Annotated in this window: 56 protein-coding genes and 1 tRNA gene (2 of these 57 cut by a window edge); 31 read left to right on the top strand and 26 right to left on the bottom strand. The window is 66.4% G+C overall.

What is annotated here, in order from left to right:
- From ACSR1C_RS04035 to cysG, 9 genes are all read left to right on the top strand, one after another.
- A protein-coding gene (locus tag ACSR1C_RS04035) for a CmpA/NrtA family ABC transporter substrate-binding protein (protein ID WP_460258057.1) crosses the window boundary here: on the top strand, window positions 1–417 show its 3' end. The gene continues 951 nt to the left of window position 1, outside the view; 417 of the gene's 1,368 nt are visible here — the last part of the coding sequence; the start codon falls outside the window, past its left edge; it ends in the stop codon at window positions 415–417.
- Between the two features lie 93 nt (window positions 418–510).
- The gene (locus ACSR1C_RS04040; protein WP_460258058.1) at window positions 511–1,596 is read left to right on the top strand and encodes an ABC transporter permease; all 1,086 of its coding nucleotides are present in this window, start codon (window positions 511–513) and stop codon (window positions 1,594–1,596) included.
- Window positions 1,597–1,601: 5 nt separating this feature from the next.
- Complete coding sequence (locus ACSR1C_RS04045; RefSeq protein ID WP_460258059.1) at window positions 1,602–3,260, top strand: ABC transporter ATP-binding protein; 1,659 nt, start codon at window positions 1,602–1,604, stop codon at window positions 3,258–3,260.
- Window positions 3,261–3,272: 12 nt separating this feature from the next.
- Complete coding sequence (locus ACSR1C_RS04050; RefSeq protein WP_460258060.1) at window positions 3,273–3,692, top strand: globin family protein; 420 nt, start codon at window positions 3,273–3,275, stop codon at window positions 3,690–3,692.
- A gap of 5 nt (window positions 3,693–3,697) precedes the next feature.
- Window positions 3,698–6,142, top strand: a complete 2,445-nt coding sequence (nirB, locus tag ACSR1C_RS04055; protein WP_460258061.1) for a nitrite reductase large subunit NirB — start codon at window positions 3,698–3,700, stop codon at window positions 6,140–6,142.
- Window positions 6,139–6,471, top strand: coding sequence for a nitrite reductase small subunit NirD (gene nirD / locus ACSR1C_RS04060; RefSeq protein ID WP_460258062.1), 333 nt, complete (start codon window positions 6,139–6,141; stop codon window positions 6,469–6,471). Before nirB ends, nirD begins: the two co-directional genes overlap by 4 nt.
- Window positions 6,471–9,143: a molybdopterin-dependent oxidoreductase gene (locus ACSR1C_RS04065; RefSeq protein ID WP_460258564.1), complete on the top strand. Its 2,673-nt coding sequence runs from the start codon at window positions 6,471–6,473 to the stop codon at window positions 9,141–9,143. The genes nirD and ACSR1C_RS04065 overlap by 1 nt, the downstream gene beginning before the upstream one ends.
- On the top strand, window positions 9,140–10,111 hold the full coding sequence (locus tag ACSR1C_RS04070) for a glycosyl transferase family protein (protein ID WP_460258063.1): 972 nt from the start codon (window positions 9,140–9,142) through the stop codon (window positions 10,109–10,111). The genes ACSR1C_RS04065 and ACSR1C_RS04070 overlap by 4 nt, the downstream gene beginning before the upstream one ends.
- Window positions 10,112–10,124: 13 nt before the next feature.
- Window positions 10,125–11,543 carry a siroheme synthase CysG gene (gene cysG / locus ACSR1C_RS04075; RefSeq protein WP_460258064.1) on the top strand — a complete coding sequence of 473 codons (1,419 nt, stop codon included), beginning with the start codon at window positions 10,125–10,127 and terminating at the stop codon, window positions 11,541–11,543.
- 27 nt (window positions 11,544–11,570) lie between these two features.
- On the opposite strand, the gene ACSR1C_RS04080 is transcribed toward cysG, so the two are convergent.
- Window positions 11,571–12,761, bottom strand: a complete 1,191-nt coding sequence (locus ACSR1C_RS04080) for a BaiN/RdsA family NAD(P)/FAD-dependent oxidoreductase (protein WP_460258565.1) — start codon at window positions 12,759–12,761, stop codon at window positions 11,571–11,573.
- Between the two features lie 188 nt (window positions 12,762–12,949).
- Here ACSR1C_RS04080 and ACSR1C_RS04085 point away from each other — a divergent pair, with 188 nt between their 5' ends.
- The 3 genes from ACSR1C_RS04085 (at window position 12,950) to ACSR1C_RS04095 (ending at window position 15,439) form a co-directional block, all read left to right on the top strand.
- Entirely contained in the window at window positions 12,950–14,239 is a 1,290-nt protein-coding gene (locus ACSR1C_RS04085; RefSeq protein ID WP_460258065.1) for an aspartate aminotransferase family protein, read from the top strand.
- A gap of 138 nt (window positions 14,240–14,377) precedes the next feature.
- On the top strand, window positions 14,378–14,833 hold the full coding sequence (locus ACSR1C_RS04090; protein WP_460258066.1) for a c-type cytochrome: 456 nt from the start codon (window positions 14,378–14,380) through the stop codon (window positions 14,831–14,833).
- Between the two features lie 3 nt (window positions 14,834–14,836).
- Window positions 14,837–15,439 carry a cytochrome b/b6 domain-containing protein gene (locus ACSR1C_RS04095; RefSeq protein ID WP_460258067.1) on the top strand — a complete coding sequence of 201 codons (603 nt, stop codon included), beginning with the start codon at window positions 14,837–14,839 and terminating at the stop codon, window positions 15,437–15,439.
- Window positions 15,440–15,445: 6 nt separating this feature from the next.
- On the opposite strand, the gene ACSR1C_RS04100 is transcribed toward ACSR1C_RS04095, so the two are convergent.
- Window positions 15,446–15,769, bottom strand: a complete 324-nt coding sequence (locus tag ACSR1C_RS04100; protein WP_460258566.1) for a HesB/IscA family protein — start codon at window positions 15,767–15,769, stop codon at window positions 15,446–15,448.
- 83 nt (window positions 15,770–15,852) lie between these two features.
- On the opposite strand from ACSR1C_RS04100, the gene ACSR1C_RS04105 reads away from it, so the two are divergent.
- The 8 genes from ACSR1C_RS04105 (at window position 15,853) to ACSR1C_RS04140 (ending at window position 24,410) form a co-directional block, all read left to right on the top strand.
- Complete coding sequence (locus tag ACSR1C_RS04105) at window positions 15,853–16,998, top strand: deoxyguanosinetriphosphate triphosphohydrolase (protein ID WP_460258068.1); 1,146 nt, start codon at window positions 15,853–15,855, stop codon at window positions 16,996–16,998.
- Window positions 16,999–17,059: 61 nt separating this feature from the next.
- Entirely contained in the window at window positions 17,060–18,898 is a 1,839-nt protein-coding gene (locus ACSR1C_RS04110; RefSeq protein WP_460258069.1) for a cation:proton antiporter, read from the top strand.
- A gap of 51 nt (window positions 18,899–18,949) precedes the next feature.
- Window positions 18,950–20,695, top strand: coding sequence for an arginine--tRNA ligase (gene argS, locus ACSR1C_RS04115; protein WP_460258070.1), 1,746 nt, complete (start codon window positions 18,950–18,952; stop codon window positions 20,693–20,695).
- An 87-nt stretch (window positions 20,696–20,782) separates the two neighbouring features.
- Window positions 20,783–21,751, top strand: a complete 969-nt coding sequence (locus ACSR1C_RS04120) for an SPOR domain-containing protein (protein ID WP_460258071.1) — start codon at window positions 20,783–20,785, stop codon at window positions 21,749–21,751.
- Window positions 21,748–22,761 carry a beta-N-acetylhexosaminidase gene (gene nagZ / locus ACSR1C_RS04125; RefSeq protein WP_460258072.1) on the top strand — a complete coding sequence of 338 codons (1,014 nt, stop codon included), beginning with the start codon at window positions 21,748–21,750 and terminating at the stop codon, window positions 22,759–22,761. The genes ACSR1C_RS04120 and nagZ overlap by 4 nt, the downstream gene beginning before the upstream one ends.
- The gene (locus ACSR1C_RS04130) at window positions 22,754–23,539 is read left to right on the top strand and encodes a segregation and condensation protein A (protein WP_460258073.1); all 786 of its coding nucleotides are present in this window, start codon (window positions 22,754–22,756) and stop codon (window positions 23,537–23,539) included. The genes nagZ and ACSR1C_RS04130 overlap by 8 nt, the downstream gene beginning before the upstream one ends.
- Window positions 23,536–24,180, top strand: coding sequence for an SMC-Scp complex subunit ScpB (gene scpB / locus ACSR1C_RS04135; protein ID WP_460258074.1), 645 nt, complete (start codon window positions 23,536–23,538; stop codon window positions 24,178–24,180). The genes ACSR1C_RS04130 and scpB overlap by 4 nt, the downstream gene beginning before the upstream one ends.
- 14 nt (window positions 24,181–24,194) lie before the next feature.
- Window positions 24,195–24,410, top strand: a complete 216-nt coding sequence (locus tag ACSR1C_RS04140; protein WP_460258075.1) for a hypothetical protein — start codon at window positions 24,195–24,197, stop codon at window positions 24,408–24,410.
- 99 nt (window positions 24,411–24,509) lie between these two features.
- Here the strand turns inward: ACSR1C_RS04140 and ACSR1C_RS04145 are convergent, their stop codons facing one another.
- The 8 genes from ACSR1C_RS04145 to ACSR1C_RS04180 all read right to left on the bottom strand — a co-directional run bounded on the left by ACSR1C_RS04145 (window position 24,510) and on the right by ACSR1C_RS04180 (window position 30,054).
- A complete protein-coding gene (locus tag ACSR1C_RS04145; RefSeq protein WP_460258076.1) occupies window positions 24,510–25,607 on the bottom strand; it encodes a 2'-deoxycytidine 5'-triphosphate deaminase in 1,098 nt (365 codons plus the stop codon).
- Window positions 25,608–25,668: 61 nt separating this feature from the next.
- A tRNA-Pro gene (locus ACSR1C_RS04150) sits at window positions 25,669–25,745 on the bottom strand.
- A gap of 75 nt (window positions 25,746–25,820) precedes the next feature.
- Complete coding sequence (locus tag ACSR1C_RS04155) at window positions 25,821–26,597, bottom strand: MerR family transcriptional regulator (RefSeq protein WP_462573431.1); 777 nt, start codon at window positions 26,595–26,597, stop codon at window positions 25,821–25,823.
- A 6-nt stretch (window positions 26,598–26,603) separates the two neighbouring features.
- Window positions 26,604–26,906, bottom strand: coding sequence for an integration host factor subunit alpha (gene ihfA, locus ACSR1C_RS04160; RefSeq protein ID WP_460258078.1), 303 nt, complete (start codon window positions 26,904–26,906; stop codon window positions 26,604–26,606).
- A 94-nt stretch (window positions 26,907–27,000) separates the two neighbouring features.
- The gene (locus tag ACSR1C_RS04165) at window positions 27,001–27,972 is read right to left on the bottom strand and encodes a beta-ketoacyl-ACP synthase III (RefSeq protein WP_460258079.1); all 972 of its coding nucleotides are present in this window, start codon (window positions 27,970–27,972) and stop codon (window positions 27,001–27,003) included.
- Window positions 27,973–29,076 (bottom strand): phosphate acyltransferase PlsX, encoded by a 1,104-nt coding sequence (plsX, locus tag ACSR1C_RS04170; RefSeq protein WP_460258080.1) that lies wholly within the window; start codon window positions 29,074–29,076, stop codon window positions 27,973–27,975. It abuts the gene before it with no gap.
- A gap of 30 nt (window positions 29,077–29,106) precedes the next feature.
- Entirely contained in the window at window positions 29,107–29,313 is a 207-nt protein-coding gene (rpmF, locus tag ACSR1C_RS04175) for a 50S ribosomal protein L32 (protein WP_460258081.1), read from the bottom strand.
- 153 nt (window positions 29,314–29,466) lie between these two features.
- Window positions 29,467–30,054, bottom strand: coding sequence for a YceD family protein (locus ACSR1C_RS04180; protein ID WP_460258082.1), 588 nt, complete (start codon window positions 30,052–30,054; stop codon window positions 29,467–29,469).
- 82 nt (window positions 30,055–30,136) lie between these two features.
- On the opposite strand from ACSR1C_RS04180, the gene ACSR1C_RS04185 reads away from it, so the two are divergent.
- Window positions 30,137–30,598, top strand: a complete 462-nt coding sequence (locus ACSR1C_RS04185; protein WP_460258083.1) for an outer membrane protein assembly factor BamE — start codon at window positions 30,137–30,139, stop codon at window positions 30,596–30,598.
- Between the two features lie 6 nt (window positions 30,599–30,604).
- Here the strand turns inward: ACSR1C_RS04185 and msrB are convergent, their stop codons facing one another.
- Window positions 30,605–31,000 carry a peptide-methionine (R)-S-oxide reductase MsrB gene (msrB, locus tag ACSR1C_RS04190; protein WP_460258084.1) on the bottom strand — a complete coding sequence of 132 codons (396 nt, stop codon included), beginning with the start codon at window positions 30,998–31,000 and terminating at the stop codon, window positions 30,605–30,607.
- Between the two features lie 110 nt (window positions 31,001–31,110).
- Here msrB and ACSR1C_RS04195 point away from each other — a divergent pair, with 110 nt between their 5' ends.
- Window positions 31,111–31,848 carry a GNAT family N-acetyltransferase gene (locus ACSR1C_RS04195; protein WP_460258085.1) on the top strand — a complete coding sequence of 246 codons (738 nt, stop codon included), beginning with the start codon at window positions 31,111–31,113 and terminating at the stop codon, window positions 31,846–31,848.
- Window positions 31,849–31,851: 3 nt separating this feature from the next.
- On the opposite strand, the gene ACSR1C_RS04200 is transcribed toward ACSR1C_RS04195, so the two are convergent.
- The 5 genes from ACSR1C_RS04200 to ACSR1C_RS04220 all read right to left on the bottom strand — a co-directional run bounded on the left by ACSR1C_RS04200 (window position 31,852) and on the right by ACSR1C_RS04220 (window position 35,957).
- Complete coding sequence (locus ACSR1C_RS04200; RefSeq protein ID WP_460258086.1) at window positions 31,852–33,036, bottom strand: vWA domain-containing protein; 1,185 nt, start codon at window positions 33,034–33,036, stop codon at window positions 31,852–31,854.
- 3 nt (window positions 33,037–33,039) lie between these two features.
- The gene (locus tag ACSR1C_RS04205; RefSeq protein ID WP_460258087.1) at window positions 33,040–33,204 is read right to left on the bottom strand and encodes an apolipoprotein acyltransferase; all 165 of its coding nucleotides are present in this window, start codon (window positions 33,202–33,204) and stop codon (window positions 33,040–33,042) included.
- Window positions 33,201–34,556, bottom strand: a complete 1,356-nt coding sequence (locus ACSR1C_RS04210; protein ID WP_460258088.1) for a DUF2927 domain-containing protein — start codon at window positions 34,554–34,556, stop codon at window positions 33,201–33,203. Before ACSR1C_RS04210 ends, ACSR1C_RS04205 begins: the two co-directional genes overlap by 4 nt.
- Window positions 34,557–34,564: 8 nt before the next feature.
- Entirely contained in the window at window positions 34,565–35,011 is a 447-nt protein-coding gene (locus ACSR1C_RS04215) for a GNAT family N-acetyltransferase (protein ID WP_460258089.1), read from the bottom strand.
- A gap of 106 nt (window positions 35,012–35,117) precedes the next feature.
- Window positions 35,118–35,957 (bottom strand): AAA family ATPase, encoded by an 840-nt coding sequence (locus ACSR1C_RS04220; protein ID WP_460258090.1) that lies wholly within the window; start codon window positions 35,955–35,957, stop codon window positions 35,118–35,120.
- A 178-nt stretch (window positions 35,958–36,135) separates the two neighbouring features.
- Here ACSR1C_RS04220 and dksA point away from each other — a divergent pair, with 178 nt between their 5' ends.
- From dksA to ACSR1C_RS04240, 4 genes are all read left to right on the top strand, one after another.
- Entirely contained in the window at window positions 36,136–36,558 is a 423-nt protein-coding gene (gene dksA / locus ACSR1C_RS04225; protein WP_460258091.1) for an RNA polymerase-binding protein DksA, read from the top strand.
- Window positions 36,559–36,631: 73 nt separating this feature from the next.
- The gene (locus ACSR1C_RS04230) at window positions 36,632–37,807 is read left to right on the top strand and encodes an FAD-dependent monooxygenase (RefSeq protein WP_460258092.1); all 1,176 of its coding nucleotides are present in this window, start codon (window positions 36,632–36,634) and stop codon (window positions 37,805–37,807) included.
- 98 nt (window positions 37,808–37,905) lie between these two features.
- A complete protein-coding gene (speB, locus tag ACSR1C_RS04235) occupies window positions 37,906–38,874 on the top strand; it encodes an agmatinase (protein WP_460258093.1) in 969 nt (322 codons plus the stop codon).
- The gene (locus tag ACSR1C_RS04240) at window positions 38,838–39,305 is read left to right on the top strand and encodes a DUF1499 domain-containing protein (protein WP_460258094.1); all 468 of its coding nucleotides are present in this window, start codon (window positions 38,838–38,840) and stop codon (window positions 39,303–39,305) included. Before speB ends, ACSR1C_RS04240 begins: the two co-directional genes overlap by 37 nt.
- Here the strand turns inward: ACSR1C_RS04240 and ACSR1C_RS04245 are convergent.
- On the bottom strand, window positions 39,243–39,536 hold the full coding sequence (locus ACSR1C_RS04245; protein WP_460258095.1) for a hypothetical protein: 294 nt from the start codon (window positions 39,534–39,536) through the stop codon (window positions 39,243–39,245). The genes ACSR1C_RS04240 and ACSR1C_RS04245 overlap by 63 nt on opposite strands.
- A gap of 66 nt (window positions 39,537–39,602) precedes the next feature.
- Between ACSR1C_RS04245 and prfA the strand changes: the two genes are divergently transcribed.
- The 3 genes from prfA (at window position 39,603) to ACSR1C_RS04260 (ending at window position 42,283) form a co-directional block, all read left to right on the top strand.
- Window positions 39,603–40,655, top strand: coding sequence for a peptide chain release factor 1 (prfA, locus tag ACSR1C_RS04250; protein WP_460258096.1), 1,053 nt, complete (start codon window positions 39,603–39,605; stop codon window positions 40,653–40,655).
- Window positions 40,652–41,473 carry a peptide chain release factor N(5)-glutamine methyltransferase gene (gene prmC, locus ACSR1C_RS04255; protein ID WP_460258097.1) on the top strand — a complete coding sequence of 274 codons (822 nt, stop codon included), beginning with the start codon at window positions 40,652–40,654 and terminating at the stop codon, window positions 41,471–41,473. Before prfA ends, prmC begins: the two co-directional genes overlap by 4 nt.
- A 243-nt stretch (window positions 41,474–41,716) precedes the next feature.
- Entirely contained in the window at window positions 41,717–42,283 is a 567-nt protein-coding gene (locus ACSR1C_RS04260; RefSeq protein ID WP_460258098.1) for a DUF4167 domain-containing protein, read from the top strand.
- Window positions 42,284–42,290: 7 nt separating this feature from the next.
- Here ACSR1C_RS04260 and rsmA read toward each other — a convergent pair whose 3' ends face one another.
- From rsmA to lptF, 6 genes are read right to left on the bottom strand one after another with little or no spacing between them, the layout of a single operon-like run.
- The gene (rsmA, locus tag ACSR1C_RS04265) at window positions 42,291–43,136 is read right to left on the bottom strand and encodes a 16S rRNA (adenine(1518)-N(6)/adenine(1519)-N(6))-dimethyltransferase RsmA (protein ID WP_460258099.1); all 846 of its coding nucleotides are present in this window, start codon (window positions 43,134–43,136) and stop codon (window positions 42,291–42,293) included.
- A 52-nt stretch (window positions 43,137–43,188) separates the two neighbouring features.
- Window positions 43,189–44,169, bottom strand: a complete 981-nt coding sequence (gene pdxA / locus ACSR1C_RS04270) for a 4-hydroxythreonine-4-phosphate dehydrogenase PdxA (protein ID WP_460258100.1) — start codon at window positions 44,167–44,169, stop codon at window positions 43,189–43,191.
- On the bottom strand, window positions 44,166–45,395 hold the full coding sequence (locus tag ACSR1C_RS04275) for a peptidylprolyl isomerase (RefSeq protein WP_460258101.1): 1,230 nt from the start codon (window positions 45,393–45,395) through the stop codon (window positions 44,166–44,168). The genes pdxA and ACSR1C_RS04275 overlap by 4 nt, the downstream gene beginning before the upstream one ends.
- Before the next feature lie 25 nt (window positions 45,396–45,420).
- On the bottom strand, window positions 45,421–47,538 hold the full coding sequence (locus ACSR1C_RS04280; RefSeq protein WP_460258102.1) for an LPS-assembly protein LptD: 2,118 nt from the start codon (window positions 47,536–47,538) through the stop codon (window positions 45,421–45,423).
- Window positions 47,538–48,638 carry an LPS export ABC transporter permease LptG gene (lptG, locus tag ACSR1C_RS04285; RefSeq protein ID WP_460258103.1) on the bottom strand — a complete coding sequence of 367 codons (1,101 nt, stop codon included), beginning with the start codon at window positions 48,636–48,638 and terminating at the stop codon, window positions 47,538–47,540. The genes ACSR1C_RS04280 and lptG overlap by 1 nt, the downstream gene beginning before the upstream one ends.
- Complete coding sequence (gene lptF, locus ACSR1C_RS04290) at window positions 48,635–49,777, bottom strand: LPS export ABC transporter permease LptF (RefSeq protein WP_460258104.1); 1,143 nt, start codon at window positions 49,775–49,777, stop codon at window positions 48,635–48,637. Before lptF ends, lptG begins: the two co-directional genes overlap by 4 nt.
- Window positions 49,778–49,904: 127 nt before the next feature.
- Between lptF and ACSR1C_RS04295 the strand changes: the two genes are divergently transcribed.
- Window positions 49,905–51,374: a leucyl aminopeptidase gene (locus ACSR1C_RS04295; protein WP_460258105.1), complete on the top strand. Its 1,470-nt coding sequence runs from the start codon at window positions 49,905–49,907 to the stop codon at window positions 51,372–51,374.
- Entirely contained in the window at window positions 51,374–51,838 is a 465-nt protein-coding gene (locus ACSR1C_RS04300; protein ID WP_460258106.1) for a DNA polymerase III subunit chi, read from the top strand. Before ACSR1C_RS04295 ends, ACSR1C_RS04300 begins: the two co-directional genes overlap by 1 nt.
- 22 nt (window positions 51,839–51,860) lie before the next feature.
- Here ACSR1C_RS04300 and ACSR1C_RS04305 read toward each other — a convergent pair whose 3' ends face one another.
- The 3 genes from ACSR1C_RS04305 to ACSR1C_RS04315 form a co-directional block, all read right to left on the bottom strand.
- On the bottom strand, window positions 51,861–52,442 hold the full coding sequence (locus ACSR1C_RS04305; protein WP_460258107.1) for a retropepsin-like aspartic protease family protein: 582 nt from the start codon (window positions 52,440–52,442) through the stop codon (window positions 51,861–51,863).
- A 65-nt stretch (window positions 52,443–52,507) separates the two neighbouring features.
- Window positions 52,508–53,128 carry a MarC family protein gene (locus ACSR1C_RS04310; protein ID WP_460258108.1) on the bottom strand — a complete coding sequence of 207 codons (621 nt, stop codon included), beginning with the start codon at window positions 53,126–53,128 and terminating at the stop codon, window positions 52,508–52,510.
- 3 nt (window positions 53,129–53,131) lie between these two features.
- A protein-coding gene (locus ACSR1C_RS04315) for an ABC-F family ATP-binding cassette domain-containing protein (protein WP_460258109.1) crosses the window boundary here: on the bottom strand, window positions 53,132–54,874 show its 3' portion. The gene runs 105 nt beyond the window's last position; the window shows 1,743 of its 1,848 coding nt (coding positions 106–1,848); its start codon lies beyond the right edge, outside the window; it ends in the stop codon at window positions 53,132–53,134.

The raw sequence follows: 54,874 nt of genomic DNA on the forward strand, positions 1-54,874 counted from the left end.
ATGACCGGCACGTTCGAGTACGAAAAGGGCGACAAGCGCGAAGTGCCCGATTTCAATGTGTTCTTCCGGTACAACGCGACCTATCCCTTCTATTCCGACGCGGTCTGGTACCTGACCCAGATGCGCCGCTGGGGCCAGATCGCCGAAGCCAAGTCCGACAGCTGGTATGACGAGGTCGCCAAGTCGGTCTACAAGCCGGAAATCTATCTGGAAGCCGCGCGCATGCTGGTGGACGAAGGTCTGGCCGACGAAGCGGATTTCCCCTGGGACAGCGACGGCTACAAGGCCGCGACGCCCGCCGAAGATATCATCGACGGTATCGGCTATGACGGCAGAACGCCGAACGCCTATCTCGACAGCCTGCCGATCGGCCTGAAGGGCGAGCAGACGGTTGTCGGCAACGACGTGAAGGGCTGAGCCCGGACGGGCGCTCATCCGGCGCGGCGGTTTCGGCCGCCGCACGGACGGGCGCCCACCCCGCCACCCAACCCCATGATCTAGGAACGCGACATGACCGCAATTGATCCAGAAACGCTGAGCGCCGCGCAGGCCAAGGAAGCCCGCCGCGCCCGTCTTTTCACCCGTATCAACAAGGCCGACGGCTGGTTCAAGGTTCTTGGCCTGAGCTGGGTCACGCCCGTTTTGAAAGCTGCCGCTGGCGACAACCCGAAGGCGCAGTTCAAGGAAATCTGGCGCCTGCTGGGTGTGCCGGTTCTGGCCATTGCCGGTTTTCTGGTGGTCTGGGGCGCGCTGGCGCCGCAGGTTCAGACCTCGCTTGGTGCCGTTCCCGGCCCCGCGCAGGTCTGGGAGCAGGTCGGCGTGCTGCATGCCGATCATGTGCGCGAACGGGAAAAGGCCGATGCCTTCTATGCGCGTCAGGACGTCCGCAACGACAAGCTGATCGCCGCCGGCAAGGCCGATCAGGTCAAATACCGCGACTATACCGGCAAGCCGACCTATTACGACCAGATCTGGACCTCGATCAAGACCGTGTTCTTCGGCTTTCTGCTGGGCACGATCGTGGCCGTGCCGCTGGGCATCATGTCGGGCCTGTCGCCCACCGCCAACGCGGCGATGAACCCGCTGATCCAGATTTTCAAGCCGGTCTCGCCGCTGGCCTGGCTGCCGATCGTGACCATGGTCGTCTCGGCCGTTTACGCCACCAATGACGGCATGTTCTCGAAATCCTTCCTGACCTCGGCGATCACGGTGACGCTGTGTTCGCTGTGGCCGACGATCATCAACACCGCGCTTGGCGTGTCGTCGATCGACAAGGATCTGGTGAACGTCTCCAAGGTGCTGAAGATGAACACCTATACCAAGATCGTGAAGCTGGTGCTGCCCTCGGCGCTGCCGCTGATCTTTACCGGTCTGCGCCTGTCGCTTGGTGTGGGCTGGATGGTGCTGATCGCCGCCGAAATGCTGGCCCAGAACCCCGGCCTTGGCAAATTCGTCTGGGACGAGTTCCAGAACGGGTCGAGCAACTCGCTGGCCAAGATCATGGTGGCCGTGTTCACCATCGGGATCATCGGCTTCGTCCTGGACCGTCTGATGTACGCCATCCAGTCCATGTTCACCTTCTCCGAGAATCGGTGACCGATATGGGTATTCTTGAGTTCATGAATGTCTCCAAGGGGTTCGGCGAAGGTGCCGGGCGCCAGGAGGTCCTGAAAAAGATCAACCTGAACGTGGAGGAGGGCGAGTTCCTGGCCATTCTCGGCTTCTCGGGCACCGGCAAGTCGACGCTGATCAACCTGATGGCCGGGTTGCATACGCCCGACAAGGGTTCCGTCACCTTCGAGGGCAAGACGATCGAGGGGCCGGGGCCCGAGCGGGGGCTGGTGTTCCAGTCCTATTCGCTGATGCCCTGGCTGACGGTGCAGGGCAATATCGGCCTGGCCGTGGATGCCGTGCATGGCCGCAAGTCCAAGGCCGAGCGCGCCGCGCTGATCGAAAAATACATCCAGATGGTCGGGCTTGGCCACGCCACCCATCGCCGCCCGGCCGAACTGTCGGGGGGGATGCGTCAGCGGGTCGCCGTGGCCCGCGCCCTGGCGATGGACCCCGAGGTTTTGCTGATGGATGAACCGCTGTCGGCGCTGGACGCGCTGACCCGGGCTAATCTGCAAGACGAGATCGAGGCGATCTGGGAAGCCGACCGCAAGACCGTCGTGCTGATCACCAATGACGTGGACGAGGCGATCCTGCTGGCCGACCGGATCATCCCGCTGAATCCCGACGGCACGCTGGGCGAGGCCTTCAAGGTGGCGCTGCCGCGTCCGCGCGACCGTACCGCGATGAACCACGACCCGCTGTTCAAGCGGCTGCGCGCCGATGTGACCACCTATCTGATGGATGTGGGCATGGCCGCCAAGGTCGAGGAAACCCGCAAACTGCCCGATATCAGCCCGATCCACGCGGTGCCGAAAGTGGTGGTCGACGCCACCATGGGCGGGATCGAGGAACGCTATCTGGACTATTCCCAGATCCACAAGATCTATCCCACGCCGAAAGGCCCGCTGACGGTTGTCGAAAACTTCGACCTGAAGCTCAAGAAGGGCGAGTTCGTGTCGCTGATCGGCCATTCGGGCTGTGGCAAGTCCACTGTTTTGACCATGACCGCTGGGCTGAACGATATTTCCAAGGGCGTGATCAAGCTGGACGGCATGGCCGTGCAGGGCGCCGACCCCGAACGCGCCGTGGTGTTCCAGTCGCCGTCGCTGTTTCCCTGGCTCACCGCCAAGGAGAACGTCAGCGTCGGGGTGGATCGGGTGTACCCCCGCGCCAGCCAGGCCGAGCGCCAGGATGTGGTGGAATATTACCTTGAGCGGGTCGGTCTGGGCGATTCCATGGACAAGGCCGCCAGCGAGATGTCCAACGGCATGAAACAGCGCGTCGGCATCGCACGGGCCTTTGCCCTGTCGCCCAAGCTGCTGCTGCTGGACGAACCCTTCGGGATGCTCGACAGCCTGACCCGCTGGGAGCTTCAGGAAGTTCTGATGGAGGTCTGGTCGCGCACCAAGGTGACCGCCGTCTGCGTGACCCATGACGTGGACGAGGCGATCCTGCTGGCCGACCGGGTGGTGATGATGACCAACGGCCCCCGCGCCACGATCGGCAAGATCATGGATGTGAATCTGCCGCGTCCGCGCACCCGCAAGGCGCTGCTGGAGCATCCCGATTACTACGCCTATCGCGAAGAGTTGCTCAGCTTCCTTGAGGAATACGAGCACGGCGCCCACAAGAAAAAAGCTGCGTAAAGGAGCATGGCGATGACCCCCGAACAGATCGAAATGGTACAAGACAGTTTTGCCAAGGTGGTTCCGATCAAGGTGCAGGCGGCGGATATCTTCTATACCCGCCTGTTCGAGATCGCCCCGGCGGTGAAACCCTATTTCAAGGGCGACATCGCCGCACAGGGCATGAACCTGATGGCCACGCTGGGCGTGGTGGTGAACGGGCTGAAGCACCTGGAAACCATTGTGCCGGTGGCGCAGGATCTGGCCATTCGCCATCTCGATTACGGGGTCAAACCCGAAGACTATCAATCGGTGGGGGCAGCGCTGCTCTACACACTCAAAGCCGGGTTGGGCGACGATTTCACCGAAGAAGTCGAAACCGCCTGGGCAGAAGCATACACGACCCTCGCGGGCGTGATGATCGATGCGGCCTATCCGACGGCTGCGGAGTAAGCGAAATGACACAGAAACTTGTCGTTATCGGTGCCGGCATGGCCTCTGGCCGTGCGCTGGAGCACCTGTTCGAAACCGCCCCCGGCGCGTATGAGGTGACGCTTTTCAACGCGGAACCGCGCGGGAACTACAACCGCATCATGCTGTCGCCGGTACTGTCGGGCGAAAAGACCTATTCCGACATCGTGACCCATGATGACGCCTGGTACGATCAGCATGGCGTGACCTGCCGCTTTGGCGAAAAGGTTCTGGAAATCGACCGCACCCGCAAGGTGGTGGTCGGTGAAAACGGCGAGGTGCCCTATGACAAGCTGCTGATCGGCAGCGGTTCCAACCCGTTCATCATTCCGCTGCCCGGCCACGATCTGGAAGGTGTGATCGCCTATCGCGATCTGGAGGATACCAACGTGATGATCGAAACCGCCGCCAAGCCCGGCGCGCGGGCGGTGGTGATCGGCGGCGGCCTGCTGGGGCTGGAGGCCGCCGCGGGCCTGAAGCTGCGCGGCATGGATGTGACCGTCGTGCATCTGATGGGCCATCTGATGGAACGGCAGCTGGACGAGGCCGCAGGCTATCTGCTGCGCAAGGAACTGGTCAGCCGGGGCATCAACGTGCTGTGCTCGACCAATTCCAAGGAAATCCTGGGCGAGAATGGCCGCGTCAAGGCGTTGCTGCTGGACAACGGCACCGAACTGCCCTGCGATATTCTGGTGATGGCGGTGGGCATCCGCCCCAACACCAAGCTGGCCGCCGACAGCGGCCTTGCGGTCGGGCGCGGCATTCAGGTGGATGACCAGATGGTCACCTCTGACATTGATGTGCTGGCCGTTGGCGAATGCGTCGAACATAACGGCGCGCTTTTCGGCCTTGTGGCACCGCTTTACGATCAGGCCAAGGTGGTCGCCAGGACCCTGCTGGGCGAAGCGGCGGCGTTCACCCCCAAAGAGGTGTCCACCAAGCTGAAGGTCACCGGCTGCGATCTGTTCAGCGCGGGCGACTTCGCCGAAGGCGAGGACCGCGAGGATATCGTGTTCCGCGACCCGGCGCGCGGCGTCTACAAGCGGCTGGTGCTGCAGGGCAACAAGCTGATCGGCGCGGTCATGTATGGTGACACCGCCGACGGCAACTGGTTCTTCGGGCTGATCAAGGACGGCACTGACGTGTCGGACATGCGCGAGACGCTGATTTTCGGCCCGGCATTCCAGGGGGGGGCCGCAGCGGACCCTATGGCGGCCGTTGCAGCCTTACCGGCTGACGCAGAAATCTGCGGCTGCAACGGCGTGTGCAAGGGAACGATCGTCGAGGCGATCACGGCGGGGGCGCATGATCTGGCCGCAATCCGCGCCACGACCAAGGCCAGCGCGTCCTGCGGCACCTGCACCGGGTTGGTGGAACAGGTTCTGGCGGTCACGTTGGGCGACGATTTCGTGCTACCCGCCGCGCAATCGGTCTGCGGCTGTACCGATCTGGCGCATGAGGACGTGCGCCGTCTGATCAAGTCGCAGGAGCTGAAATCGCAGCCCGCGGTGTGGCAGGAACTGGGCTGGAACACGCCCAACGGCTGTCATGTCTGCCGCCCGGCGATCAACTATTACCTGCTGGCCGACTGGCCGCTGGAATATCAGGACGATCCGCAATCGCGGTTCGTGAACGAACGCAACCACGCCAACATCCAGAAGGACGGCACCTATAGCGTCGTGCCGCGGATGTGGGGCGGGATCACCACCCCGGACGAATTGCGCGCCATCGCCGATGTGGCCGACAAGTACAAGGTGCCCACCGTGAAGGTGACCGGCGGCCAGCGGATTGATCTGTTGGGCGTGAAGAAAGAGGATCTGCCGGCGATGTGGTACGACCTCAACCAGGCCGGGATGGTGTCGGGCCACGCCTATTCCAAGGGGCTGCGCACGGTGAAGACCTGCGTGGGGTCGGACCATTGCCGCTTTGGCACCCAGGACAGCACCGGGCTTGGCATCAAGCTGGAAAAGCTGCTGTGGGGGTCGTGGACGCCGCACAAGGTCAAGCTGGGCGTGTCGGGCTGCCCGCGCAACTGCGCGGAAGCGACCTGCAAGGATGTGGGCATCATCTGCGTCGACAGCGGCTATGAGGTGTCCGTCGCCGGGGCCGCCGGCATGGACGTGAAGGAAACCGAGCTGCTGGCCAAGGTCGCGACCGAGGAAGAGGCGATAGAGGTCACCACCGCCTATATCCAGATCTACCGCGAGAACGCGAAATATCTGGACCGGGGCTACAAATGGGTGGCCAAGGTCGGGCTGGATTGGGTCAAGGCGCAGGTCGTCGACGATCTGGACAATCGCAAGGCGCTGGTCGCGCGGTTCGAGATTTCCCAGTCCGTCTATCGCAAGGACCCGTGGGCGGCCCATGCCAAGCCCGACGAGGCGCGCAAATTCGGCCCGCTGGCCGATCTTACCCTGGAGGCGGCGGAATGAGCTGGATCGACATCGGAGCACTGAACGACATCCCCGAACGCGGGGCCCGCATCGTCAAAACCACTCACGGCTGTGTCGCGGTGTTCCGGACGGCAGCGGCGGAGGTGTTCGCCACCTCCGACCGCTGCCCTCATAAAGGCGGGCCGCTGTCCGAAGGCATCGTGCATGGCACATCCGTGACCTGCCCGCTGCACAACTGGGTGTTCAGCCTGGAAACCGGCGCGGCCCAGGGCGCGGACGAGGGGCAGATCGACACCTTCCCGGCGCGGGTCGAAAACGGGCGCATCCTGCTGGACGGCACCCGCCTGGCCAACCGGACGGCCGCGTGATGGACAGCGCGGGCGCGCCTGTGCCGCTGACCGAGGACACCGCGCAGGCGGGGACGGTCTGTACGACCTGCCCCTATTGCGGGGTCGGTTGCGGCGTGCTGGCCCGCGCCAACGGGCGCGGCGGGCTGACCATCAAAGGCGACAAGGCGCACCCCGCGAATGCGGGCAAGCTGTGCTCCAAGGGCTCGGCGCTGGGCGAGACCACCGATCTGGACGACCGGCTGCTGACGCCCGTGGTGAACGGGGCCGCGGCCAGCTGGGACGACGCGCTGGATCTGGTGGCCGGAAAATTCCGCTCCGCCATCGCCGAACACGGTCCCGACAGCGTGGCCTTCTATGTGTCGGGGCAATTGCTGACCGAAGATTACTATGTGGCCAACAAGCTGATGAAAGGCTTCATCGGTTCGGCCAATATCGACACCAATTCGCGGCTGTGCATGGCGTCCTCGGTGGCCGGGCACAAGCGCGCCTTCGGCACCGATACCGTGCCGGGGCTGTATGCCGATTTCGATCAGGCCGATCTGATCGTGATGGTGGGGTCGAACCTGGCCTGGTGCCATCCGGTTCTGTTCCAGCAGATCGCGGCGGCCAAGAAGGCGCGCCCGCATATGAAGGTCGTCAATATCGACCCGCGCCGCACCGCGACCTCGGACATTGCCGACATGCATCTGGCGATCGCGCCGGGCGGCGATGTGGCCCTGTTCAACGGGTTGCTGGCGCAGATCGTGCAAACCGGCGCGGTGAACGGCGATTACGTCGCCCGCCATGTGTCGGGCTATGAGGCCGCGCTTGACGCCGCCCGTGCTGCCGATCTGACGCTGACCGGCCTGTCCGAGGATGAGCTGGCGGATTTCTATGCGCTTTGGGCCGGCACCGAAAAGGTGGTGACGATCTACAGCCAGGGGGTCAACCAGTCCTCGTTCGGCACCGACAAGGTCAACGCGATCCTGAACTGCCATCTGGCCACCGGCCGCATCGGGCGTCCCGGCATGGGGCCGTTTTCGGTGACCGGCCAGCCCAACGCCATGGGCGGGCGCGAGGTGGGCGGACTGGCCAATATGCTGGCCTGTCATCTGGATCTGGAAAATGCCGAGCATCGCTCGGCCGTGCGCGGCTTTTGGGATGCGCCCGAAATGCCCGATGCGCCGGGGCTGAAGGCGGTCGATATGTTTCGCGCCGTGGGCGAGGGCCGGATCAAGGCGCTGTGGGTGATCTGCACCAACCCCGCCGTCAGCCTGCCCGATGCCGACGCCGTGCGCGACGCGATTGCCGGCTGCGATTTTGTCGTGGTGTCGGACCTGACCGCCCAGACCGATACCGCGAAACTGGCCCATGTGCTGCTGCCCGCCACCGGCTGGGGCGAAAAAGACGGCACGGTGACCAATTCGGAACGCTGCATCAGCCGCCAGCGCGCGGTACTGCCCGCGCCGGGGCAGGCGCGCCACGACTGGCGGATCATCTGCGACGTGGCCGGGCGCATGGGCTGGGCCACCGCGTTCGACTATTCCGGCCCGGCCGAGATTTTTCGCGAATATGCGGCCCTGTCGGGGATCGCGGGCAAGCTGGGCCGCGATTTCGACATCTCGGCCCTGTCGGAAATCGGCGACCGCGAGTTCGACGCGCTGGCGCCGTTCCACTGGCCGCTGAGCGCGCAAAAGCAGGGCGGGCGCTTTTTTGCCGAGGGGCAGTTCTATACCCCCGACCGCAAGGGCCGGATGCTGGCGCTGCACGACCGTCCCGCCGCCACGGCGCTAAGCGCGGACTATCCGTTCCGTCTGAACACCGGCCGGGTGCGCGACCACTGGCACACCATGACCCGTACCGCGAAATCCCCGCGCCTGAGCCAGCACATGGCCGAACCCTATCTGGAATTGCATCCAGACGATGCTTCGCGGTTGGGGCTGGTGGCCGCCGGGCTGGCGCAGGTCGACAGCCCCCAGGGCGCGGCGATCCTGCGGGTGCTGATCACCGAGCGGCAGCGCCCCGGTTCGGTCTTCGCGCCGATGCACTGGAGCGGGCAGAACAGCTCTGCCGGGCGGGTCGATGCGTTGGTCGCGGCGAATACCGATCCCGTGTCGGGCCAGCCCGACGGCAAGGGCGCCGCCGTGCGCATCGCGCCGTTCAAGGCGGCCTGGTACGGCTTTGCGGTCGCGCTGGACGATATGGCCCCGGCCAGCGCCTATTGGGCAAAGGCGCGCGCCAGAACCGGTTGGCGGCTGGAACTGGCCGATGCCGCGGCGCCCGCCGATTGGGAAAGCTATGCCCGTGCCCTGTTCGGCCTGCCGTATGCGCAGGTGGTGACGATGATCGACACCGCGCGCGGGCTGGCGCGGCTGGCCTTTCATGTCGACGGCAAACTGGTGGCGGCGCTGTTCGCGGCCCCCGAACCCGTGGCCCTGTCGCGCGGCTATGTGACCGGCCTGTTGGGCGAAGCCGCCGATCCTGCGATCCTGTCGGGCCGCCCCGGCGACGACCGGCCCGACCCCGGCGCCACGGTCTGCGCCTGTTTCGATGTGGGCGTGAACACGATCCTGGCGGCGATTCAGGCCCAGCACCTGACCTCGGTCGAGGCAATCGGCACGGCACTTCAGGCGGGTACCAATTGCGGCTCGTGCCGGCCCGAACTGGCGGTGATCCTGGCCAATGCCACCGCCCGGCAGGCCGCGGAATGAGCCTGGCGCCCTATATCCACGCCATGGGCCGCGGGCCGGGGCGCGCGCGCTCGTTGACCGGGGCCGAAGCTGCGGATGCGATGACGCAGATTCTGGCGGGCACGGCGGCCCCCGAGGCCGTGGGCGCCTTGCTGATGCTGATGCGCTATCGCGGCGAGGTACCGGCCGAGATCGCGGGCTTCGTCACCGCGCTGCGCGCCACGCTGCCCGACTGGCCCGGCGCGCGCCCGGCGCTGGACTGGCCCAGCTATGCCGCCGGGCGCACCCGTGGCGTGCCGCTGTTCTTGCTGTCGGCGCGGCTGGTGGCACAGGCCGGGGTGCCGGTGCTGCTGCATGGCTGGAATTCGCACCAGAACCCGGTGGCCTCGGTTCGTGGCGCGCTGGCGCTGTGCGGTATTGCCCAGGCCGCCGATCTGGGCGACGCGGCCCGGCTGCTGGCGGAAGACAGTCTTGCCTATCTGCCGCTCGAGGCCGTTTCGCCGCGCGCGCTGGAATTACTGCGCCTGCGCGAGGTGCTGGGCCTGCGCTCGGCTGTGAACACTGTTCTTCGGGTGCTGAACCCGGGCGGCGCGGCGGCCTCGGTTCAGGGGGTGTTCCATCCGCCCTACCGTGAATTGCAGGCCGATGCGGGCGCGCTGCTGGGGCAGGAGCGGCTGACCGTCATCAAGGGCGGCGGCGGCGAGTTCGAGCGCCACCCGTCGAAGGAAATCACCCTTTTCGGTCTGCGCGACGGTCAGCCCTGGCAGGGCCGCGCCGCCGTGCTGGCCGAAGAAACCCGCCGTCTGGCCGATGCCGAACTGGTACCCGCCGATCTGCCCCGGCTGTGGGACGGCACCTTGCGCGATCCCTTTGCCGAAGCCGTGATCACCGGCACCGCCGCGCTGGCGCTGGACACTGCCGGCCGGCCCGACCCCGAGGTTTTGGCCCGGGACCTTTGGCAAAACCGCCACCGCGCGGCCGCCGCCTGACAGGAGAGATGCGATGAAGACCTTTCCGATGTTTCTGACCATGGCCGGGCGCGATGTGGCGATCGCGGGCGGCGGCGAGCAGGCGGCGCAAAAGGCGCGGCTGATGCTGAAAACCGAGGCGCGGCTGACCCTGCTGGCGCCCGAGCTGGACGACGAGCTTCAGGCGCTGGTCGATGCGGGCCGCGCGCGCCATCACGCGGGACCGGTCACGCCGGCGCAGTTCGCCGGCTGCGCGCTGGTCTTCATCGCCACCGGCTGTGCCGAAACCGACGCCGCGCTGCATGCGGTGGCGAAAGCGGCGGGTGCCGTGGTCAATGTGGTCGACCGGCCCGATCTGTGCGACGCGATCACGCCCTCGATCGTGGACCGCGACCCGGTTGTGGTGGCGATCGGCACCGAAGGCACCGCGCCGGTGCTGGCGCGCCAGATCAAGACCCGGATCGAAACCATGCTGGAGCCGCGCCTGGGGGCCTTCGCCGCACTTGCGGGCCGGATGCGTGGCGCGGTGGCGTCCCGCGTGGCGGCAGAGGATCGGCGCGCCTTTTGGCGTTGGGCGTTTGCGGATGCGCCGCGCCAGCTGCACGCCGCCGGGGCCGAACGCGATGCCGCCCGCGCGCTGAAGGCCGCGATTGCGGCGGGGCGCGCGCCCGACAGCGGCGATGCGCCCGGCATGATCAGCCTGGTCGGCGCGGGCCCCGGTGCGCGCGATCTGCTGACCCTGCGCGCGGTGCAACGGTTGCAGGAGGCCGATATCATCTTCTACGACCGGCTGGTGGAGCCCGAGGTGCTGGAACTGGCCCGCCGCGATGCGGAACGGGTGTTTGTGGGCAAGGCCGTGGGTGCCTGCGCCTGGCCGCAGGACCGTATCGACGCGGTGGTGGTGGCGGCCGCGAAACAGGGCAAGCGGGTGGTGCGGCTGAAAAGCGGCGATCCGTGCATCTTCGGCCGCGCGGGCGAGGAACTGACCGCCGCCCGCGCTGCGGGGCTGACGGTGGAGCTGGTGCCGGGCGTGACCGCGGCCACCGCCGCCGCCGCCGCCGTGGGCCAGTCGCTGACCGAACGCGGCCAGACCGACCGGGTGGTGTTCGCCACCGGCACCTGTCGGGATGGCGACGATGCGCCCGACTGGGGCCAGACCCTGCAGCCGGGCACCACGCTGGCGCTGTATATGGGCGTGCGGCAGGCGGCCGAGATCAGCCGCAATCTGATGGCGGCGGGGGTGTCCGCCGATGCGCCGGTCGACATCATCTGCGCGGCCTCGACCCCGCAGCAGCGCCATGTGACGGCGCGGCTGGGCAGCCTGGCAGACACGATCCGCGACGAAGGCGTATCCAACCCCGCGATCCTGTTGGTGCGCCGCCCCAAGGCAATGATGGTCGAGCAGGTCGCGGGCGTTCCGGACGATACGGCGCGGCTGTGTGCGGTGGGGTAACGCCCATCCGCAACGTCCGTTTCCCCGTTACGGACCCGCGATTGCCGTGCCCGCCGCATGGGCCGAGGACCAGGCCCATTGGAAATTGTAACCGCCCAGCCAGCCGGTCACATCCACCACCTCGCCGATGAAATAGAGGCCCGGCACGGTCCTGCTTTCCATCGTGCGGGCATTCAGCCCATCGGTATCGATCCCGCCCAGCGTGACCTCGGCGGTGCGGTAGCCTTCGGACCCGGTCGGGGTGAGGTGCCAGTCGCTGAGCGCCAAGGCCAGTTCGCGCAGCTTTGTGTCGGAAAAATCGGCCAGATTGCCGGTCAGGTTCAGCCGCTCGGTGGTGAAGACGGCCAGCCGGTTGGGCAGAAGCGTGGCCAGCATGGTGGCGACGGATTTGCGCCCGGCCTCGGCCCGGCGGGTGCGAAGCTGCGCAAACAGGTCGGCGTTGGGCGACAGGTTCAGGGTGATCGCATCACCGTCGCGCCAATAGCTGGAGATTTGCAAGATCGCCGGGCCCGACAGCCCGCGATGGGTGAACAGCACCGCCTCGTCAAAGCTGGCACCGTTGCAGCCGACGCGGGCGGGCAGGGCGGCGCCGGCCAGCGGCCGGAACAGATCGCCGAAGGTCAGCGGCACCAGCGCGGGGCGGGTTTCGGTGACCGCATGGCCGAACTGCTGCGCCACCTGATAGCCGAAACCGGTCGCGCCCATCTTCGGGATCGACTTGCCGCCGGTGGCGATCACCAGTGCGCGGGCGGCGATGCGCTGCCCGTTCGACAGGGTGACGGCAAAGCCGCTGTCGGTTCTGGCGATCTCGGTGGCGGCGGTTTGCAGCAGCAGTTCGGCCCCTGCGCGCGCGGCCTCATCCAGCAGCATCCGCACGATATCCTTGGCGGAATTGTCGCAAAACAGCTGGCCCAGCGTCTTTTCGTGCCAGGGGATGGCGTGGCGCGCCAGCAGGTCGATGAAATCCCACTGGCTATAGCGGGCCAGCGCCGATTTGGCGAAATGCGGATTTTGCGACAGATAGTTGCCGGCGCCCGCGTGCAAATTGGTGAAATTGCAGCGCCCGCCGCCCGAGATGCGGATCTTTTCACCCGCCGCGCGGGCATGATCGACGATCAGAACCCGCCCGCCGCGCGCACCGGCAAAGGCCGCGCACATCAGCCCGGCGGCGCCGGCGCCCAGGATTAGCGTGTCGGTATGTCGGGTCGTGGTTTGCATCATGGCCGCAGATGCGCGCGCGGCGGTGGCGGCGTCAAGCCATCTGCCGCGTGATCGGGCAGGGTGGCGGGAAATTTCACCGCTGCCGCCCCGGCGGGCGGGAATTTTCGCGCCGCCGCCGGGTTTGCGATTTCCATTCCCGCCCCAGCGGCTAGCATCGGCGGACCCATAACCCGAAGGTCCCCGCCATGAGCTCCGATTTCCTGACCCGTGCCGCCAATTCGATGATCCGCTTCGGCGGCGATTATTTTCCGTACAAGATCGCCTCGGCCAAGGGCACGGTGATGGTGGACGCGGACGGGCGCGAGATCCTCGATTTCACCTCGGGGCAGATGAGCGCGGTGCTGGGCCATGCCCATCCCGAAATCGTGGAAACCGTCTGTGAAACCGTGGCCCGGCTGGCGCACCTGAATTCGGTCATGCTGTCCGAGCCCGTTCTCGCGCTGGCCGAGACGCTGACCGCCACGCTGCCCGACGGGCTGGACCGTGCGCTGTTGCTCAGCACCGGCGGCGAATCCAACGAGGCGGCGATCCGCATGGCCAAGCTTTATACCGGCGGGTTCGAGGTGGTCAGCTTTTCGACCTCGTGGCACGGGATGACGGGTGCGGCGGCTGCGGCGACCTATGCGGCCGGGCGGCGCGGATACGGGCCGGTGGCGCCGGGCAATTTCGCCATTCCCGCGCCGAACGCGTACCGCCCGCGCTTTCCCGGTTTCGATCTGGACTGGCGTGCCGAGCTGGACGATGCCTTCGCCCAGATCGACCGGCAATCGACCGGCGGGCTGGCCGCGTTCATCGCCGAGCCGATCCTCAGCACCGGCGGCATCATCGATCTGCCCGCAGGCTATCTGACCGCGCTGCGCGACCATTGCCACAGGCGCGGGATGCTGCTGATCCTGGACGAGGCGCAGACCGGCATCGGCCGCACCGGGCTGATGTATGCGTTCGAACGCGACGGGATCGTGCCCGACATCCTGACACTGTCCAAGACGCTGGGCGCGGGGCTGCCGCTGTCGGCGGTGGTAACCAGCGCCGAGATAGAGGCCGAATGCCACAAGCGCGGTTTTCTGTTCTACACCACCCATGTGTCCGACCCGTTGCCGGCGGCGGTGGGGCTGAAAGTGCTGGAAATCGTCGCGCGCGATAATCTGGTTCAGGCCGCGCGCGACCGGGGCGCGCAGCTGGAGGCCGGGCTGCGCGATCTGATGCAGCGCCACGCCTGTGTGGGCGATGTGCGCGGGCGCGGCCTGTTACTGGGGCTGGAACTGGTCGCGGACCGCGCGACCAAAGCGCCGGGACAGGATCTGGGCGCGACGGTCACCCAGGGCTGCACCGAACGCGGGTTAAGCATGAATATCGCCAACCTGCCGGGGATGATGAGCGTCTTTCGCATCGCCCCGCCGCTGACCGTCAGCCCGGCCGAGATCGACAGCGCGCTGGGCATTCTGGATGCGGCGATCGGGGCGGCGCGTGGCTGACACTGCGACGCAGGGCCGCATCAATAAACGCGAATGTGTGCATCTGTCTCATGGAAATATTACGCAGATATGCGACGATTTGGGCTGTGAGCGCCGTGTAACAGCGGTGAAACCCATTTAGCAAAGCGGAGCCTTCCCATGCGCGCAGTCCTTTTTTCCACCCTTCTGGCCGGTCTTCCCCTGATGGCCGTGGCCGAACCGATTGACGATGCGATCGCCGCCCGCCAGGGCTATTTCAAATTGCTGGGCGCCGAGATGGGCGCGCTGGTGCCGATGGTGAAGGGCGAGGTCGATTACAGCCCCGAGGCGGCGCAGTTGCATGCCGACAATCTGGCGGCCCTGGTCCGCTATAACACGGGCCACCTGTGGGCCATGGACAGCTCGAAAGCCGACAAGCCCGGCAAGACCCGCGCCGAGGCGGTGATCTGGCAGGACATGGACGGGTTCAAGGGCAAAGGCATGGCGCTGGCCGAGGCCGTGGCCATGCTGCAGGACACAGCCGCCGACGGGCAGGGCGCGCTGGGCAAGGGCGTGGCCGGGGTCGGCGGCACCTGCAAGGGCTGCCACGACGATTACCGCGCCAAGGATTTCTGATCCATGCGCAGCCCGCCCAGAACCGCCACCACACCCGAGCGCGTCAGGCTTTGGGATCCGTTGCTTCGCCTGTTCCACTGGGCGCTTGCGGTCTGCGTGATCGTGGGCTGGGGGCTGGGCAAGTTCGGCCCCGACGTGATGACGCTGCATTTCTATTTCGGGTATGCGGTGATCGGGCTGCTTGGCTTCCGTCTGGTCTGGGGTCTGATCGGCCCCGGACCGGCCCGGTTTTCGCAGTTCCTGTACGGCCCGCGCGCCACGCTGGATTACGCCCGCCACCTGCGCGACCGGACCCCGAGCTATTGGCCGGGGCACAACCCGTTGGGGGCGATCTCGGTCTTTGTGTTGCTGGGGCTGTTGGTGGCACAGGTCGCGACGGGCCTTGTGGCCGACCCCGAGGATTACATCAATGTGGGGCCGCTGGCCGACCGGGTCAGCACCGCAACCTCGCGCAGCGCCACCGCCTGGCATGAAACCCTCAGCAGTCTGATCGCGCTGATGGTGGTGGTGCATGTGGCGGCGATTGCGTTCTATAAGCGCTGGAAGGGCGAGGATCTGATCCGCCCGATGATCACCGGCTGGAAACAGGTGATCCGCCGCGACTGAAGGCCCTTACATCGAAAAGCTGGTGCCGCAGCCACACGAAGCCGTGGCATTGGGGTTCTCGATCACGAACCGCGCGCCGATCAGTTCCTCGGTAAAGTCGATCACCGCATTGGCCAGAAACGGCAGAGAGACGGAATCGACCACCACCTTTTCGCCCGCGCCTTGCAGCACCAGATCGTCCTGGGCCACGGCATCCAGCTTGATTTCATACTGAAAGCCGGAACATCCGCCGCCTTCGACGGCCACGCGCAGGGCCTTGCCGTCGGCACCCGCGCCGATCTCGGCCAGCCGGGCGAAGGCGCGCTCGGTCACTTTGGGGGGCAGGGTCAGGTTCATGGCGAAAATCCCGTATCATCTTGGCGACATCTTCAATATATGAACGCAGGCAAGCGGCGACAAGCAGAGGCGACAACATGCTGGCACCCTATGCCTGCGATCCGGCGCAGACGCGCGGGCGGCTGTACCCCGAAGAGGAAAGCACGTTCCGGTCCTGTTTTCAACGCGATCGCGACAGGATCATCCATGCGTCGGCCTTTCGGCGGCTCAAGCACAAGACCCAGGTCTTCATCGAGCATGAGGGCGATTATTTCCGCACCCGCCTGACCCATTCGATCGAGGTGGCGCAGGTGGCGCGGACGATTTCCAATGTGCTGGGGCTGAACCTGGAACTGACCGAAGCGGTGGCGCTGGCCCATGATCTGGGCCACACGCCCTTTGGCCATACGGGCGAGGATGCGCTATCGGCGCTGATGGCGCCCTATGGCGGGTTCGACCATAACGCCCAGGCGATCCGCATCGTCACCCGGCTGGAACGGCATTATGCCGAATTCGACGGGCTGAACCTGACATGGGAAACGCTGGAAGGCATCGCCAAGCATAACGGCCCGGTCACCGGCGATCTGCCCTATGCGCTGGCCGAATATAATGCGGTGCACGACCTGGAATTGCACACCTATGCCTCGGCCGAGGCGCAGGTGGCCGCGCTGGCCGATGACATCGCCTATAACAACCACGACCTGCATGACGGGCTGCGGGCCGAGCTGTTCTCGACCGATGAGCTGGCCGAACTGCCGGTGCTGGGCGGCTGTTTCGCCGAGGTGGACCAGATCTATCCGGGCCTGAACTATTACCGCCGCCGGCACGAGGCGCTGCGCCGGTTCTTCGGCATTCTGGTGTCGGATGTGATGGAGGTGGCCAAGGCGCGGCTGGCCGAACTGGACCCGCAATCGCCGCATGACATCCGCATGGCCGGCCGGCCGATGGTGCAGTTCACGCCGGATCTGTGGGAGCAGCTGAAGGTGATCCGTAATTTCCTGTTCGAGCGCATGTACCGCGCGCCCAGCGTGGTGGTGATGCGCACGCAGGTGACCGCGATGATCAATGACCTGTTCCCGCTGTTCATGGTCAATCCCGAACTGCTGCCCAAGCAGTGGCGCAAGGATGTGGAATCGGCGCGCGACGAGACCGAGCTGGCCCGGATCGTGGCCGATTACATCGCCGGCATGACCGACCGGTTTGCGATGCAGGAACATGCCCGTCTGTTGGGGGACGGCGCGTGACGCTTGTGCGGCCCGGCCGATTGATCGAAGCTGACCGCGCGCAGCAAGGAGTATGAGGATCATGGCAGTGGCCGCGGACGGGGCGTTGGCGCCGATAATGGTTTTCGCGCTGGTGGGGGCGCTGGGCGTGGGGTCGCAATGGCTGGCCTGGCGGATGCGGATGCCGGCCATCGTGCTGATGCTGGCCGCCGGTCTGATCGTCGGGCCGGTTTTGGGCCTGTTCGATCCTGCGCGCGATATCGGGCCGCTGCTGGGGCCGATGATTTCCATCGCCGTGGCGATCATCCTGTTCGAGGGCGGGATGACGCTGAACCTGCACGGGTTGCGCGATGCCGCGACCGGGGTGCGTCGGCTGGTGGTGATCGGGGCGCCGCTGGGCTGGCTTTTGTCGGCGCTGGCGCTGCGTTATGTCGCCGGGCTGGGCTGGGCCGCTTCGGCGGTGTTCGGCGGCATCATGATTGTGACCGGCCCCACGGTGATCGCGCCGCTGCTGCGCCAGGCGCGGCTGAAACGCCGCCCCGCCCAGTTGTTGCAGTGGGAGGCGATCGTCAACGACCCGGTCGGCGCGCTGGCCGCGGTGCTGGCCTATGAGGTGGTGCTGGTGTTGCAGACCGCCACCACGGCGGGGCATGCGCTGATTGAACTGGTGATCGGCGTGGTGGTCGCGGCGGCGCTGGGCGCCTTGGGCGGCTGGGGGCTGTCGGCGGCATTCCGGCGGGCCTGGGTGCCCGAATACATGAAGGTGCCGGTGCTGTTTGCACTGCTGCTGGTGGTCTTTGCGCTGTCGGATGCGGTGCTGCATGAAAGCGGGCTGCTGGCAGTCACGATCATGGGGCTTTACATCGCGAATGCCGACCTGCCCAGCTATACCGAGCTGCGCCGCTTCAAGGAACATGCCACCGTGCTGCTTGTGTCCGGGGTGTTCATCCTGCTGGCCGCGTCGATGAAGGTTGAAAGCCTGGCCATGCTGGACTGGCGCGCGGGCGCGTTCGTGCTGGCGGTGATCCTGGTGGCGCGGCCGGTGACGGTGCTGGTGTCGCTGATCCGCACCGATGTGCCCTGGCGCGAGCGGCTGCTGGTCGCGCTGACCGGCCCGCGCGGCGTCGTGCTGGTGGCGGTGGCGGGGCTGTTCGGTGACCGGCTGGCCGGGCTTGGTATCACCGATGGCGCCCGGATCGGGCCGCTGGCCTTTGCGCTGGTGGCGGCCACGGTGGTGTTGCACGGCTTTACCCTGACACCGCTGGCGCGGGCGCTGGGCCTGGCCGGGGCCGAGGTGCCGGGCGTTCTGCTGGTCGGCGGGTCGCGCTGGGCGACCGGCCTGGCCGAGGCGCTGAAAAAGGCCGAGGTGCCGGTGCTGATCGTCGATGCCAACCGCGCCCGACTGCGCGGCGCGCGCGAGATGGGCCTGCCCACCTTCTTTGGCGACATCCTGTCCGAGGCGGCCGAGCACGGGGTCGAGATCATGAGCTATGGCAAGGTGATCGCCGCCACCGACAACGACGCCTATAACACGCTGGTCGCCACCGATCTGGCACCGGAATTCGGCCGCGAGAATGTCTTTCAGCTCAAGCGCGCCAAGCAGGACAGCACCCGCCACGCGCTGCCCGCCACGCTGGGCGGGCGGGCGTTGGGCGCGGGGCAGGGTTATTACGAGCTGAACCGCCTGATTTCCGAAGGATGGACCTTTCGCGTGCCGCGCCTGACCGAGGAATTCACCCTGGCGCAATGGCGCGAAAAGAACCCCGAGGCGATGCTGCTGGGCCGGATCGCGCCCGGTGGCGGGCTGCGCCTGCTGTCCGAAGGCGAAGAGTTTCGCGCCATCCCCGACACACGGCTGATCGTCATGATGCCGCCCGAGCCGGAGATCGCGGCAAAGCCGCAGGGCAACCCCGGCCATTGACGCCCGCCACCCCCGTGGTAAACCGCCGGACAACGACAGGATGGCCGGAACATGAACCTATTTACCGAACTGCGTGCGCTTGTGATCGACAGCCTGACCGCGATGGTGGCCGAAGGCGTGCTGCCCGAGGGGCTGGATTTTGCCAATGTGACGGTGGAGCCGCCGCGTGACGCGGCCCACGGCGATATGGCGACCAATGCCGCGATGGTGCTGGCCAAGCCCGCCGGGGTAAAGCCGCGCGACATCGCCTCTATCCTGGCCGGCCGACTGGAAGAGGACCCGCGCGTGGCCTCGGCGCAGGTCGCGGGGCCGGGGTTCCTGAACCTGCGGCTGGCGGCACAGGTTTGGCAGGGCGTGGTGCGCGCCGCGCTGCAAACCGGCACCGAATTCGGCCGCTCGACCATGGGGCAGGGCGCGCGGGTGAATGTCGAGTTCGTCTCGGCCAACCCGACCGGCCCGCTGCATGTGGGCCATACCCGCGGTGCGGTGTTCGGCGATGCGCTGGCCAGCCTGCTGGGCTATGCGGGCTATGACGTGACTCGCGAATACTACATCAACGATGGCGGGGCGCAGGTCGATGTGCTGGCCCGCTCGGTCTATCTGCGCTATCTGGAAGCGCATGGCGAGGCGGTCGAATTTCCCGATGGCACCTATCCCGGGGAATATCTGATCGAGGTCGGCGCGGCCCTGGCCGAAGAGGTCGGCACCGTCTATGTCGATCAGCCCGAAGAGGTCTGGCTGGCCGAAATTCGCGACTATGCGACCGACAAGATGATGGATCTGATCCGCGCCGATCTGGCCGCGCTTGGCGTCGAGATGGACGTATTCTTTTCCGAGAAAGCGCTTTACGGCACAGGCCGGATCGAGGCCGCGCTGAAGGCGCTGGACGACAAGGGCCTGATCTATGAAGGCGTGCTGGAGCCGCCCAAGGGCAAGATGCCCGAAGATTGGGAACCGCGCGAGCAGACCCTGTTCCGTTCGACCCTGCATGGCGACGACGTGGACCGCCCGGTCAAGAAATCCGATGGCGCCTGGACCTATTTCGCGCCCGACATCGCCTATCATTATGACAAGATCGAGCGCGGCTTCGACGCGCTGATCGACGTGTTCGGCGCCGATCACGGCGGCTATGTCAAACGGATGAAGGCGGCGGTATCGGCGTTGTCGGACGGGCGCGTGCCGCTGGATATCAAGCTGACGCAGCTGGTGCGGCTGTTCAAGAACGGCGAGCCCTTCAAGATGTCGAAAAGAGCCGGCAATTTCGTCACCCTGCGCGAGGTGGTCGATCAGGTCGGCACCGATGTGACCCGCTTCGTGATGCTGACGCGCAAGAACGACGCGCCGTTGGATTTCGACTTCGACAAGGTGCTGGAACAATCCCGCGACAACCCGGTCTTCTATGTGCAATACGCCCATGCGCGGGTCTGTTCGGTGCTGCGCAAGGCGGGCGAGGCCGGGATCGCGGTCGAGGATACCACCCTGGCGGCGGCCGATCTGGCCCGGCTGGATCACGAGGCCGAACTGGTCGTGGCCCGCAAACTGGCCGAATGGCCGCGTCTGGTTGAAATCGCGGCCCGCACGCACGAGCCGCACCGGGTGGCCTTCTACCTTTACGAACTGGCATCCGAACTGCACGGGTTGTGGAATCGCGGCAACGAACTGCCTGCGCTGCGCTTCGTGCAGGAAGGCGACAGCGCCGTGTCGCAGTCTAAAATCGCCCTCGCGCGGGCTGTTGCCGTTGTTATTTCCGCGGGTCTTGGTATTCTTGGCGTGACCCCGGTAGAGGAAATGCGCTGAGAAACAGGCGCAGACCGTTTGGGTGCTGGCAGGCAAGACTGGGTGGGCCGCGGGGTTTCTGCGCCGCCCAAGGGCAATGAGGCGGCGATGGCGCGCGCAAATTACGACGAATATGACACCCCGACCGCGCCTCCGGCGCGCGGCGCGCTGCAAACCGCGACCACCTGGGCCGGGGCGGTCACCTCGGTCGTGCTGGTCGTGGGGCTGGCGGTCTGGGGCTACCGGCTGACGGTGCGCGACGTGTCCGGCGTGCCGGTGGTGCGCGCGCTGGAAGGGCCGATGCGGATCGCCCCCGAGGATCCCGGTGGCAGCCAGGCCGATCATCAAGGGCTGGCGGTGAACCGCGTCGCCGCCGAGGGCGAGGCCGCGCCGCCCGCCGACCGCCTGCTGCTGGCACCGCGCCCGGTGGATTTGGCCGACGAAGACGCGCCGCGCGCCGATCTGCGCCCGCAGCCGCAGCTGAAACAGGCCGCCCCCGAACCCGCCACACCCCCGGCAGAGACCACGATTACCGCCCCCGATCCGGTGACCGCCGCAGTGGCGCTGGCAATGGCGGAGGAGCGCGCGCCGCAAGACAGCCCGGCCGAGCTTGAAATCGCCGACACCCTTGCGACATCTGACGAAACAGCCCCCGAAGACACAGATTCGACCCGGCTGGTTCCGGACCCTGTGCCCGGTGTGGTGTCGTCGCCCCGCCCCCGGCCGCGCCCCGAGGGCGATCTGGCCGCCCGTGCCGCGATCAACGCCGTGACCGCCGCCGCCACCCCCGCCAAGCCCGAAGAGCTGGCCGCCAGCGCGGTTCTGCCCGGCACCAATCTGGTGCAGCTCGGCGCCTTCGACAGCGCCGATGTGGCCCGCGCTGAATGGCAGCGGCTGTCGTCGCGTTTCGACAGCCTGATGGATGGCAAGCAGCGCCTGATCCAGTCGGCGGTCAGCGGTGGGCACACCTTCTATCGGCTGCGCGCCGTGGGCTTTACCGACATTTCCGACGCGCGCCGCTTCTGCGCCGCCCTGACCGCCGAAAAGGCCGATTGCATCCCGGTGGTGGCACGGTGAGCCTTGCCGGGGCAGGGGCGTATTTCTTCGGCTGTGCGGGCACGACCCTGACGGATGCCGAACGCCGCTTTTTCACCGAAGCCGACCCGCTGGGCTTTATCCTGTTTGCCCACAATATCCGGACCCCCGACCAGCTGCGCCGCCTGACCGGCGATCTGCGCGCCTGTCTGGGGCGCGACGCGCCGATCCTGATCGATCAGGAAGGCGGGCGGGTACAGCGCATGGGCCCGCCGCACTGGCGTCAGTGGTTGCCCCCGCTTGACGAGGTGCGCGCCGCTGGCCCGCGCGCGGGCGATGTGCTGCGCCTGCGCTATCAGTTGATCGCGGCCGAGCTGCGCGCGGTCGGGATCGACGTGAACTGCGCGCCCTGCGCCGATATCGCCCGCGACGTGACCCACCCGGTGCTGCGCAACCGCTGTCTGGGCGAGGATGCGCAGACCGTCGCCGAAATGGCCCGCGCGGTGGCTGCGGGACTGCTGGCCGGCGGCGTCCTGCCGGTGATCAAGCATATGCCCGGGCACGGCGCCGCGACCGTGGACAGCCACCTGGCCCTGCCGCGCGTCGACCTGCCGCGCGACGCGCTGGAACAGGCGGATTTCGCCCCGTTCCGGGCGTTGGCCGACCTGCCGCTGGCGATGACGGCGCATGTGGTCTATGCCGCGATCGACGCGGAGGACCCGGCCACCACATCGCCCGCGATGATCGACCTGCTGCGCGGCGGGATCGGCTTTGACGGGTTTTTGATGAGCGATGACATCTCGATGCAGGCGCTGGCGGGCGACATGGCGACGCGCTGTGCGGCCACCCTGCGCGCGGGCTGTGACGCGGTGCTGCACTGCAACGGCGATCTGGCCGAAATGCAGATGGTGGCCGCGACCTGTGGTACCCTAAGCGACCGGGCCCAGGCCCGCGCCGCGGCCGCACTGGCGCTGTGCGGCGCGCCTGCGGGCGATATCGCTGCCCTGACCGCCGACTGGGACGCGCTGATGCGCGACCGGGCCGATGCCTGACCTGTTCGCCTCCGATCCCGACACGGTGGCCGAACGTCTGGCCGCCGAGGCGCTGATCGTCGATGTGGACGGGTTCGAGGGGCCGCTCGACCTGTTGCTGACGCTGTCGCGGACCCAGAAGGTGGACCTGCGCAAAATCTCGGTCCTGCATCTGGCCGAGCAATACTTGGCCTTTGTCGAAAAGGCCAAGGCGCTGCGGCTGGAACTGGCCGCCGATTATCTGGTGATGGCCGCCTGGCTGGCCTTCCTGAAATCGCGGCTACTTTTGCCGCCCGATCCCAATGACGCGGGCCCCTCGGGCGAAGAGCTGGCCGCGCATCTGGCGTTTCAGCTCGAACGGCTGCAGGCGATGCGCGATGCCGCGGCGCGGCTGATGGGGCGCGATCAGCTTGGGCGGGATGTCTTCGCCCGTGGCATCCCCGAGGATGTAACCCGTATCCGTCGCGTCAGCTATACCGCCACGCTGCTGGAACTGATGCAGGCCTATGCCCGGATCCGCACCCATGACGATTTCCGCCCCTTCGTGCTGGACCGCGACGCGATCCTCAGCATGGAACAGGCGCTGGACCGGATGCGCGGACTGATCGGCTATGCCGGGGACTGGACCATGCTGGCCAGCTATCTGCCCGAAGGCTGGCAAACCGATCCGGCGCGCCGCCGTTCGGCCACCGCCGCCACCTTCGCCGCCTCGCTGGAACTGGCCAAGCGCGGCGCGATCGAGATCCGGCAGGGCGACACCTTCGCCCCGATCCAGATTCGCGCCAAGGGGGGATTATGACCGAAGACCGGGAACAAAGCCTGTTCGAGGCGCCGCCGCTGGCCGAGCAGGAGCGCATGGTCGAGGCGATCCTGTTTGCCTCGGCCCAGCCGGTCACGGTGGCCGATCTGAACGCACGGATGCCGCATGGCTGCGACGCGGCCGAGGCGCTGGTGCTGCTGCGCAAACGCTATGACGGGCGCGGCGTGCGCGTCGTGCGGGTGGGCGACGCCTGGGCGATCCGCACCGCGCCCGACCTGGGTTTTCTGATGCAAAAGGAAACGGTCGAGACCCGCAAACTGTCGCGCGCGGCGATCGAAACCCTGGCGATCATCGCCTATCACGCCCCTGTCACCCGCGCCGAGATCGAAGAAGTCCGGGGCGTTTCCGTGTCGCGCGGCACCGTCGATCAGCTGCTTGAACTGGAATGGGTTCGCTTCGGCCGCCGGCGCATGACACCGGGCCGTCCGGTCACCTATGTTGTAACTCAGGCCTTCCTGGACCATTTTGGATTGGAAAGCGCCCGGGACCTGCCCGGTCTGAAAGAGTTGCGCGCCGCCGGGCTGCTTGAAAACCGCCCCTCCCCCGGCGCCCTGTCCGAGCGTGGGGAAGAGGGTGACGATGACGAGGATCAGGGCGATATGTTCGAAGACGACGCCTGAAAGGAGGCTCTGTCATGAATGCCGATCAGATGATCAACATGATCGTGAAGATGATCATGCGCAAAGCGGTCAACAAAGGGGTGAATACCGGGGTCGATCTGGCCACCCGGCGCGGAAAGTCCGACGATCAGTTGACCCCCGAAGATCGCGAACGCGCCAAGTCGGGTAAGGACATGGCCAAGCGGGCGCGCCAGGCGGCCAAACTTTCCCGCCGGATGGGAAAATTCTGACCGCCCGGCTTCTTCTCGGTGCAAATACTCCCGCCGGAGGCAAAACCTGAGCATCCGCAGGATGCGAGGCAAGAATAATGGCCCGGAACGGGCCGCTGTTCAGCCTGCCCTGAAATGCTTGCTCAGCTTCAGGCCCTGACCTTGATAGTTGGACGCGATCCCGGTGCCATACAGCTGGGCCGGGCGCCCGGCCATCCGCTCATAGACCAGCCGCCCGACGATCTGGCCATGTTCCAGCACGAAGGGCGCCTCGTGGCAGCGCACCTCCAGCACCCCGCGCGCCCCGGCGCCACCGGCGTCGGCATGGCCGAAACCGGGATCGAAAAAGCCCGCGTAATGCACCCGGAATTCCCCCACCATCGCCAGATAGGGCGCCATTTCGGCGGCGTAATCGGGCGGGATGCAGACCGCCTCGCGGCTGACCAGGATATAGAACGCGCCGGGATCAAGGATGATCCGCCCGTCGCGGGTGTGGATCGGCTCCCAATATTCCAGCGGGTCGTAATGGTCGATCAGATCCAGATCGATCACTCCGGTATGCGGCTTGGCGCGATAGCCGACCAGATCGCTGGTTTGCGGTTTCAGATCGACCGAAAAGCCCAGACCTTCGGAAATCACCGCCGGGCCGCCGGTGACCAGCGGCGTGACGGCGTGCAGCGCGGTCAGTTCGGCGTCGTCCAGCACCGCCTGGCCACGGCGAAACCGGATCTGGTTCAGCCGCATCCCCGGCCGGACCTTCACCGAAAACGAACGCGGGCAGATCTCGGCGTAAAGCGGGCCGGTATAGCCTTGGGGGATTCGGTCGAATTCGGTGCCGCCATCGGTGATGGTGCGGGTCAGCAGATCCAGCCGCCCGGTCGAGCTTTTGGCATTCGCCACAGCCTGTATATCATCGGGCAGCGCCAGGCGTTCCATCAGCGGCACGACATAGACGCAGCCCTTTTCCAACACCGCGTCATCGGTCAGATCAATGCGGTGCATCTCGAATTCGGTCAGCCGATCGGCCACGCTGCGGCCCGCCCCGGTCAGGAACGAGGCGCGGACGCGGTACGCCACATCGCCCAGCCGCAGGTCAAGCGAGGCGGGCTGCACCTGCGCGGGCAGAATTGCCGGGCTGCCGCTGATGGTGCCGGATTCGATCATCGCTTCGATGGTCTGGGCGGGCAGAACCCCGATTTCCGTAGTGTTCTGTGTCATGCGGCGCCCCCCATAAAGTCAAACCGCCCGACACCGATCACGGTGCGGGCGGATTTGATGTTGGTCGGGCTAGCAGGACTCGAACCTGCGACCTTCCGTCCCCCAGACGGACGCGCTACCAGGCTGCGCCATAGCCCGACGTGAGGCGCTTCATACCATTTCTGCGCGCGGGGGCAAGACGCAAATCCGGGAATCGGTGCAGGTTTACGCACCTCAGCTCAGGCGCTTTTGCAGGGCGGTCAGACGCGCCAGCGCCGCGGCCAGATACGGGCCGTGGGTCTGGCGCAGATGCCGCCGTGTGGCCGGATGGCGCAGCCGCGCGGTCAGTGGTGCGGGGCCGGGGGCGATGCTGTCCTCGACCGGATCGGCGGGCGGCAGATCGGCGCCCAGCGGGGGGCGGACGGCCACCGGGCCGAGGTCGAGCTCGGGCTGCAGGTCGGGCGTGGGGGCCGCGTCGGCGGGCGCGGGCTGCGACGCTTCGGCCTTTGGCGTTGGGGGCTGTTCGGGTGCGGCGGCGGGTTGTTCGGGCGCGGGGGCCGCAGGTGGCTGTTCGGCCTGTGGTGCGGGGGGCTCGGCCGGGATCAGCGGCACCACGTTGTCGGGGGCTGGGGCAGCTTCGGCATTTTCGTGCATCGGCGCCTCGGGCACGGTATCGGCCTGCGGTTCTTCCGGCTCCTGTTCGGCCCGGTCATCGACGACCAACCCGGATTCGAGCGGCTGCGACAGCGCGCAGACATGCTTAATACCCTGATCGCGCAGAATTTTCTGAACTCCTCGAATGGTAACCCCATCCTCGTGCAGCAGTTTCTTGAGCCCGCCCAGAAGCAACATGTCGGCAGGGCGGTAATAGCGCCGCCCGCCGGCGCGCTTGACCGGTTTGATCTGGCTGAAGCGGCTTTCCCAGAACCGCAGAACATGGGCCGGGGTATCCAGCCACTCGGACACCTCGCTGATGGTGCGGAAGGCGTCGCGGGACTTTTCCATCCTCAGGCGTCCTTATGCCTTGTTGCCTGCGGCAACCCGGTCCTTCATCAGATGCGAGGGGCGGAAGGTCAGCACCCGGCGCGGGTGAATGGGCACCTCTTCGCCGGTCTTGGGATTGCGGCCGACGCGGGCGGCCTTGCCGCGCACCGAGAAGGTGCCGAAGGATGAAATTTTGACTGTCTCGCCGGCGACCAGCGCGTCGGACATGTGTTGCAGCACACTTTCGACAAGCGCTGCGGATTCATTGCGCGACAGTCCGACCTCGCGGAACACGGCCTCGCTGAGATCCATACGGGTCAAGGTATTGCCTGCCATGTCGTTCCCCTGCAAATTTCTTGTCACTTAGATTGGGAAGAAAAGATTTCCGAGTCAATATCAACAGCTTGCGCAGTTGAGTTTGAGCGGTTCTTTACCAGCGCAGCACGACCGCGCCCCAGGCCAGCCCGCCACCGATCGCCTCGGTCACCACAAGATCACCGGGTTTGAGCCGGCCTTCGGCATTGGCCACCGACAGGGCCAGCGGAATCGACGCGGCCGAGGTGTTGCCATGGTCCTGCACGGTGACGATCACCCGGTCCATCGGCACCTGCATCCGCTGGGCGGTGGCCTTGATGATGCGCAGATTGGCCTGATGCGGCACGATCCAGTCCACATCGCCGCCCGACAGGCCGACCTTGTCCAGCGCGCGGTGGGCGGTATCGGCCAGCTTTTCGACCGCGTGGCGGAACACTTCCTTGCCCTGCATGTGCAGATGGCCGGTGACCCCGGTGGACACACCGCCATCGACATACAGAAGATCGCGATAACGCCCGTCGGAATTCAGATCGGTGGCCAGAATGCCGCGGTCATCGGTGCTGCCTTCGGCCTGTTGTGCCTCCAGCACCACCGCGCCGGCGCCGTCGCCGAACAGCACGCAGGTGCCACGGTCGGTCCAGTCCATCAGGCGGCTGAAGGTTTCGGCGCCGATCACCAGCACCCGGCGCGCCTGACCCGACAGGATCATGCCGTTGGCGTTGGACAGCGCGAACACGAACCCGGCGCAGACCGCCTGAATGTCGAAGGCAAAGCCGGTGGTCATGCCCAGCCCGTCCTGCACCATCGTGGCACAAGAGGGGAAGGTCAGATCGGCGGTCGAGGTGGCGACGATGATCGCGTCGATATCGTCCGGCGCCAGCCCGGCATTGGCCAGCGCGGCGCGGGCGGCGCGGGTCGCCAGATCCGAGGTTTTTTCGCCATCGGCCGCGAAATGGCGCCGCTCGATCCCCGAGCGCGACCTGATCCATTCATCCGATGTTTCCAGCGTCTCGGCAAAGACGCTGTTGGGTACGATTTTTTCGGGCAGGTAGTGCCCCACACCCCTGACCACGGCCCGTATTGTCATTCAGAGTCTTTCGTTATTGGCCCCGTCGTGGGGGGCATCCTGACGCGGGGCGGTGGCGGACGCAACCCGTGCCGCCAACCGCTCGGAGAAACCGGACTGGCCCAGTTTGAAGGCCAGTTTCACCGCCGCCGAAACCCCGGTGGCGTCGGCCGACCCATGCGATTTGATCACGGTGCCGTTGAGCCCCAGAAACACGCCGCCATTCACCTGGCGCGGGTCGATTCGTTTCGACAGGCGGCGCATCGAGGTATAGGCCAGCAGCGCCGCGATGCGCGACAGGGGCGAATATTTGAATGCCTCTTTCAGCAGGTCGCTGATCAGCTTGGCAATGCCTTCGGCGGTTTTCAGCGCGACATTGCCGGTGAAGCCGTCGGTGACGATCACGTCGACGCGATCCGACGGGATGTCGCCGCCTTCGACGAAACCGACGAAATCGAAATCGTTGGCCGGGGCGGCGGCGGCGATCAGGTCATGCGCGACCTTCAGCTCGGCGCGGCCCTTGTGCTCTTCGGTGCCGACATTCAGCAGGCCGATGCGCGGATGCGGCAGGGCCAGGCCGTTGCGGGCGTAAGAGGCCCCCATCAGCGCGAATTGCAACAGATCCTGTTCGTCGGCGCGGATATCGGCGCCGACATCCAGCATCAGGTTGAAGCCGCCGGGATTGCGCGACGGCCACAGACAGGCGATGGCGGGGCGGTTGACGCCGGGCAGCTTGCGCAGCCGCACCATCGACAGCGCCATCAGCGCGCCGGTGTTGCCGCACGAAACGCAGACCGCGGCCTCGCCGTTGCGCACGCTTTCGATCGCCGACCACATCGACGTGCCCTTGCCGCGCCGCATGACGTGGCTGGGCTTTTCGTCCATGGTGACGATGCCGTCGGCATGGCGGATTTCGCAGCGACCGACCAGTTGCCGACGCTTGGCGACAAGCCGTTTCAACTCATCCTCGGGACCGTGCAGGATGAAGCGGATATCCGGGTTCTTGCCGGCGGAACGCGCAACGCCGGCGACAACCGCCGCCGGCCCGCGATCCCCACCCATCGCGTCCACCGAGATAACGGTGCGCGGCGCAGGTTTTTCTGCCAGTTCTGTATCTGAAGCCATGGTCAGGCGCGTTGCCCCGGTCAGGGGGGCTTACGCCGCGTCTTCGTCCAGGTCGATCTCGTCAGCCTGAGCGACGATCTGACGATCATCGTAATGGCCGCAGGAGGCGCAGACGTGATGCGGGCGCTTCAACTCGCCGCAATTGGGGCACTCGGCCGGATTGCCCGGAACCAGTGCATCGTGCGAGCGACGGTTGCCGCGGCGCGACCGCGTGATTTTATTCTGAGGGACAGCCATGTCACAACCTCGGTGTTTCGGGCACAGACGCCCTTGTATTTTCAGGAAATGGGCGACGTCATCGCCTGTGCGGCAAGCCGCTCTGCCCATCATGTAAACGAGGCCGGGAACATACCCGGATTCGGTGTCGGCGCAAGTGTTTTCTGTGGCGGCCTAATCGCCCCCGTTCTCGTCCCCATCCTCACCGCCGTCCGGCGTGTCGCCGCGCAGCCGGTCGCGCAGCGCCGCAAGCCCGGCCAGCGGCTTGGCATCTTCGTCGTGCATGGGTGCCGTGCCGGGTGCGCTGAACACCGCCTCGCCCAGTTCGGCCCCTTCGGCGCGCGGATAAAGCGGCAGGTTCAGCGCCAGCGCCTCTTCCATCACCTGGTTCAGATCAAGCAGCGGGGGCAGGGGCTCGGCGCTGTCATCCTCGGGCATCTCGACCTCGTCACCCTCAGGCTGATCGGGCATTTCGGCCAGATAGCGGCGGATGACATCGGTGTCGATCCGGGTGGTGACCGGGGTCAGCGTGACCACGCAGGGCTGGCCCACGGTGGCGCCCAGCCGCGCCGCGAGCCGCCAGTCGGCGCGGCCCTCGGGGACGATCTGGCCGCGGAAGCTGAGCTTGCGCAGCGCCAGCAGTCCCAGCCGCGCCGCAATCGCCGCACGCGCGGCGGCATCGGGGGTCAGCGCAAAGGCATAGGGCTTGCCCGGCGGCAAGGCGGCCAGGCGCAGGGCGGTGGTCTGGGGGGCATCGGTCACGGCGCACGTTCCATTCTTGAACCGGGGGCATTCCTTCTGTAAGCCGGATACGAGGCAAAATGCGGCATGGCAAGAGGTGGGGATGCAAAACGCCCGTGGGATACGGAAGCTGGCACTGGCGGGCGCTTTGACGCTGGCGCTGGTCGGCTGCACGTCCATCTATCAAAGACACGGCTTTGCCCCGACGCAGGGCGAGCTGGACAACATCATCATCGGTGTCGATACCCGCGACACCGTGGGCGAAACCGTCGGCCCGCCCTCGGTGTCGAGTCTGGTGCAGGAAGACGCCTGGTACTATGTCGAAAGCGTTCGCAAGACCCGCGGCCCCCTGGCCCCCGAGGAAGTGAGCCGCAATCTGGTGGCGATCTCCTTCGATCCGGCCGGCACCGTGCGCAATATCGAGGTTCTGGGCCTTGAGGATGGCCGCGTGGTGACACTGAACCGCCGGGTCAGCGACGACAACCTCAAGGGCATTTCGTTCCTGCGTCAGCTTCTGGGCAATGTCGGCAACTTCTCGGCCGAGCAGATCCTGAACGAGCAATAGGCCGCGCTAGCCTTCGGGTTCGAAGGTCAGCGCCACGCCGTTGAGACAATAGCGCAGCCCGGTCGGTTCGGGCCCGTCGGGAAAGACATGACCCAGATGCGCGGCGCAGCGGGCGCAATGCACCTCGGTGCGGCGCATGAACCAGCTGCGATCCTCGCTTTCGCCCACGAAATCGGGATCGGCCGGCGCATAGAAGCTGGGCCAGCCGGTGCCGCTGTCGAATTTGGTGGCCTGATCGAACAGCGGCGCGCCGCAGCAGACGCAATGGAACATGCCCGGCTCTTTCGGGAAGTCGTCATGGCTGAAGGCGCGTTCGGTGCCGTGCTTGCGCGTGACCTTATAGGCCAGCGGCGACAACTGATTGCGCCAGTCTTCGTCGCTCTTTTCGATCTTCTCGCTCATGTGGTATCCCCTGTCTGTCAAATCGTTGTCACATCTTGTGTGATATGGCCTGTCCACCATATTTAGGCGTGTGGACGCAATCCGCCAGTTCTTGAGAGGAGCACGGGGCCATGCTGTCATTGCGCAAGGGACGCTATGCCGCCCGGTTCGCCGAAGGCCCTGCCGACATCGCCGCCGCGCAACAGTTGCGCACGCTGACCTTCCGGGGCACCGGGGCCGCGCGGGATGCGGATGCGTTCGACGGGCTGTGCCAGCACATTCTGGTCGAAGAGGTCAAAAGCGGCACGCTGGTCTGCTGTTTCCGCCTGCTGCCGCTGCGCGGCGGGGCAGAGATCGGCCAAAGCTATTCGGCCCAGTATTACGAGCTGTCGGGGCTTGAAAGCTTCGCCGGTCCCATGGTCGAGATGGGCCGCTTCTGCATCCACCCCGACTGGCGCGATCCCGATATCCTGCGCGTGGCCTGGGGCGCGATGACCCGATATGTCGATGACGAAGGCGTGGAAATGCTGTTCGGCTGTTCCTCGTTCAAAGGGACCGAGGCCGAGGATTACATGGACGCCTTCGCCCTGCTGAAGGAAAAGCATCTGGCGCCCAAGCGGTTTCTGCCGCGGATCAAGGCGCCCAACGTGTTCCGCTTCGCCCAGAAGCTGCGGCTGTGCAAACCCGACGCCAAACGCGCGATGCTGGGGATGCCGCCCTTGTTGCGGACCTATCTGATCATGGGCGGCTGGGTCAGCGATCACGCGGTGGTGGACCGCGACCTCAACACGCTGCATGTGTTCACCGGGCTGGAAATCAACGCCATTCCGCCGGCGCGCAAGCGCCTGCTGCGGGCCGGATCGGCCTAACCGCTATTTGCTGAGCGCCTTCATCCCGCGTTCGATCCCTTGCAGGGTCATCGGCACCATCTGATCCTCGAAAATATCGCGGATCATCTGGACCGATTGGGTATGGGCCCAATATTGCTCGGGCACCGGGTTCAGCCACAGGTTGGCGGGCCATTTTTCGCGCGCGCGTTTCAGCCAGACCTGGCCGGGCTCTTCGTTCCAGTGCTCGTTCGCGCCGCCGGCATAGGCGACCTCGTAGGGCGACATCGACGCATCGCCGACGAAGATGCACTTATAGTCCGGCCCGTAGGTGTTCAGCACCTCCCAGGTGGGGGTCTGCGCATCCCAGCGCCGCAGGTTGTCACGCCACACACCTTCGTACAGGCAGTTGTGGAAGTAGTAATATTCCAGATGCTTGAATTCTGACCGCGCCGCGGAAAACAGCTCTTCCACCAGCTTGATATGCGGATCCATCGAGCCGCCCACATCCAGAAACAACAGTACCTTGACCGCGTTGCGCCGCTCGGGGCGGGTTTTCACGTCCAGATAGCCGTGATCGGCGGTGGCGCGGATCGTGCCGTCCAGATCCAGTTCCTCATGCGCGCCGTCGCGGGCCCAGCGGCGCAGCCGCTTCAGCGCCACCTTGATGTTGCGGGTGCCCAGTTCGACCGTATCGTCCAGATTGCGGAATTCGCGCTTGTCCCAGACCTTGACCGCGCGCTTGTGGCGGCTTTCGGACTGGCCGATGCGCACGCCTTCGGGGTTGTAGCCATAGGCGCCGAAGGGCGAGGTGCCGGCGGTGCCGATCCATTTGTTTCCGCCCTGATGCCGGCCCTGCTGTTCGGCCAGTCGCTGTTTCAGGGTCTCCATCAGCTTGTCGAACCCGCCAAGCGCCTCGATTTCGGCTTTCTCTTCGTCGGTCAGGTGTTTCTCGGCCATTTTTTCCAGCCAGTCGGCGGGCAGGGCGACCGCCTCCAGCACATCGTCGAGGGCGATCGCGTCCAGCCCTTCGAACGTCTTGGCGAAGGCGCGGTCGAAGCGGTCGAGATTGCGCTCGTCCTTCACCATGGCGGTGCGGGCAAGGTAATAGAAACCTTCGATGTCATAGGTGACCAGCCCCAGCTTCACCCCTTCCAGAAACCCCAGATATTCGCGCAGGCTGACCGGCACCCCGGCGTCGCGCAGATTTTGGAAGAAGGGCAGGAACATCGGTCAGGCCATACGTTCGATGATGATGGTCAGGATCATTCCCAGCAGGCCGAAGGCAATGGCGAATCCGACCGCATACTGGGCGATGTCGAACCCGGTTCCCTTGCGGCGTCGGGCCAGCAGCCCGCCCCAAAGCGCGCCGATGATAGCGCCTGCGATCACGATCATGAATGCCGTCTCCCCGGGCTGAGCGCCGCGATTTCCTGCAACCGCGCGCGCACTTCGCTGTCAGAGCCGAAGCCATATCGCGCCCAGCCCAGACTGTCGAGCCGCACGGCGCTGGCCTCGGCCGGGCGGTTCAGCTGATCCAGTGCCTCTGCCTTGATCATCAGCATGGTGGCCAGCAGGGCAGCGTTTTCATTGGCCACGACCGGCGCCAGATTGGTGTTGATGATCGCCAGCGCGACCTCGGCCTGACCGGCCGAAAGCGAGAACGCGGCCAGATGCATCGCCACATGCGCCTTGTGCACCTCGGTGCCAGGGCGGGCGGAATAGATCTTGTCGGCCTCCAGAAACGCGGCCAGCGACAGTTCGGCATCGGTGGCCAGCGTCAGCCGCCCCAGCGCGAACAGGCTGAAGCCGGTGCGGGTGTCGTTCCAGCCGCGCGCCCTGGCGATCGTCACCGCATGTTGCGCGGCGCTGCGGCGGCGCGAGGGCGTGGTGCCCGGGCCAAGCGCGGTCTCGATCGCGGCGATCCAGTCGCGGGTGGTGGGCGCAGAGGGGCCGGCGCCGCCGTGCTGGCCCGCCGGGTTCAGCCGTGCCAGCAGCGCGGGCAGGCGGGCGGCCACCTGTTCGCGGGTCATGCCGTTGGCCAACTCGGGTGCGTAATAGGTGCGCAGGATCAGCATGTCGAACCCGGTCAGCACGGTGTGGAAATTGTCGTCGTTGAAGATGCTGTCGGGCAGGCTGTAGAGATCGTTGAGCGGCCCCAGCGCCTGGGCCAGCTCTTCGTGCAGGCAGTCGCGCACCTCCTGCGGGCTGACATCCGAGGGCAGGAAGATCGCGGCGCGGGTGCGGCTGTCCAGCGTGGTCCAGTCCACCGCGGCCGAGCGGCGCGCGCGCTTGTATTCGGACCAGCTCGATACGCGCGGGACCACGAAACAGGCGGCCTGGGGCACCAGCCGCTGCAGTTCGATCCGGGGCAGGGCCTGAATCGTGATGTTGCCGTGTTCGCCGGGCGCGGCACGGCTGATGTCGATCCGGGCTTCGCGTCGCAGCCGGGCCAGAAGCGCGGCCAGATCGGGGCCCAGGCTGCTGGGCGCACCGGGCGCGACCTGTACCCGTACCGGCCCCTTGAACCGGGTCATGAAGGGCACCGGGCGGCCGCTTTCCATCAGGAAGCTCAGATCCAGAAAATCCTGCGCGATGGCGGCGTTCGAGCGCGCGGGCGGCGTGATGCGCGGCGCCGAAAACGTTTTCATCGGCGGCAGCGCGACAACCTGTCGGCGCGGCACCTCGGTCGCGGGCGGCGGTGCGCAGGCGGCCAGCGCCAGACAGGCCACAAGGATGAAACGCAGCATCACCGTGACTACCTTCGCGTATATTTGATGAACGGGGTCTTCTGGCCGACCCGATCGTACAGCCGCCGCGCGGTGGCGTTGTCCTCCTGCGTCAACCAATAGACGTTAGGTGCACCGGCGGCGTCGGCGGCGGCATAGACCGCCTCGATCAAGGCGCGTCCGATGCCGGTGCCGCGCACCTGAGGATCGGCATAGAGGTCCTGCAGATAACAGACTTTTTCCACCTTCCAGCCATGGCGGTGAAACAGGTAATGCGCCAGCCCCACCGGCCGGCCGTCCAGCACTGCCAGCAGCCCGTGGAAAGTATGCGGATCGTCCCCCAGCAGCCGGGAAAAGCTGCTTTTATAGACCTCCTCGGACACCGAAGAGTGATAGAATTCAAGGTACTCTGTCCACAAGCGACGCCATTCGGGGTGGTCGCTTTCGGTCAGTGGGCGGATGATCAGATCGCGCATGGGCGGGACTTTGTTCAACTAGGTATCTTTCACGTTACACACATCGTGCGAGCATTGAAAACAGCAAGCCGCCGGAGCGGCGGGATTGCGCAGGCGGCGCGGCGGTTTAGCGTTGACGCCGCGCCATGAAGGCCAGCCGCTCGAACAATTGCACGTCCTGCTCGTTCTTCAGCAGCGCGCCGTGCAGCTTGGGCAGGGCGTTGGCGCCGTCGCGCTTCAGATCCTCGGGGCTCAGATCTTCGGCCAGCAACAGTTTCAGCCAGTCCAGCACCTCCGAGGTCGAGGGTTTCTTCTTCAGCCCGGCGGTTTCACGGATTTCATAGAATTGGGTCAGCGCGGTGGTCAGAAGCGACGATTTCAGCCCCGGATGGTGCACCTCGACGATTTTCTTCATCGTGTCCATGTCGGGAAAGCGGATATAGTGGAAAAAGCAGCGCCGCAGAAACGCGTCGGGCAGTTCCTTTTCGTTGTTCGAGGTGATGATGACGATCGGGCGGATGTCGGCGCGGATCGTTTCCCCGGTCTCGTAGACATGGAATTCCATCCGGTCGAGTTCCTGCAACAGGTCGTTGGGAAACTCGATATCGGCTTTGTCGATCTCGTCGATCAGCAACACCACCTTGCGGCGCGCCTCGAACGCCTGCCACAGCTTGCCCTTGCGGATATAGTTCCTGACGTCATGCACGCGCTCGTCGCCCAGCTGGCTGTCGCGCAGGCGGCTGACGGCGTCGTATTCATACAGACCCTGGGCGGCCCGCGTGGTGGATTTGATGTGCCATTCGATCATCGGCAGGCCCAGGCTTTGCGATACCTGGCGGGCCAGTTCGGTTTTGCCGGTGCCGGGCTCACCCTTGACCAGAAGCGGGCGTTCCAGCGCCACCGCGGCGTTGACCGCAACCGACAGATCCTCGGTTGCCACATATGATTCTGTTCCGGCGAATTTCATTGGGTTTCAGTACCTCTAGCGCGCGATTTTCGGGTGACATTCGTGTAACTTCAAAAACCTTAAAGCAGCACTATATGCTAGTGACAACCATTCTGCATTGCGGTAAAGCCTGCGCGAGGAGAGCCGGGTGACCGACGTTGAACTAACATTCGGGCCCGGCCTGCGAGAAGGAGCAGGTATGAAAGCCGAGATTTTCTTGCCCGACGATTATCGTCCCGCCGAGGACGAGCCGTTCATGAACGAACGTCAGTTGGAGTATTTCCGCCGCAAGCTGCTGGCCCTGAAGGCCGAGCTGATGGATGAAAGCAAACTGACGATCGAAGGGCTGCAGGACGGAACCCGCAACATCCCCGATATCGCAGACCGCGCAAGCGAGGAAACCGACCGCGCGCTGGAACTGCGCATTCGCGACCGCCAGCGCAAGCTGGTGTCCAAGATCGACGGTGCGCTGCGCCGGATCGACGAGGGCGAATACGGCTATTGCCAGGAAACCGGCGAACCGATTTCGCTCAAGCGTCTGGACGCACGCCCGACCACCACGCTGAGCCTGGAAGCGCAGGAGCGCCACGAGCGGCGCGAGAAGGTGCATCGCGACGACTGATCGCGATGCGACGGTCATGGAATAACAGACACCGGGGCCCTTGCGCCCCGGTGTTTCGTTCAGGGAAGAGGCCATGCTGATCGGGCAGAAGATCACCGTTCTGGGGGCGGGTATCGGCGGGTTGGCCGTGGCCTGCGCACTGGCGCAGCGCGGCGCCCAGGTCAAGGTTCTGGAACAGGCGGATGCAATCCGCGAGGTCGGCGCCGGGCTGCAGATCAGCCCCAATGGCGTGGCCGTGCTGCGGGCGCTGGGGCTGGGCGATGCGCTGGCGGATATCGGGGTGCGGGCGCGGGCGGTGTCGTTGCGCGACCACCGTGCCGGGCGCGAGGTGCTGCACCTTGATCTGGGCCGGGCGGCGGGGGCGTATTATTTCGTCCACCGCGCCGATCTGGTCGCCATGCTGGCCGAGGCCGCGCGCGCGGCCGGGGTCAAGATCCGGCTGTTGCACCAGATCACCGACATTCGGTTGCAGCAGGGCGGCGCCTGCCTGACCACCGCGCAGGGCGCCGCGCTGAAATGCGGGTTGGTGATCGGCGCCGACGGGCTGCATTCGGTGTTGCGCGGGGTGCTCAACGCGCCCGGCGCGCCGGTGTTCACCGGGCAGGTGGCCTGGCGCGCCACGGTGCCCGTCGACCGGCCGCCCGCGCCGGTGGCCACGGTGCATATGGGGCCGGGGCGGCATCTGGTAAGCTATCCCTTGCACGGTGGCCGCATGGTGAACATTGTCGCGGTCGAGGAACGCACCGCCTGGGCCGACGAAGGTTGGACCCACCGCGACGATCCGGCCAATCTGTGTGCCGCCTTTGCCGGATTCGCGCCCGAGGTGCGGGCGCTGCTGGACCGGGTGGAAGAGGCGCATCTGTGGGGGCTGTTCCGCCACCCGGTGGCGCCGCGCTGGCACCATCGCGGGCAGGCGGTCTTGCTGGGCGATGCGGCGCATCCGACGCTGCCGTTCATGGCCCAGGGCGGCAACATAGCGCTGGAGGATGCCTGGGTCCTGGCCGCATCGCTGGCCAGCCACGACAGTTTCAATGCCGGGCTGGCGGCGTATCAGATCGCCCGGCGCGACCGCTGCGTGAAAATCGTGGACGCCGCGTCCAGGAATGCGCGCAACTATCACCTGCGTTTTCCGCCGCTGCGGCTGGCGGCGCATGGCGCGCTGCGCCTGGCCGGGGCGGTCGCGCCCGGCGCGATGCTGGGCCGGTTCGACTGGCTTTATGGCCATGACGTGACGCGGGCCTATCCCTGAGCCGGGGGCGGCGGTGGATTTCATCGCCGAAACGCTTGACAAAACGCCCCGGCAGGTGGCCGATACTGGGGTTGCAGACGGGATAAGGATTTCCTGACATGTCGCTGGAAGACGCATCAAAAGAGGTCGATAACGCCTTCACCCGAAAGGGTTTCAAAGGGTTGTCGTTTGAAAACACCTTCGGCGGGGCGACCAGTTTCCTGCGCCGGAATTATACCAAGGATCTGACGGGGGTCGATCTGGCGATCACCGGGGTGCCGTTCGATCAGGCGGTGACCAACCGCCCCGGCACGCGGCTTGGCCCGCGCGCGATCCGCGAGGCAAGCGCGCTGCAGGCGTTCGATCCGCCCTATGGCTGGGACTTTGACCCGCTTGAGGAATTCGCCATCGCCGATTACGGCGATCTGGCCTTCGATTATGCCGACACGCGCGCCTTTCCGGCGGCATTGACGGCGCATATCACGGGTATTCTGGCGGCCGGCGCGGGCACGATCACACTGGGCGGTGATCACTATATTTCCTTCCCGATTCTAAAGGCTTACGCCGAAAAGTTCGGGCCGCTGTCGCTGCTGCATTTCGATGCGCATTCCGACACCTGGGCCGATGACGACATGGACCGGATCGACCACGGCACCATGTTCTACAAGGCGGTCAAGCTGGGGCTGGTCGATCCGGCCCGCTCGGTTCAGGTCGGTATCCGCACCGTCAACCCCGACACGCTGGGCGTGCCTACAATCGATGCGCGCGAGGTGCATGAGAAAGGCCCGCAAGCGGCAGTGGCCAAGATCCGAGAGGTTCTGGGCGATCACCCGACCTATCTGACCTTCGATATCGACGCGCTGGATCCGGCCTATGCGCCCGGCACCGGCACGCCGGTCTGGGGCGGGCTGACCTCGGCGCAGGCGGCGATCATGCTGCGCGATCTGGCCGGGATCAACATCGTCGGCGGCGACGTGGTCGAGGTGTCACCGCCCTTCGACACCACCGGTGCCACCGCCATCGCGGGCGCGCATGTGGCGACGGAACTGCTGTGCCTGTACTGCTGGAACAAGAGGGCGCGGCGATGAAGGCGGTTTTGCTGACCCTTCTGGCCGCGCTTCTGGTCCTGATCGCCGGGTTTGCGGCCTGGGTCCGGTTGGCCCCCCATCCCGCCGCGCGGTTTCACAAGACGACCGAGCCCCAGGACGAAGGCGACTGGCCCGCGCCCGGCGGGTTCGAGGCCGTGCGCGCCGTCACGGGCGACGCGCAGGCGGTGCTGGCCCGGCTGGATGCCATCATCCGCGCCACGCCGCGCACCCGCCCGCTGGCCGGATCGGTGGCGCAGGGGCATCGAAGCTATGTCACCCGCTCGGCGCTGTGGGGCTTTCCCGACACCACCAATGTCTGGGTTGCGGACGGGCTGTTGCATATCCACGGCCATCTGCGGTTCGGGCGCTCAGATCTTGGGGTGAACCGGGTCCGCATCACCGGCTGGCTGGCGGCTTTGGGGCAGCTTTGACGACAGACAGCCGTCGCCGGTCGGGCGCCACATCGGGTTGTTCAGCGACATCTCGCAGCGCGCCATGAAGGCCCGGCCATCGACGAACAGACAGATGGTTTCCTCCAGCTCGACCCGACCGCCACTGCTGTCGGTGCAATAGCAATCCTGGGTCTTGCCACCGGGACCTGTGACATCGGCCAGCGCCGGGCTGGCGGTCAGCAAAAGCGCGATGATCAGTTTCATTCGCATAGCATAGCACAGAATCGCGCCGCCATGACCCCTTGACCACGGCCGCACGGTGGGGGAGAGGAAGGCATGGTTTCCTTCGACAAACTCGATCAGATCACCCAGCGGTTTCAATTCCTTGAGGCAAAGCTTGCCCAAGGGGCGGCAGAGGATTTCGCCAAGATCAGCCGCGAATATGCCGAACTGAGGCCGGTGGCCGAGCAAATCGCCGCCTATCGCCGCGCGCTTGATGACCTGGCCGAGGCCAAGCTGATGCTGGCCGACCCCGAGATGAAGGCGCTGGCCGAGGAAGAGCTGCCCGCGCTCAAGGCCCGCATCCCGCAGATGGAGGATGCGCTGCAACTGGCGCTGCTGCCCCGCGACGCCGCCGACGTCCGCCCGGCGATCATCGAAATCCGCCCCGGCACCGGCGGCGACGAGGCCGCACTGTTCGCTGGCGATCTGCTGCGGATGTATCAGCGCTATGCCGAGGCGAAGGGTTGGAAATTCTCGATCATCGAGGAAACCCAAAGCGAGCTGGGCGGGATCAAGGAAGTCATCGCGACTGTGCAGGGCGAGGGCGTGTTCGCCCGGCTGAAATACGAATCCGGCGTACATCGGGTGCAGCGGGTGCCAGCCACCGAAAGCGGCGGGCGGATCCACACCTCGGCTGCCACTGTCGCCGTCCTGCCCGAAGCCGAAGAGGTCGATATCGACATCCCCGCCATCGATATCCGTATCGACACGATGCGCGCCAGCGGGGCCGGGGGCCAGCATGTGAACACCACCGACTCGGCGGTGCGGATCACCCATATACCCAGCGGCATCGTGGTCACCAGTTCGGAAAAATCCCAGCACCAGAACCGCGCCATCGCCATGCAGGTGCTGCGCACCCGGCTTTATGATCTGGAGCGTCAGCGCGCCGATCTGGCCCGGGCTGCCGACCGCAAGGCGCAGGTGGGGACCGGCGATCGGTCCGAGCGCATCCGCACCTACAACTTTCCGCAGGGGCGCATGACCGACCACCGCATCAACCTGACGCTCTACAAGCTCGATCAGGTGATGCAGGGCGATCTGGACGAGGTGATCGATGCGCTGACCGCCGACGATCAGGCCCGCAAACTGGCCGAGATGGGGGCGTGACCGGCAATCAGGCCCTGATCGCCGCCGTGGCGCGGCTGCGGGCGGCGGGGATTGCGGATGCACCCCGCGATGCGCGCCGTCTGCTGGCCCATGCGATGGGGGTGGCGGCGGACCGGCTGACCCTGGTGCTGCCCGATCCGCTGACGCCGCAGGCCGAGACCGCGTTCGAGGCCGCCATCGCCCGGCGCGCCGCGCGCGAGCCGGTGTCGCATATCACCGGCCGCCGGGTCTTTTTCGGCCGCGATTTTCATGTCGGCCCCGCCGTGCTCGACCCCCGGCCGGAAACCGAAACCCTGATCGAACTGGCGCTGGCGGCGCCGTTTTCGCGGGTGCTGGATCTGGGCACCGGATCGGGCTGCATCCTGCTGACCTTGCTGGCGGAACGGCCCGGCGCGACCGGGCTGGGGGTGGATCTGTCGCCTGCGGCGCTTGCGGTGGCGCGGGGCAATGCCGCGCGGCTGGGGCTCGTGGGCGCGTTTGCGCTGTCGGACTGGTTTTCCGCCGTGACCGGCCGGTTCGATCTGATCGTGTCGAACCCGCCCTATATCGCGGCGGATGAGATGGCCGCGCTGTCGCCCGAACTGGGTCACGAGCCCGAAATGGCGTTGACGCCGGGCGGTGACGGGCTGGATGCCTACCGCGCCATTGCGGCGGGTGCGCCTGCGCATCTGGCCCCCGGCGGGCGGCTTCTGGTCGAGATCGGACCGACCCAGGCGCACGCGGTTTCGGCGCTGTTTGCCCGGGCGGGGCTTGAAAACATCAGCACCCATCCCGATCTGGATGGCAGGGACCGTGTGGTTGCGGCAACGTGGCCATAGACGGAATCTTAGCAAAACCATGCTGTTCTGCGCAACGCCGGACCAAAAACTGGGCAGGTATGCACATTTTTCGCTTGTCTTGCCCGGACTGCCATGGTTATTCGAAAAAAGGCGAGCGGCGGGATGCCATCGGCGATCCCCCTCGCGTGTAAGCCAGACAATCGCCCGGACTTGGAAATAGCTTCGCGCAAAACGTGCGACAGGGTCCGAAGAAGCCAAAACAAGGCTGGATAACAGATAAACATGAGATCATCAAAGTCACGTTCGCGGTCGAAATCGAACCGCTCGCGCTCGATGGGCAACATCGTCAACCGTGTGTTCGACAGCTCGGGGCCCGAAAGCAAAGTGCGCGGTACGCCGCAGCAGATCATCGACAAATACAATCAGCTGGCGCGCGACGCTCAGCTGAGCAATGATCGGGTTGCGGCGGAAAACTTTCAGCAGCACGCCGAGCATTACACCCGCCTTCTGGGCGAGGCGCAGCGCGAGCAAGACGCCAAGCGCGACCAGCAGGAAGCGCAGCAGAACCGCGAGCGTCCGCGCGACCAGCAGCAGCCGCGCGACCAGCAGCAGCCCGATCAGCCGCAGCAGGCCGACGGCCAGGGCGAACAGCCCGATATCCGGACCGATGTGATCGACATGGCCAACGACAACGGCGACAATGGCGACAGCGGTCTGGTGGAAACCCCCGAGGAAAAACCGGCGCCGCGCAAACGCGCTCCGCGCAAGCCCCGGGCGCCAGCGGCAAAAGCACCGCAGGACGAGCCCGCGCAGGGCGACGAGGCCCCGCAGGCCCCGGCAGCGGAATAACCCTGCCTTAGCCCTGCTCCGCCACGGCGCGGGCCAGGGCGCAGAACCCTTCGATCGGCACTTGCTCGGCGCGCAGCGTGGGCTCCAGCCCGGCGGTGCGCAGGATATCCTCGATATCGGGCGCCACGCCTTTCAGACTGGCGCGCAGCATCTTGCGGCGCTGGTTGAAGGCGGCGGCCACGACCCGGCTCAGCACGGCCGGATCGGCCGGGTAAAGCGGGGCCGTACGCCGTTCTAGATGCACCACTGCCGAATGGATCTTGGGCGGCGGGGTGAACGCCTCGGGCGGCAGGGTCATCACGATCTTCGCCTCGGCGCGCCATTGTGCCAGGATCGCCAGCCGGCCATAGGCCTTGCCGCCAGGCTGGGCCACGATCCGCTCGGCCACCTCTTTTTGGAACATCAGCGTCAGGCTTTCCCAGAACGGCGGCCATGCGGGCGGCGTCAGCCAGCGCACCAGCAGCTCGGTCCCGACATTATAGGGCAGATTGGCCACCACCCGGATCGGCGGGGTCAGGTGCTGCACCGGGTCGATCGCCAGCGCATCGCCGTTCAGCACCTCCAGCCGGCCCGGATAGGCGGCGGCGATCTCGGCCAGCGGCGCCATGCAGCGCGCGTCCTTCTCGATCGCCAGCACCCGGCGCGCGCCTTCGGCCAGCAGCCCGCGGGTCAGCCCGCCGGGGCCCGGCCCGACCTCCAGCACATCGCATTGGGTCAGATCGCCCGCCTGCCGCGCGATCTTGGCGGTCAGGTTCAGATCGAGCAGAAAGTTCTGCCCCAGCGATTTCTTCGCCGACAGCCCGTGGGTCGCGATCACCTCGCGCAGCGGCGGCAATCCGTCTATCGCGGCCACGCGCGCCCCTCCTTCATCTTTCCTGAAATATCCCCGCCCGCGGCCTGAAATCTCATCCGGCGGCCCGCGCCCGCGCCATCCGGTCGGCCATGCGCAGCGCCTCGATCAGACTGGCGGGGTCAGCCACGCCGGTGCCGGCAATGTCGAACGCGGTGCCGTGATCGGGCGAGGTGCGGATGAACGGCAGGCCCAGCGTCACATTCACGCCGCCGGCGAAATCGAGCGTCTTGATCGGGATCAGCGCCTGATCGTGATACATCGCCACCGCCGCGTCATAGCGCGCGCGGGCCGGAGCGTGGAACATGGTGTCGGCCGAATGCGGGCCGGTCAGGTCCAGCCCTTCGCGGCGCAGGCGGTCCAGCACCGGGGTGATCAGCTCGATCTCTTCCATTCCCATCTTGCCGCCTTCGCCCGCATGGGGGTTCAGCCCGGCCACCGCGATGCGCGGCGCGTCGATGCCAAAATCGCGGATCAGCGCGGCATGGGTGATGCGCAGTGTATCCGCCAGCAGATCGGCGGTCAGCGCGGCGGGCACCCGGGACAGCGGAATATGGATCGTCACCGGCACCACCCGCAGCGCGTCGCAGGCCAGCATCATCACCACCCGGTCGACCCCGGCTAGTGCGGCCAGATATTCGGTATGGCCGGGATAAGGGAATCCGGCCCCGTCCTGCAGCGCCTTCTTGTGAATGGGGTTGGTGCAGACCGCACCGGCGCGGCCTTCCTGCGTCAGCTCGACCGCGCGGGCGATACCCGAAATCACCGCGGCGGCATTTTCGGGTGCGGGGATGCCCGGTGTGGCCGGGGCGGGGAAGGGATGGCGCAGCACCGGCAGCGCGGTGGCCGAGACATGCACCGCCTCGGCCGGATCATGGATTTCCACATGCGGGGTGCCGTCGGGCAGGTGTGCCGGGTCGCCGATCCAGAAGAAGGGCAGCCGCGCGCCCAGGGCGGCCCAGGCCGCGACGGTGATCTCGGGGCCGATGCCGGCGGGTTCGCCGGCAGTCAGGGCGATCGGCGGCAGTGCGGTCATGGGGTGCGGATGATGGCGTCGGCCTTCAGCTCCTGCATGAAGCTGTCGGCATAGGAGGTAATGCGCTGATTGACCAGTTGCAGGCGCACCTGTTCGCGGTCCAGCTCTTCGCCCAGTTCGGGGGTGCGGCCACACAGCATCAGCACCGACAGCGGGCCACCCCGGTTCAGGACGACGCTTTCGCCCGGATCCAGCTTGGCCAGTTCCAGCGCCAGATCCTGCGGCACCTGGCCGATCTGCTGGGTCTCGCGCACAAGCCGCTCTTCGGGCTGGCCTTTGGCGATGCCGTAAAGGTCGTCGCAGGTATCCAGTTCGGCGCGCAGCTTTTCGGCCTTGGCGGGATCCGCGCCGGGCAGGGCATAGCGCGCATATTCCACCGCCAGCGTGTCGGGCTCGGTGACGTCGCTTTCCTCGATCGCGCGCAATTGGAACAGGGCGATGGCGTTGGGCACCGGGATCGGATCGGTCACCTCGCCGGGGCCAAGCGCCAGCACCTGCGACGCGATCTGCGGCGGCAGGTTGGCCAGATCGAGCCAGTCGATCCGGCCGCCGCGCTCGGCCGATGGCGACACCGAATAGGACCGCGCGGCCGCCGCGAAGGCGCCGGTTGTGGTGATGGTTTCGCTCAGCCGTTTGGCCAGCGCGTCATTCTCGATTTTGAATTCGGGGGTGTCGGCGCGCAGGATGACTTCCGACAGCAGCACCCGGGCCGCGCCCTTGCGCGACGACAGCGCCACCGCGCGGTCGATCTCGGCTTCGGTGACCTGCGTGCGCGGACCGAACCGGGCGCGGACCACCTGTCGCCAGGCCAGACCGGCCGTCACGAAATCGCGAAAGCTTTCGCTGGCGAGGCCCGCCTTGCCCAACTCGCCGATGAAGGCGTCGACGGTCAGGTTCGCGCGGCCGGCGAATTCGGCCATGCCGGCGGCAACCTCTTCGTCACTCGGTGCGATCCCCAGCTCGCGCGCCGCGTCCATCCGCAGCCGGTCCTCGATCAGCCCGTCCACTGCGGTCTGTTCCAGATCGCCAGGGCTGTTGAGCAGGCGCATGAACAGCATCCGCTGTTCGACTTCCCAGTTGGTGACAGCCTGATCGTTGACGATGACCCGCGGTGCAAACGGGCCCCCCTGCTGGGCGTGGGCCGGGGTGACGGTGGTCAGCGCCGGCGTCAGGGCCAGCGTCAGGGCGGTTGCAAGGGCGCTCAGGCGGCGGGTCAGTCGGGTCATTCTGTGTCGTCCGTTCTGCTCGGTCTTATCGGATGCAGCTGCGGCGGTATGCGCTGGCATCCGCGGTATTGCCGAACCCGTTCATGGAAATCGTCAGGCCGAAATCCGTTGTCGGCCTTACACTAGTCGAGGACGTGAACCGACGCGAGAGGGAAAGATCGACGGTTATGCATTCATTGCGGTACTGAAGCCCAAGCCCGGCGCGCGCGGCGCGGTCGCTGACGAAATCATAGCGCCAGTTGGCCCGGCCGTTCCAATTGCGATACATCTGATAGGCGGCGTCCACCTTCCATTCGGAGCTGTCGTCGGGTCGGTTTTCGGTCGGGTCGGCCTGTTGCCAGATATAACTCGATCCCAGATCCAGCCGGTCGGTGGCCCAGTCCAGCCGCAGCTCGTTGCGGGTAAAGCTGAGCGCGTCGTCGAACACGGCGCGGTTGATCAGCGTCAGGTCGTCGGCCATGGCCAGTTGAACCGCCGCCAGCCAGTCCGAACTGCCGCCGTCCAGCCCGGAGGTGTCGGAAAATTCGTTGGGATTGTCGTCGCGCAGGATCCGGCCCACCGTCACCCCCATCGACCAGCCGGCAGGGTCGTGGCGGGTCCAGCTCAGGCCCAGATTGGCGCGCAGCCCCTGTTCATAGGCATCCGTGCCGGGAAACCGGCTGAGCGAGAACAGGTTGCCCTCGTCGAAGGCCACGCTGCGGCTGTCCTCGTTGGGCAGGGTGCTGTTGTCCTCGTCGCTCCAGACCAGTTGCGCCACCGGTTCCAGCACCTGACTGGCGCCGCCGCGTTCGGTTTTGACGAAGGGCCAGCGCAATTCGGCCGCCAGGAAGGGGGTCGTGCGGGTGACGGGCGAGTCGACCGTGCTGTCATCCCCGATCATGTAGTAATCCAGCGCCAGGGCGCCCTGGGCCGCCAGCACCATGCCGTTGGCGGCGGTCCAGTCGCGGCGCCAGTCGGCACGGGCCGAGGCGCGGCTGACATCGCGGCCGATGATGTCCTGCTCCGAGCGGCGATCGAAGCCGAAGGCTTCCAGTTTCAGATTGGCGATGCCGCCCAGCCCGGCGGGCGCAAACCGGCGCTGCCAGAAGGTGCTGATGACGGTGCCGGGGATGGTCTGATTGGTTTCTGAATCGCGCAGCGAAGTGTAATAGGTCACCCCGGTGCCGATATATTCGTCGCGCCGGGTGCGGGTCGCCTCGATCTTGCTGGCCAGCCGGTCGGCGTCGGAATAGCCGTAATCCAGCAGATAGGCCGGGTCGCTGACGCTTTGAATATCGAAGTTCAGGATGAAATCGCGAGGCAGATCGAACCGGCCCTCGGCGAACAGATAGCGCCGTATCTCGCCACGTTTCAGATCGTCGCGCGACAGCGCGCCGTTCAGCTCGATCTCGCCGTGGCGGAAGGCGCGGCGATAGCGCAATTCCAGCGTGCGTGTGCGGTCATTGCTGAAATAGGGGGTCACGGTCAGGTCGGCATGGGGGCCGAGCGTGATGAAATACGGCACTTTCAGCCCGGCGCCCAGGCCATCGGTCACCCGGATCGTGGGGGTCAGAAAGCCGTTGGCACGTTTCAGGGTCGGGTCGGGCAGGCGCAGCCGCGGCAGATAGAAGATCGGTACCCCCATCACCTCTAGCTTGGCATGTTCGAAATAAAGCTGCTGTTGCCATTCGTCGTGGATGATGCGCCGGGCCCGGATCTGCCACAGCGGCACCGGATTGCCGATGCACACGGTGCAGGCCGAGGCCACGGTCTTGTCCAGCACCGAATAGCGCCCGCCGACGCGCAGCATCTCGGCTGCGGCCAGTTGCAACTGCTGATCCAGCACCAGCCGGGCCGAGGTCAGCAGCCCCTCTGTCATGTCGGGCGACAGCGTGGCTGCCTCGGCGGTCAGCACGGTGCCATCGGCCGAGGTGATGCGCATCGGGCCCTCGATCTCTAGCTGATCGGTGGCGCTGTCATAGGTCACCCGCTCGGCGGTCATGCGGTAACCGTCGAACAACACCTCTACCCGGCCCTCGGCGACCAGCCGCTGGTCGGCCTCGATCGCGACGGCATCGGCGATCAGCGTCGCCGGCGGGGTTTGCGCCAGCGCCCCCAACGGGGCCAGCAACCACAGGCAGGCAAGGACCAGCGCGCGCCGCATCAGCCATCCTCCAGATGCAGCAGCAGGCCCATCGACATCAGTATGCCGATCAACGGCGGACTCCAGGCGGCAAGGGCGGCGGGGATCTGGCCGTTCTCGCCCAGCACCTGCGCGAAGTTACGCAGGAAATACAGGCCCAGCCCAAGCCCCAGCGCCAGCATCACCATCATGCCGGTGCGCCCGAACCGGGTGTGGCGCATGGTAAACCCGGCGCCGATCAGCACCATCGCGACGAAGATCAGCGGCAGTGCCAGTTCCATCTGCAGCCAGACCCGGTGCTTGCGCGCCGAAAAGCCGGCCCGTTCCAGGCTGGCGATGAAATCGGGCAATTCCCATATCGGGATCGCCGACGGGGTGCCGACACTGTCGCGAATCCGGTCTTGCGTCAGATCCGAGGCCAGCGTTAGGCTGTCATGGCTGATCGCCGCGCGCTCGGGATTGTCGCCCGGCCCGGTAAAGCGCCATTCGCGTGCGCCAGTGATCAGCCAGGCGCCTTCGGTCAGTGCGGCGCTTTCGGCCTCGATCCGGAAGATCGGGCCGACCCCTTCGGCGAAGGCCAGAAAGGTCACATCGTAAAGTTCGGTGCCGTCCGGGCCGGCGCGGCTGGCGCGGATCACCATCTGACCGTCGGGCGTGCCCTGCCGCAGCCACAGCCCTTCGCGGCTGATCGACAGCACGCTTTCGGCGCCGCGCTTGTACTTGTTCGACAGCAGCTCGTACTGTTTCGAGGTGGCCGCCACCAGCGGGTTCAGCACCGCGACGCACAGCCCGCCGGCGGCCAGCGCGGTCAGCACCGGCGCGATCAGGCTGCGCAGCGCCGAACGCCCGGCGGCGCGGGTCACCACCAGTTCAGAGGTGCGCGCCAGGCTCAGAAACAGCGCCAGCGTGGCCAGCAGCACCACCAGCGGCAGGATCCGATAGAGCGCATCGGGCGCGTTGAGCGACGCAAGCCCCAGAACCTGGCTGAATTTGACGGTGCCGGTGTCGAAGCGGCGGATCTGTTCGGCCGCGTCCAGCAGGATCAGGATCAGCAGGAAGATCGCGCCGATCCCCAGCAGCATCAGCGCGAATTTGCGCGCGAAATAGGTGTGCAGGGTCATGCCGCGGCCTCCTGCCCCGGTGCGGGCGGGCGGCGGCGCTGAAACAGGCCGGGCCGGTTGCCGATCCACAGCATCACATAGGCCAGGGCGCAGCCCGCCGCCGGTGCCAGATAGACCACCGGCCACATATGCGCGCCGCTCAGCGCCAGATTGACCAGCGCCCGGTCCAGCAGTTGCATCGCGATCAGCAGCCCGGTCGCCAGCCCGATCTGGCGCCACACGCCGAACCGGCTGAACCCGCCCAGCATCAGCGCGGCAAAGCCGATCAGCGCCCCGGCGACCGCCAGAAACGGCTGCGCGATGCGGGCGTGCGCCTCGTACAGGAATTCGGCCCGGCTGCTGCGGGTCTTCTTGATCAGGGCGGGGTCGGCGGCCAGCAATTCGCGCGTCGACATCTCCTCGATCGTGCGTCGGCGCGGGCCTGCAGGCGTGATCATGCCGGCGATGTTGAACACCGAATCCTCGAAATGCGTCGTCGAGAGGCGCTGATCGGCATGGCGCAGGGTCTGGGCCATGCCCTCGAACATCACCAGTTTGGGGCCGTCGTCGCCCGGCACCAGCAGCGCGCGGTTGGCGGTATAGGTCGTGCGCTGGCTTGAATGGCTGGCATCCGACAGGAAGATATCGCGCAGCTCGCCCTGCGGGGTGATTTCGCGGATGAAGAAGGTGATGCCGTCGGCGGGATGCAGGAACCGCCCCTCGGCCAGCAGTTTCGCGGTCACGTCGCCGGCGATTTCGGCGCGCTGCTGGGCCAGTTGGGCCCGGCTGACCGGCACCAGATACAGGTTCAGCACCATCACCAGCGCCGCCACCATCAGCCCGAACAGCAGCACCGGCCGCGCCAGCCGGAAGTTGCTGAACCCCATCGCCTGAACCACCACCAGCTCGCTTTCGGCCATCATCCGGTTGACGACATAGACCGTGGCCGCAAAGCCCGAGATCGGCAGCACCAGCCGGATCACGTTGGGCAGCGCCAGCGCGGTGAATTGCAGGAACACGCCGGCGGACTGTCCGTCGCCGATCAACTGGTCGAACAGCTGCACCGCGCGGTTCAGCCAGTAGACCGAAACCAACACCAGCGAAAAGAAGCCGAACAGCACCGTCAGCTGCGACAGGAGATAGCGGTCGAATTTAGGCACGCAGCCCCCCCAAGGACCTAGGTGATCGGCAGCGACCCTAGACCAAATGCCGGACATGGAAAACTGCTATCTGGTCAAGCTGGCGGGCAGGGTCTAGGTATTTGGGAAACACCTTAGGAGAGTTCCCATGACAACCCCGCCCGAGATCGCCTTTTCCGAAACCGATCTGGACGCCGTTCTGCGCGCCGAGGGCCGCGTGGCGGTGTTTGTGGGCGAGGCGGGCAAGCTGGACGCGGGCGCGCGCCGGGTCGACAAGCTGATGCATGGCGCGCTGGCCCGGTTCGTCGAAAGCGACGGCTTCGCCAAGATGAAGCCCGGCACCGCCACGGCGCTGGCCTTTCCGTCCGGCATGGCGGCGCGCGCAGTGGATGTGGTGCGGCTGGAGCCGCGCCCGGCGCTGGACGAGGCCCGCAAGGCCGGCGCGGCCCTGGCCAAGCTGCAGGGCGATGCCGGCTGCCTGATCCTGGCGGGGGCCAATGCGCGCGCGGCCGATATCGCCTTCGGTTTCGCGATGCGGGCCTATGCGTTCACCGTGCACAAGACCGGCGAAAAGACCGTGCCGGGCAAGGTTTGCGTCATGGCCGACAAGCCAGAGGTCGTGGCCGCGGATTCCGCTGCGGCGGCGGCCGTGGCCGAGGGGGTGTTCTTTACCCGCGATCTGGTCAGCGAGCCCGCGAATGTGCTGACCACCTTCGATTTCGCCGCCCGTCTGGCCGCGATGCAGGAATTGGGCCTTGAGGTCGAGATCCTGGAGGAAGAAGAGCTTGAAAAGCTCGGGATGCGGCTGTTGCTGTCGGTCGGGCAGGGCTCGGTCAGCCCGTCCAAGGTGGTGGTGATGCGCTGGAATGGCGGCGCGGGCGACGAGCCGCCGCTGGCGCTGGTCGGCAAGGGCGTGGTGTTTGACACCGGCGGAATTTCGATCAAGCCGGCCCAGGGCATGGAAGAGATGACCATGGACATGGGCGGGGCCGGTGTGGTGGCCGGGGTGATGCGCACGCTGGCGCTGCGCAAGGCAAAGGCCAATGTGGTCGGCCTGGTCGGGCTGGTGGAAAACATGCCCTCGGGCACGGCCACGCGACCCGGCGACATCGTGGCCTCGATGAAGGGCGACACGGTCGAGATCATCAATACCGATGCCGAGGGGCGTCTGGTTCTGGCCGATGTGCTGTGGTACGCGCAAGAGCGGTTCAAGCCCGCCGCGATGGTCGATCTGGCCACGCTGACCGGCGCGGTCATCGTCGGGCTGGGGCATGAAAACGCTGGCGTGTTTTCCAACGATGACGGGTTCTGCGACGCCTTCCTGAAGGCCGCCGCGGCCGAGGGCGAAGGTGCCTGGCGGATGCCGTTGTCGCCCGCCTATGACAAGCTGATCGACAGCACCCTGGCCGATATCAAGAATACCGGCGGGCGGCCTGCGGGTTCGATCACGGCAGCGCAGTTCCTGAAACGCTTCGTCAAGGACGACTGCCCGTGGATCCATCTCGACATCGCGGGCGTGGCGCTGGTGAAAAGCGAAACCGCGCTGGCGCCGAAGGGCGCGACCGGCTGGGGCGTGATGGCGCTGGACCGGCTGGTGCGTGACCGGTTCGAGGGCTGATGGGCGGCGCGCTGTTCTATCACCTGACCCGGCAGCCGCTGGAGGTCACGCTGCCGATGCTGCTGGAGAAATCCCGCGCCGCAGGCTGGCGCGTGGCGGTGCGTGGCACCAGCGACGAGCGGATGCGCTGGTTGGACGAGCGGCTGTGGATGGGCCCCGAGGACGGGTTCCTGCCGCACGGGCTGGCGGGCGGCGGGTTCGACGCCGATCAGCCGGTGCTGCTGACCACGGGGGATGAGATGCCCAACCGCGCCGCCTGCCTGATCGCGGTGGACGGCGCCGGGGTCCACCCCGAAGAGGTCGGCGCGCTGGAACGGGTCTGCATTCTGTTCGACGGCAATGACGACGCGGCGCTGAACCGGGCGCGCGGCCAGTGGAAGGCGCTGACCGGGGCCGGGGTGGCGGCGCAATACTGGTCCGAAGAGTCGGGGCGTTGGCAAAAGAAGGCCGAGGCCGGCGGCTGAAAAATCTTCGCGAAGATTTCACCTACCGCGTCAGCACCAGCAGGTCGCGGGTCATTTCCAGCTTTTCATAGCGTTGCAGATAGCCCATGCCCAGCAGCGAGCTGTCCATCGCGCCGCCATTGACCCAGGCGCGCACGTTGCGGTCGGTGATCGGGCCGATCTGCACCTCGGCCAGCCGCACCGGCGCGGTCTGCACCAGCCCGTTGGCGGTGCGTGCCTCGCCGGTGAACGACAGATCGCCCGGCGCCAGCCCGACCCGGGCGGCATCCGCGCGCGTCAGCACCATTTCGCCCGCGCCGGTATCGACCACGAAATTCACCGGCGTGCCATTGATCGTGACGGTCAGATAGAAATGCCCATCCGGGGCGCGCGGCACCTCGATCCGGCCTTGCTCGGCGAACACGGCCTGGCGCGGCACGACGGTCGAGCGGATGTCGGACCACAGGCCGACCGCCGCGATCGCCCCCAGAAAGATCAGCCCCCAGACCGCGCCCTGCTGCGCCACCCGGCCCAGACGGCGGCGGTTCTGCATCAGGAAATAGCCCGCCACCGCGCCGCCCAGCAGCACCAGATAGATCAGCCGCCCAACCTGTTCGCCGTCCATATTCCGCCCTCGTTCAACCCCAGCCTTGCCCTGAATGTAGGATCAGGGCGCCGGATTGGGAGGCGTCAAAGCGGCGCAAGGGCGACATTTTGCAGACCGTCCAGCACGAACTGCACCGACAGCGCCGCCAGCAGCATCCCCAGCAGCCGGGTCACCACATTGATTCCGGTCTTGCCCAAGGCGCGTTCCAGCAGGCTGGAGGCCAGAAACATCAGCAGCACCAGGCCCAGCACCACCGCCATCACCAGAAGGATCAGCACGATGCCGACCGGATCGCCGCCGGCCTGATCGGTCAGCAGGATCATCGTGGCCATCGCCCCCGGCCCGGCGATCAGCGGCGTGGCCAGCGGAAACACCGACGGGTCGGGGCGGTCGTCATCGGCCTGATCCTCGCGCCGCCGGGCGCGGCGTTCGAACAGCATGTCCAGCGCGGTCAGGAACAGCAGGATGCCACCGGCGATGCGGAAGGCGGGCATCGAAATGCCGACAAAGCCCAGCACCGCCTCGCCCAGCACACCGAACAGCGTCAGCAGCGCCGCCGCGATCAGCGTCGCGCGCAACCCGATGGCGCGGCGTTCGGCTGCGGTCATGCCCTGGGTGATCGCCACGAAAAGCGGCGCCAGCCCGATCGGGTCGATGATGACGAACAGGGTGACGAAGGCGCTGATGTAGAATGTCAGCTCCATCGTCTATCCTTCTGCTTTTTCAAGCTTTTCGATGGCGCCCAGCCACATCGCCTCGGCCCGGTCCAGCCCGTTCATCACCTCGGCGTATTTCTTTTGCCAGACCTGGGCCTCGTCCAGCCGCTCGGGCTCATAGATCGCCGGGTCGGCCAGTTTCTTGGCCAGCTTGTCGCGCATGTCGTTCAGTTTCGCGACGCGGTCCTCGCATTTGCGCACCTCGGTGCGCAGCGCCTGCACGGCTTCGCGCGAGGGGCGCTTGGCCGGCTGGGCGGGGGCGGCCTGTTTCACCGGCTTGTCCACACTCAGCAACAGCTTGCGGTAGGCTTCCAGATCCTCCTCGAACGGGGCCACGCCGCCATCCTTCACCAGCCACAGCCGGTCGGCGACCATGCTCAGCAGATGCATGTCATGCGACACCAGAATCACTGCGCCGCTATAGGCGGTCAGCGCCTCGACCAGCGCTTCGCGCGATTCGATGTCCAGGTGGTTGGTGGGTTCGTCGAGGATCAGCAGATGCGGCGCGTCCAGCGTGGCCAGCAGCAGCGACAGCCGCGCCTTTTGCCCGCCCGACAGCCGTCCGACCGCGGTTTCCGCCTGATCGGGGCCCAGGCCGAACCCGGCCAGCCGCGCGCGCAGCTTCGACTGCATTTCGCCGGGCCGCTCGCGCTGCAGGTGTTGCAGCGGGGTTTCGTCGATATGCAGTTCGTCGACCTGATGCTGCGCGAAGAACCCGATGCGCAGCTTGTTCGACAGGATCATCTGCCCGCCCATCGGCGCCAGCCGGCCCGACAGCAGCTTGGACAGGGTGGATTTGCCCTGACCGTTCTTGCCCAACAGCGCGATCCGGTCGTCCTGATCGATCCGCAGATTCAGATTGCGCAGCACGACCGTGTCGCCATAGCCGACCGACACGCCCTCCAGCGCGATGATTGGCGGCGACAATTCTTCGGGATTGGGGAAGGTGAAGACTGTGCGCGCCACATCCTCGGGGGCGGTGATCGGGGTCATCTTCTCCAGCATCTTGACGCGGCTTTGCGCCTGTTTCGCTTTCGAGGCCTTGGCCTTGAACCTGTCCACGAAGCTTTGCAGATGCGCGCGCTGCAGATCCTGCTTTTTCGCCTGCGCAGCCTGCACGGCGCGCTGTTCGGCGCGCTGGCGGGCGAATTGATCGTAGGGGCCCTGATAGAAGGTCAGCTGCTTGTTTTCGAGGTGCAGGATCGCGCCGACGGCGCGGTTCAGCAGGCCCCGGTCGTGGCTGATGATCAGGACGGTATGCGGATAGCGCGCCAGATAGCTTTCCAGCCACAGTGCGCCTTCCAGATCCAGATAGTTGGTCGGCTCGTCGAGCAACAGCAGATCGGGCTGGGCGAACAGCACCGCCGCCAGCGCGACGCGCATCCGCCAGCCGCCCGAAAAGGCCGAACAGGGCATGCGCTGTTCGGCGTCGTCAAAGCCCAGACCCTTGAGGATGGACGCCGCGCGCCCCTCGGCCGACCAGGCATCGATATCGGCCAGCCGCGTCTGCACCTCGGCGATGCGGGCGGGGTCGGTGGCGGTTTCGGCCTCGGCCAGCAGTTCGGCGCGTTCGGTATCGGCGGCCAGCACGGTGTCGATCAGCGTGGTCTCGGACGAGGGCACCTCTTGCGACACGCCGCCGATGCGCGAGCGCGAGGGCAGGGTGATCGTGCCGCCCTCCAGCGCCAGCTCGCCCTTGATCAGGCGGAACAGCGTGGTCTTGCCGGCGCCGTT

This window comes from Actibacterium sp. D185-2 (assembly GCF_054954595.1).

What these genes read in the sequence shown, in the direction of transcription:
- ACSR1C_RS04090 (WP_460258066.1), top strand. Translation starts at nt 14,378, where the DNA reads ATGCGCGCAGTCCTTTTTTCCACCCTTCTGGCCGGTCTTCCCCTGATG.
- dksA (WP_460258091.1), top strand. Translation starts at nt 36,136, where the DNA reads ATGAAAGCCGAGATTTTCTTGCCCGACGATTATCGTCCCGCCGAGGAC.
- speB (WP_460258093.1), top strand. Translation starts at nt 37,906, where the DNA reads ATGTCGCTGGAAGACGCATCAAAAGAGGTCGATAACGCCTTCACCCGA.
- ACSR1C_RS04205 (WP_460258087.1), bottom strand. Translation starts at nt 33,204, where the DNA reads ATGATCGTGATCGCAGGCGCTATCATCGGCGCGCTTTGGGGCGGGCTG.
- ACSR1C_RS04085 (WP_460258065.1), top strand. Translation starts at nt 12,950, where the DNA reads ATGAGCTCCGATTTCCTGACCCGTGCCGCCAATTCGATGATCCGCTTC.
- cysG (WP_460258064.1), top strand. Translation starts at nt 10,125, where the DNA reads ATGAAGACCTTTCCGATGTTTCTGACCATGGCCGGGCGCGATGTGGCG.
- ACSR1C_RS04145 (WP_460258076.1), bottom strand. Translation starts at nt 25,607, where the DNA reads ATGACACAGAACACTACGGAAATCGGGGTTCTGCCCGCCCAGACCATC.
- ACSR1C_RS04110 (WP_460258069.1), top strand. Translation starts at nt 17,060, where the DNA reads ATGGCAGTGGCCGCGGACGGGGCGTTGGCGCCGATAATGGTTTTCGCG.
- ACSR1C_RS04045 (WP_460258059.1), top strand. Translation starts at nt 1,602, where the DNA reads ATGGGTATTCTTGAGTTCATGAATGTCTCCAAGGGGTTCGGCGAAGGT.
- ACSR1C_RS04050 (WP_460258060.1), top strand. Translation starts at nt 3,273, where the DNA reads ATGACCCCCGAACAGATCGAAATGGTACAAGACAGTTTTGCCAAGGTG.
- ACSR1C_RS04080 (WP_460258565.1), bottom strand. Translation starts at nt 12,761, where the DNA reads ATGCAAACCACGACCCGACATACCGACACGCTAATCCTGGGCGCCGGC.
- ACSR1C_RS04105 (WP_460258068.1), top strand. Translation starts at nt 15,853, where the DNA reads ATGCTGGCACCCTATGCCTGCGATCCGGCGCAGACGCGCGGGCGGCTG.
- ACSR1C_RS04120 (WP_460258071.1), top strand. Translation starts at nt 20,783, where the DNA reads ATGGCGCGCGCAAATTACGACGAATATGACACCCCGACCGCGCCTCCG.
- ACSR1C_RS04095 (WP_460258067.1), top strand. Translation starts at nt 14,837, where the DNA reads ATGCGCAGCCCGCCCAGAACCGCCACCACACCCGAGCGCGTCAGGCTT.
- ACSR1C_RS04310 (WP_460258108.1), bottom strand. Translation starts at nt 53,128, where the DNA reads ATGGAGCTGACATTCTACATCAGCGCCTTCGTCACCCTGTTCGTCATC.
- ACSR1C_RS04040 (WP_460258058.1), top strand. Translation starts at nt 511, where the DNA reads ATGACCGCAATTGATCCAGAAACGCTGAGCGCCGCGCAGGCCAAGGAA.
- ACSR1C_RS04210 (WP_460258088.1), bottom strand. Translation starts at nt 34,556, where the DNA reads ATGCTGCGTTTCATCCTTGTGGCCTGTCTGGCGCTGGCCGCCTGCGCA.
- ihfA (WP_460258078.1), bottom strand. Translation starts at nt 26,906, where the DNA reads ATGGCAGGCAATACCTTGACCCGTATGGATCTCAGCGAGGCCGTGTTC.
- ACSR1C_RS04140 (WP_460258075.1), top strand. Translation starts at nt 24,195, where the DNA reads ATGAATGCCGATCAGATGATCAACATGATCGTGAAGATGATCATGCGC.
- ACSR1C_RS04200 (WP_460258086.1), bottom strand. Translation starts at nt 33,036, where the DNA reads ATGTTCCTGCCCTTCTTCCAAAATCTGCGCGACGCCGGGGTGCCGGTC.
- ACSR1C_RS04195 (WP_460258085.1), top strand. Translation starts at nt 31,111, where the DNA reads ATGCTGTCATTGCGCAAGGGACGCTATGCCGCCCGGTTCGCCGAAGGC.
- ACSR1C_RS04220 (WP_460258090.1), bottom strand. Translation starts at nt 35,957, where the DNA reads ATGAAATTCGCCGGAACAGAATCATATGTGGCAACCGAGGATCTGTCG.
- pdxA (WP_460258100.1), bottom strand. Translation starts at nt 44,169, where the DNA reads ATGACCGCACTGCCGCCGATCGCCCTGACTGCCGGCGAACCCGCCGGC.
- ACSR1C_RS04275 (WP_460258101.1), bottom strand. Translation starts at nt 45,395, where the DNA reads ATGACCCGACTGACCCGCCGCCTGAGCGCCCTTGCAACCGCCCTGACG.
- msrB (WP_460258084.1), bottom strand. Translation starts at nt 31,000, where the DNA reads ATGAGCGAGAAGATCGAAAAGAGCGACGAAGACTGGCGCAATCAGTTG.
- rpmF (WP_460258081.1), bottom strand. Translation starts at nt 29,313, where the DNA reads ATGGCTGTCCCTCAGAATAAAATCACGCGGTCGCGCCGCGGCAACCGT.
- ACSR1C_RS04165 (WP_460258079.1), bottom strand. Translation starts at nt 27,972, where the DNA reads ATGACAATACGGGCCGTGGTCAGGGGTGTGGGGCACTACCTGCCCGAA.
- ACSR1C_RS04260 (WP_460258098.1), top strand. Translation starts at nt 41,717, where the DNA reads ATGAGATCATCAAAGTCACGTTCGCGGTCGAAATCGAACCGCTCGCGC.
- ACSR1C_RS04215 (WP_460258089.1), bottom strand. Translation starts at nt 35,011, where the DNA reads ATGCGCGATCTGATCATCCGCCCACTGACCGAAAGCGACCACCCCGAA.
- ACSR1C_RS04300 (WP_460258106.1), top strand. Translation starts at nt 51,374, where the DNA reads ATGGGCGGCGCGCTGTTCTATCACCTGACCCGGCAGCCGCTGGAGGTC.
- ACSR1C_RS04295 (WP_460258105.1), top strand. Translation starts at nt 49,905, where the DNA reads ATGACAACCCCGCCCGAGATCGCCTTTTCCGAAACCGATCTGGACGCC.
- ACSR1C_RS04130 (WP_460258073.1), top strand. Translation starts at nt 22,754, where the DNA reads ATGCCTGACCTGTTCGCCTCCGATCCCGACACGGTGGCCGAACGTCTG.
- ACSR1C_RS04280 (WP_460258102.1), bottom strand. Translation starts at nt 47,538, where the DNA reads ATGCGGCGCGCGCTGGTCCTTGCCTGCCTGTGGTTGCTGGCCCCGTTG.
- argS (WP_460258070.1), top strand. Translation starts at nt 18,950, where the DNA reads ATGAACCTATTTACCGAACTGCGTGCGCTTGTGATCGACAGCCTGACC.
- nirB (WP_460258061.1), top strand. Translation starts at nt 3,698, where the DNA reads ATGACACAGAAACTTGTCGTTATCGGTGCCGGCATGGCCTCTGGCCGT.
- nirD (WP_460258062.1), top strand. Translation starts at nt 6,139, where the DNA reads ATGAGCTGGATCGACATCGGAGCACTGAACGACATCCCCGAACGCGGG.
- ACSR1C_RS04245 (WP_460258095.1), bottom strand. Translation starts at nt 39,536, where the DNA reads ATGCGAATGAAACTGATCATCGCGCTTTTGCTGACCGCCAGCCCGGCG.
- ACSR1C_RS04065 (WP_460258564.1), top strand. Translation starts at nt 6,471, where the DNA reads ATGGACAGCGCGGGCGCGCCTGTGCCGCTGACCGAGGACACCGCGCAG.
- prfA (WP_460258096.1), top strand. Translation starts at nt 39,603, where the DNA reads ATGGTTTCCTTCGACAAACTCGATCAGATCACCCAGCGGTTTCAATTC.
- ACSR1C_RS04185 (WP_460258083.1), top strand. Translation starts at nt 30,137, where the DNA reads ATGCAAAACGCCCGTGGGATACGGAAGCTGGCACTGGCGGGCGCTTTG.
- scpB (WP_460258074.1), top strand. Translation starts at nt 23,536, where the DNA reads ATGACCGAAGACCGGGAACAAAGCCTGTTCGAGGCGCCGCCGCTGGCC.
- ACSR1C_RS04070 (WP_460258063.1), top strand. Translation starts at nt 9,140, where the DNA reads ATGAGCCTGGCGCCCTATATCCACGCCATGGGCCGCGGGCCGGGGCGC.
- ACSR1C_RS04230 (WP_460258092.1), top strand. Translation starts at nt 36,632, where the DNA reads ATGCTGATCGGGCAGAAGATCACCGTTCTGGGGGCGGGTATCGGCGGG.
- lptG (WP_460258103.1), bottom strand. Translation starts at nt 48,638, where the DNA reads ATGACCCTGCACACCTATTTCGCGCGCAAATTCGCGCTGATGCTGCTG.
- plsX (WP_460258080.1), bottom strand. Translation starts at nt 29,076, where the DNA reads ATGGCTTCAGATACAGAACTGGCAGAAAAACCTGCGCCGCGCACCGTT.
- ACSR1C_RS04305 (WP_460258107.1), bottom strand. Translation starts at nt 52,442, where the DNA reads ATGGACGGCGAACAGGTTGGGCGGCTGATCTATCTGGTGCTGCTGGGC.